General features: G+C 37.2%; 46 protein-coding genes and 6 pseudogenes (2 of these 52 running past the window's edge). 38 read left to right on the top strand and 14 right to left on the bottom strand.

The annotated features are described in order from the left end of the window. The 23 genes from cls to EHW89_RS08605 all read left to right on the top strand — a co-directional run. Window positions 1-707 carry the final stretch of a cardiolipin synthase gene (gene cls, locus EHW89_RS08710; protein WP_126467884.1) on the top strand. Its footprint begins 826 nt before the window's first position, so the window shows 707 of its 1,533 coding nt (coding positions 827-1,533); its start codon lies beyond the left edge, outside the window; its stop codon occupies window positions 705-707. A 62-nt stretch (window positions 708-769) separates the two neighbouring features. Then, the gene (locus EHW89_RS09600; RefSeq protein WP_259274331.1) at window positions 770-904 is read left to right on the top strand and encodes a hypothetical protein; all 135 of its coding nucleotides are present in this window, start codon (window positions 770-772) and stop codon (window positions 902-904) included. A 54-nt stretch (window positions 905-958) separates the two neighbouring features. Continuing rightward, window positions 959-2,491: a heme transporter CcmD gene (locus EHW89_RS08705; protein WP_126467882.1), complete on the top strand. Its 1,533-nt coding sequence runs from the start codon at window positions 959-961 to the stop codon at window positions 2,489-2,491. 106 nt (window positions 2,492-2,597) lie between these two features. Next, window positions 2,598-4,808, top strand: a complete 2,211-nt coding sequence (gene nrdD, locus EHW89_RS08700; protein ID WP_049508874.1) for an anaerobic ribonucleoside-triphosphate reductase — start codon at window positions 2,598-2,600, stop codon at window positions 4,806-4,808. An 8-nt stretch (window positions 4,809-4,816) separates the two neighbouring features. Continuing rightward, complete coding sequence (locus EHW89_RS09430) at window positions 4,817-4,957, top strand: hypothetical protein (protein ID WP_126467880.1); 141 nt, start codon at window positions 4,817-4,819, stop codon at window positions 4,955-4,957. Between the two features lie 59 nt (window positions 4,958-5,016). Then, the gene (locus tag EHW89_RS08690) at window positions 5,017-5,514 is read left to right on the top strand and encodes a GNAT family N-acetyltransferase (protein ID WP_126467878.1); all 498 of its coding nucleotides are present in this window, start codon (window positions 5,017-5,019) and stop codon (window positions 5,512-5,514) included. Window positions 5,515-5,523: 9 nt separating this feature from the next. Continuing rightward, on the top strand, window positions 5,524-6,030 hold the full coding sequence (locus tag EHW89_RS08685; RefSeq protein ID WP_049508876.1) for a GNAT family N-acetyltransferase: 507 nt from the start codon (window positions 5,524-5,526) through the stop codon (window positions 6,028-6,030). A 4-nt stretch (window positions 6,031-6,034) separates the two neighbouring features. Beyond that, window positions 6,035-6,640 (top strand): anaerobic ribonucleoside-triphosphate reductase activating protein, encoded by a 606-nt coding sequence (gene nrdG, locus EHW89_RS08680; protein WP_003026610.1) that lies wholly within the window; start codon window positions 6,035-6,037, stop codon window positions 6,638-6,640. Window positions 6,641-6,824: 184 nt separating this feature from the next. After that, on the top strand, window positions 6,825-8,276 hold the full coding sequence (gene cpsA, locus EHW89_RS08675) for an LCP family glycopolymer transferase CpsA (RefSeq protein WP_126467876.1): 1,452 nt from the start codon (window positions 6,825-6,827) through the stop codon (window positions 8,274-8,276). A gap of 2 nt (window positions 8,277-8,278) precedes the next feature. Then, window positions 8,279-9,010 (top strand): capsular polysaccharide biosynthesis protein Cps4B, encoded by a 732-nt coding sequence (cps4B, locus tag EHW89_RS08670; protein ID WP_126467874.1) that lies wholly within the window; start codon window positions 8,279-8,281, stop codon window positions 9,008-9,010. Between the two features lie 8 nt (window positions 9,011-9,018). Further along, entirely contained in the window at window positions 9,019-9,714 is a 696-nt protein-coding gene (locus EHW89_RS08665; RefSeq protein WP_126467872.1) for a CspC family polysaccharide chain length determinant protein, read from the top strand. 12 nt (window positions 9,715-9,726) lie between these two features. Next, window positions 9,727-10,422: a tyrosine-protein kinase gene (locus EHW89_RS08660; RefSeq protein WP_003026604.1), complete on the top strand. Its 696-nt coding sequence runs from the start codon at window positions 9,727-9,729 to the stop codon at window positions 10,420-10,422. Window positions 10,423-10,444: 22 nt separating this feature from the next. Then, complete coding sequence (locus tag EHW89_RS08655; RefSeq protein ID WP_126467871.1) at window positions 10,445-11,818, top strand: sugar transferase; 1,374 nt, start codon at window positions 10,445-10,447, stop codon at window positions 11,816-11,818. Window positions 11,819-11,854: 36 nt separating this feature from the next. After that, window positions 11,855-13,033, top strand: coding sequence for a beta 1-4 rhamnosyltransferase Cps2T (cps2T, locus tag EHW89_RS08650; protein WP_126467869.1), 1,179 nt, complete (start codon window positions 11,855-11,857; stop codon window positions 13,031-13,033). Between the two features lies 1 nt (window position 13,034). Continuing rightward, window positions 13,035-14,153 carry a glycosyltransferase gene (locus EHW89_RS08645; RefSeq protein WP_037598439.1) on the top strand — a complete coding sequence of 373 codons (1,119 nt, stop codon included), beginning with the start codon at window positions 13,035-13,037 and terminating at the stop codon, window positions 14,151-14,153. 136 nt (window positions 14,154-14,289) lie between these two features. Continuing rightward, window positions 14,290-14,967 (top strand): acyltransferase, encoded by a 678-nt coding sequence (locus EHW89_RS08640; protein WP_037598440.1) that lies wholly within the window; start codon window positions 14,290-14,292, stop codon window positions 14,965-14,967. 18 nt (window positions 14,968-14,985) lie between these two features. Then, window positions 14,986-15,981 (top strand): Stealth CR1 domain-containing protein, encoded by a 996-nt coding sequence (locus tag EHW89_RS08635; protein ID WP_049492305.1) that lies wholly within the window; start codon window positions 14,986-14,988, stop codon window positions 15,979-15,981. Between the two features lie 64 nt (window positions 15,982-16,045). Next, window positions 16,046-17,143 (top strand): non-hydrolyzing UDP-N-acetylglucosamine 2-epimerase, encoded by a 1,098-nt coding sequence (gene wecB, locus EHW89_RS08630; protein WP_037598444.1) that lies wholly within the window; start codon window positions 16,046-16,048, stop codon window positions 17,141-17,143. 32 nt (window positions 17,144-17,175) lie between these two features. After that, window positions 17,176-18,312: a glycosyltransferase family protein gene (locus EHW89_RS08625; protein WP_126467867.1), complete on the top strand. Its 1,137-nt coding sequence runs from the start codon at window positions 17,176-17,178 to the stop codon at window positions 18,310-18,312. Window positions 18,313-18,322: 10 nt separating this feature from the next. After that, the gene (locus EHW89_RS08620) at window positions 18,323-19,627 is read left to right on the top strand and encodes a hypothetical protein (protein WP_126467865.1); all 1,305 of its coding nucleotides are present in this window, start codon (window positions 18,323-18,325) and stop codon (window positions 19,625-19,627) included. Continuing rightward, a complete protein-coding gene (locus tag EHW89_RS08615) occupies window positions 19,611-21,083 on the top strand; it encodes a flippase (RefSeq protein WP_126467863.1) in 1,473 nt (490 codons plus the stop codon). Before EHW89_RS08620 ends, EHW89_RS08615 begins: the two co-directional genes overlap by 17 nt. A gap of 6 nt (window positions 21,084-21,089) precedes the next feature. Continuing rightward, complete coding sequence (locus EHW89_RS08610; protein ID WP_080749318.1) at window positions 21,090-21,929, top strand: glycosyltransferase; 840 nt, start codon at window positions 21,090-21,092, stop codon at window positions 21,927-21,929. A 19-nt stretch (window positions 21,930-21,948) separates the two neighbouring features. Next, window positions 21,949-22,785 (top strand): LicD family protein, encoded by an 837-nt coding sequence (locus EHW89_RS08605; RefSeq protein WP_126467861.1) that lies wholly within the window; start codon window positions 21,949-21,951, stop codon window positions 22,783-22,785. Window positions 22,786-22,898: 113 nt separating this feature from the next. Here EHW89_RS08605 and EHW89_RS08595 read toward each other — a convergent pair whose 3' ends face one another. The 4 genes from EHW89_RS08595 to EHW89_RS08580 are packed head-to-tail and all read right to left on the bottom strand — an operon-like array spanning window position 22,899 to window position 25,131. Next, window positions 22,899-23,456, bottom strand: coding sequence for a DUF6036 family nucleotidyltransferase (locus tag EHW89_RS08595; protein WP_126467859.1), 558 nt, complete (start codon window positions 23,454-23,456; stop codon window positions 22,899-22,901). Beyond that, on the bottom strand, window positions 23,449-23,733 hold the full coding sequence (locus tag EHW89_RS08590) for a hypothetical protein (RefSeq protein WP_126468105.1): 285 nt from the start codon (window positions 23,731-23,733) through the stop codon (window positions 23,449-23,451). The genes EHW89_RS08595 and EHW89_RS08590 overlap by 8 nt, the downstream gene beginning before the upstream one ends. Window positions 23,734-23,786: 53 nt before the next feature. Beyond that, on the bottom strand, window positions 23,787-24,224 hold the full coding sequence (locus EHW89_RS08585; protein WP_117281700.1) for a hypothetical protein: 438 nt from the start codon (window positions 24,222-24,224) through the stop codon (window positions 23,787-23,789). Next, complete coding sequence (locus EHW89_RS08580) at window positions 24,217-25,131, bottom strand: IS1595 family transposase (RefSeq protein WP_126467857.1); 915 nt, start codon at window positions 25,129-25,131, stop codon at window positions 24,217-24,219. The genes EHW89_RS08585 and EHW89_RS08580 overlap by 8 nt, the downstream gene beginning before the upstream one ends. A 333-nt stretch (window positions 25,132-25,464) precedes the next feature. Between EHW89_RS08580 and EHW89_RS08575 the strand changes: the two genes are divergently transcribed. After that, on the top strand, window positions 25,465-27,759 hold the full coding sequence (locus tag EHW89_RS08575) for an N-6 DNA methylase (protein WP_126467855.1): 2,295 nt from the start codon (window positions 25,465-25,467) through the stop codon (window positions 27,757-27,759). A 247-nt stretch (window positions 27,760-28,006) separates the two neighbouring features. Here EHW89_RS08575 and EHW89_RS09555 read toward each other — a convergent pair. After that, a pseudogene (locus EHW89_RS09555) lies at window positions 28,007-28,202 on the bottom strand (IS3 family transposase); the annotation flags it as partial. A 309-nt stretch (window positions 28,203-28,511) separates the two neighbouring features. On the opposite strand from EHW89_RS09555, the pseudogene EHW89_RS08570 reads away from it, so the two are divergent. After that, window positions 28,512-29,096: pseudogene (locus tag EHW89_RS08570) on the top strand (transposase); the annotation flags it as partial. Between the two features lie 81 nt (window positions 29,097-29,177). Here EHW89_RS08570 and EHW89_RS08565 read toward each other — a convergent pair. Together EHW89_RS08565 and EHW89_RS08560 are read right to left on the bottom strand one after the other, a co-directional pair. Beyond that, on the bottom strand, window positions 29,178-29,393 hold the full coding sequence (locus EHW89_RS08565; protein WP_126467853.1) for a hypothetical protein: 216 nt from the start codon (window positions 29,391-29,393) through the stop codon (window positions 29,178-29,180). A gap of 17 nt (window positions 29,394-29,410) precedes the next feature. Then, entirely contained in the window at window positions 29,411-30,835 is a 1,425-nt protein-coding gene (locus tag EHW89_RS08560; protein ID WP_126467851.1) for a hypothetical protein, read from the bottom strand. Between the two features lie 179 nt (window positions 30,836-31,014). On the opposite strand from EHW89_RS08560, the pseudogene EHW89_RS09690 reads away from it, so the two are divergent. Beyond that, window positions 31,015-31,089 (top strand): annotated as a pseudogene (locus EHW89_RS09690) (IS3 family transposase); the annotation flags it as partial. A 57-nt stretch (window positions 31,090-31,146) separates the two neighbouring features. Here the strand turns inward: EHW89_RS09690 and EHW89_RS08550 are convergent. The 4 genes and pseudogenes from EHW89_RS08550 to EHW89_RS08535 form a co-directional block, all read right to left on the bottom strand. After that, a complete protein-coding gene (locus EHW89_RS08550; RefSeq protein ID WP_003071385.1) occupies window positions 31,147-31,851 on the bottom strand; it encodes a sugar phosphate nucleotidyltransferase in 705 nt (234 codons plus the stop codon). Window positions 31,852-31,886: 35 nt separating this feature from the next. Then, complete coding sequence (locus EHW89_RS08545; RefSeq protein ID WP_006270512.1) at window positions 31,887-32,810, bottom strand: DMT family transporter; 924 nt, start codon at window positions 32,808-32,810, stop codon at window positions 31,887-31,889. Then, window positions 32,794-34,668, bottom strand: coding sequence for a winged helix-turn-helix transcriptional regulator (locus tag EHW89_RS08540; RefSeq protein WP_126467847.1), 1,875 nt, complete (start codon window positions 34,666-34,668; stop codon window positions 32,794-32,796). The genes EHW89_RS08545 and EHW89_RS08540 overlap by 17 nt, the downstream gene beginning before the upstream one ends. Window positions 34,669-34,883: 215 nt before the next feature. Further along, window positions 34,884-35,420 (bottom strand): annotated as a pseudogene (locus EHW89_RS08535) (histidine phosphatase family protein). A gap of 151 nt (window positions 35,421-35,571) precedes the next feature. On the opposite strand from EHW89_RS08535, the gene EHW89_RS08530 reads away from it, so the two are divergent. The 6 genes from EHW89_RS08530 (at window position 35,572) to EHW89_RS08500 (ending at window position 43,527) form a co-directional block, all read left to right on the top strand. Next, the gene (locus EHW89_RS08530; protein ID WP_126467845.1) at window positions 35,572-37,668 is read left to right on the top strand and encodes an SSURE domain-containing protein; all 2,097 of its coding nucleotides are present in this window, start codon (window positions 35,572-35,574) and stop codon (window positions 37,666-37,668) included. Window positions 37,669-37,765: 97 nt separating this feature from the next. Beyond that, window positions 37,766-38,452: a response regulator transcription factor gene (locus tag EHW89_RS08525; protein WP_126467843.1), complete on the top strand. Its 687-nt coding sequence runs from the start codon at window positions 37,766-37,768 to the stop codon at window positions 38,450-38,452. Window position 38,453: 1 nt separating this feature from the next. After that, the gene (locus EHW89_RS08520; RefSeq protein WP_126467841.1) at window positions 38,454-39,485 is read left to right on the top strand and encodes a sensor histidine kinase; all 1,032 of its coding nucleotides are present in this window, start codon (window positions 38,454-38,456) and stop codon (window positions 39,483-39,485) included. Window positions 39,486-39,783: 298 nt separating this feature from the next. Beyond that, window positions 39,784-42,429, top strand: coding sequence for a DNA polymerase I (gene polA / locus EHW89_RS08510; protein WP_126467839.1), 2,646 nt, complete (start codon window positions 39,784-39,786; stop codon window positions 42,427-42,429). 166 nt (window positions 42,430-42,595) lie between these two features. Beyond that, window positions 42,596-43,033, top strand: a complete 438-nt coding sequence (locus tag EHW89_RS08505) for a CoA-binding protein (protein ID WP_126467837.1) — start codon at window positions 42,596-42,598, stop codon at window positions 43,031-43,033. 17 nt (window positions 43,034-43,050) lie between these two features. Continuing rightward, window positions 43,051-43,527, top strand: a complete 477-nt coding sequence (locus tag EHW89_RS08500; RefSeq protein ID WP_126467835.1) for a kinase — start codon at window positions 43,051-43,053, stop codon at window positions 43,525-43,527. A 256-nt stretch (window positions 43,528-43,783) separates the two neighbouring features. Here EHW89_RS08500 and EHW89_RS08495 read toward each other — a convergent pair whose 3' ends face one another. Then, window positions 43,784-44,629, bottom strand: a complete 846-nt coding sequence (locus EHW89_RS08495) for a DUF975 family protein (RefSeq protein ID WP_126467833.1) — start codon at window positions 44,627-44,629, stop codon at window positions 43,784-43,786. Between the two features lie 178 nt (window positions 44,630-44,807). Here EHW89_RS08495 and tgt point away from each other — a divergent pair, with 178 nt between their 5' ends. From tgt to EHW89_RS08480, 3 genes and pseudogenes are all read left to right on the top strand, one after another. Next, window positions 44,808-45,950 carry a tRNA guanosine(34) transglycosylase Tgt gene (gene tgt, locus EHW89_RS08490; protein WP_003026563.1) on the top strand — a complete coding sequence of 381 codons (1,143 nt, stop codon included), beginning with the start codon at window positions 44,808-44,810 and terminating at the stop codon, window positions 45,948-45,950. Next, a pseudogene (locus tag EHW89_RS08485) lies at window positions 45,951-46,598 on the top strand (uridine kinase family protein). A 170-nt stretch (window positions 46,599-46,768) separates the two neighbouring features. Then, window positions 46,769-48,586 carry an acyltransferase family protein gene (locus tag EHW89_RS08480; protein WP_126467831.1) on the top strand — a complete coding sequence of 606 codons (1,818 nt, stop codon included), beginning with the start codon at window positions 46,769-46,771 and terminating at the stop codon, window positions 48,584-48,586. Between the two features lie 522 nt (window positions 48,587-49,108). Here the strand turns inward: EHW89_RS08480 and EHW89_RS08475 are convergent. Continuing rightward, window positions 49,109-50,059: pseudogene (locus tag EHW89_RS08475) on the bottom strand (DDE-type integrase/transposase/recombinase); the annotation flags it as partial. 447 nt (window positions 50,060-50,506) lie between these two features. Between EHW89_RS08475 and EHW89_RS08470 the strand changes: the two are divergent. The 3 genes from EHW89_RS08470 to EHW89_RS08460 all read left to right on the top strand — a co-directional run bounded on the left by EHW89_RS08470 (window position 50,507) and on the right by EHW89_RS08460 (window position 57,003). Next, window positions 50,507-54,430: a Cna B-type domain-containing protein gene (locus EHW89_RS08470; RefSeq protein WP_126467829.1), complete on the top strand. Its 3,924-nt coding sequence runs from the start codon at window positions 50,507-50,509 to the stop codon at window positions 54,428-54,430. Between the two features lie 11 nt (window positions 54,431-54,441). Then, the gene (locus tag EHW89_RS08465) at window positions 54,442-55,965 is read left to right on the top strand and encodes a SpaH/EbpB family LPXTG-anchored major pilin (RefSeq protein WP_037617796.1); all 1,524 of its coding nucleotides are present in this window, start codon (window positions 54,442-54,444) and stop codon (window positions 55,963-55,965) included. Window positions 55,966-56,067: 102 nt separating this feature from the next. After that, on the top strand, window positions 56,068-57,003 hold the full coding sequence (locus EHW89_RS08460; protein ID WP_126467827.1) for a Cna B-type domain-containing protein: 936 nt from the start codon (window positions 56,068-56,070) through the stop codon (window positions 57,001-57,003). 4 nt (window positions 57,004-57,007) lie between these two features. Here the strand turns inward: EHW89_RS08460 and EHW89_RS08455 are convergent, their stop codons facing one another. After that, a protein-coding gene (locus EHW89_RS08455; protein ID WP_126467825.1) for a class C sortase crosses the window boundary here: on the bottom strand, window positions 57,008-57,671 show its 3' portion. Its footprint extends 182 nt past the window's final position; 664 of the gene's 846 nt are visible here — the last part of the coding sequence; its start codon lies beyond the right edge, outside the window; it ends in the stop codon at window positions 57,008-57,010.

The following is a 57,671-nucleotide window of genomic DNA, read 5'->3' as shown; positions in this document are numbered from 1 at the left end:
TCGAGCGATTTGGTCACTGGAAAGACGGTGGGATTCGTCTGAACGGACGTGCTGTAAAAGCCTTGACACGGCTGTTTCTGATGAACTGGTATATCAACCGTGGGAAAATCAGTGATTTCGATCGCTATCATTTGGACAACAAAGCTGTAGATGCGTCAGGGCTCTATATTCCGTATGGAAGCGGACCGAAGCCCATGTACAAAGCTCAAGTGGGTAAAAATGTCTATCAAAATATAATCAGCCAGGCGACAGATTATGTGTATATTGCCACGCCGTATTTAATCATTGATTATGATTTAACGGAAGACATCAAAAATGCTGCTATGCGGGGGGTAGATGTCCGCATTGTGACACCTTATATTCCAGATAAAAAAATCATTCAGCTTATTACGCGAGGAGCTTATCCGGATTTAATGGCGGCTGGGGTTCGGATTTATGAGTATACACCGGGCTTTATTCACAGTAAGCATGTAGTGGCTGATGATGATTTTGGTGTTGTCGGAACAATCAATTTTGATTACCGCAGCTTAGTTCATCACTATGAAAATGCTGTTTTGATGTATAAAACGCCTTCTATGTTTGACTTGAAGCGAGATTTTGAGGAATTGTTTGAAACCTCACAAGAAATACATGAAGATACCATTAAAAATACCTGGTATCAACGCTTGATTAAAGAAATTGTCGAATTATTTGCACCGATGCTATAAAATTTCTCTTGTAATGAGAGGAATTTTTCTTTTTTACGAATAATCTAGTAAAAGGAGGCAGAATGGTTATCGATTTAACAAGTGAAGAAAAAGAATTTTTGAAAGAGTATGCGGCTGTAAGTTATCATCGTTTTCGAGAATTGGAATACTACACTTTACTTTTGCAAAAGATGAAGAATGTGTCAGAATCAAGCTGACAGATAGAGGAGATTTTGATATACTAGATAAGACTGATATCAAGGAGAACCTTTATGTACGACACAATGACTGAACAAGAGCCAGTAGTAGAGAGAGTTCACGAAGAGAGTGAGCAGAAAAAAGTTTTTATAGGACCTGCGTCAACGCCCTTTGTCGTTTTATTTTTGTGGAGCTTATTATTGAGCGTTTTAAGTGTTGCCAATCCATTTTTGACCAACCTTGCTACTAATCTGCAATCTCAAAATTTATATGCAGGTTGGGCAATGGCGCAAGGTCAGGTTATTTATGGAAATATTTATGGAACGAGTGGTCTGCTTTATTATCTAGCTAATTGGGCGGGTAGTCTCTTCATGGGCAATATTTTCTTTGCGGCAATGCAATGCTTGGCTTTGTTTGTTGCAGGAATTTATCTGTTTAAAATTGTATATCAATTAACGGCTGTAAAAAACACTTCTATCAAAATCCTTTCTTTATTCTATTGTTTGACGCTCGCTTTAGGCTGGGGCGGCTTATACTCTAGTATTTTTGCTTTCCCATTTGTCTTTGGGTCGCTGTACTTTCTGATGCGTTATGTGACAGGAGAAGCAAGCGACAGAGGTTTTATTGGCTTTGGAGCACTTGGTGCGCTGATGTTTATGATTGATCCGGTGACGAGCCTTGTATTTTATTTGGTGACTTTCCTTGCTCTGCTAGTTTATAATATTTGGGCAAAGAAAAAAGCGCGCGGCCTGTATCAATTATTTGCCATTTTGGTAGGATTCTCGCTTGTATTTTATCCGCTAGGTTATTATACGGTTTTGAATGGCAGTTTTGGGCTTGCCATAAGCCAGATTCTTTATCCTTGGGATAGCTTGCATTTTTCAGGACAGCATTTATTGTACAATGGTTTGCTTTATGGAGGACTTATTATTGGACTTGGTATAGTTGTGACTTGGGTGAGAAGTTTTTCATTGCCAGCAAATTCTTTGGAACGTTTCCTGCAGCTATTTAGTTTTTTCGCGTCCTTAATTTTAGTTTTATTTGTTTTCTTTTTACCAGATCAAGGCGCTTATCAGCTGTTGCCTGTTTTACCATTCTTCCTGATTCTGCTCAGTATGTGGTTAGGAAAAAGTAAACTTAAAAGAGGTGGACGTCATAGCCGTGTACAAAAATCTACATCTATTTTAGGAACGTATGTTGCAAAAAATGCTTTCTTGCCGCTTTTAGCAGTTGCTTACTTAATTGGTTTTCCGCTTGTTAATCACTATATTTTATCTTCAGGTGAAGCAAGTGAACGTGTTTCTGCGGCAAATTATATCAAGAGCAAATCAAAGAATACTGATAAAATCTATGCTTGGGACACAACAGCAGCTCTCTACCAAGCGAGTGGGCGCCTATCTGCGGTACCGATTTTAACCCCTAGCTTGTACCAAGGAACAGATGAAAATCAAATGTCCCTAGTGAATAGCTTGAAAGAAACGACCCCAACGTATATTTTGGTCAACAATCAAGTGTCTCTTCTGCAAGATATCAAAAAACAATTAAAAGAAAATTATCAGCAGGCAGACCTAAAACTCAATCATTTCAAGCTCTATAAGTTGAAATAACAAATCAATATCTTGTGTTTAAAATAAAATTTAAAGTTTTTTTCCACAAGATATTGATTTTTTTTGTTGAGGTGATATAATATATTTTATACGAATGGAGGAGCTCATGATTGCATTAAAAGAAGAAACAGTACAAGGATTTGCTGATATTTATGTAGAAAAGCGTGACGGTCGTCGTGTGGCGTTTGACGCAGACAAGATCTACAAAGCTCTTGTCAAGGCTAGCCAAGAAGTAACGACGATGACTCCGTTGTTAGAAGCAAAACTTGAAGGTATTACCAATAAAATCGTAGCAGAAGTGATTTCACGTTTTCCTGCGGGTGTTAAAATCTATGAAATTCAAAATATCGTGGAGCACGAATTACTGAATGCCAATGAATACGCCATTGCAGAAAGCTATATTACTTACCGCACACAACGTGATTTTGCGCGCTCAAAAGCAACAGATATTAACTTTACAATCGGAAAATTGCTTAACAAAGACCAAGCAGTTGTCAATGAAAATGCCAATAAAGATAGCGATGTTTTCAACACCCAGCGTGATTTGACGGCGGGAATTGTTGGGAAATCGATTGGTTTGCAAATGCTGCCACCACATGTGGCAAATGCACACCAAAAAGGAGACATCCACTATCACGATTTGGATTACAGTCCTTATACACCGATGACGAATTGCTGTTTGATTGATTTTAAGGGCATGTTGGCAAATGGCTTTAAGATTGGAAATGCTGAAGTCGAAAGTCCAAAGTCGATTCAAACTGCGACTGCGCAAATCTCTCAAATCATTGCCAATGTTGCATCTAGCCAATATGGTGGTTGCTCTGCTGACCGAATTGATGAAGTTTTGGCGCCTTATGCTGAAAAAAATTATGAAAAACATTTGAAGGATGCGCGTGAATGGGTGCTTCCTGAAAAGCAAGAAGAGTTTGCCTGGACAAAGACTAAAAAAGACATTTATGACGCCATGCAATCTTTGGAGTATGAAATCAATACCTTGTTTACATCAAATGGACAAACGCCATTTACCTCACTTGGTTTTGGACTTGGAACTAATCGTTTTGAGCGTGAAATTCAAAAAGCTATTCTTCAAATCCGCATCAAAGGTCTTGGCTCTGAGCACCGTACAGCCATCTTCCCTAAATTGATTTTCACGTTGAAGCGTGGATTGAATTTAGAACCCGGTAGTCCAAACTACGACATTAAGCAGTTGGCCTTGGAATGCGCTACGAAGCGGATGTATCCGGATGTCTTGTCTTACGACAAGATTGTGGAATTAACGGGTTCTTTCAAAGTTCCAATGGGTTGCCGTTCTTTCTTACAAGGTTGGAAAGATGAAAATGGTCAAGAAGTCAATTCTGGTCGTATGAATCTTGGGGTTGTAACTGTCAACCTTCCAAGAATCGCCCTCGAATCTGAAGGCAACATGGATAAATTCTGGGAAATCTTCAATGAACGGATGAACATCGCTGAAGATGCCCTTGTCTATCGTGTGGAACGTACAAAAGAAGCAACGCCAGCTAATGCTCCTATCCTTTATCAATATGGTGCTTTTGGGCAACGTCTTGGTAAATATGACAAGGTAGATCAACTCTTTAAACATCGTAGAGCTACGGTTTCTCTCGGCTATATCGGTCTGTATGAAGTAGCGACTGTCTTTTATGGTGGTGAATGGGAACATAACCCAGAAGCTAAGAAATTTACAGTAGATATTGTTCGTGAAATGAAACGCCGTGTCGAAGAGTGGTCTGACCAATATGATTATCACTTCTCAGTTTACTCCACACCGTCTGAAAGTCTGACCGACCGCTTCTGTCGTCTGGATACAGAAAAATTTGGTCTTGTGAAAGATATTACAGATAAAGAATACTATACTAATAGCTTCCACTATGATGTTCGGAAGAATCCGACACCGTTTGAAAAGTTAGACTTTGAAAAAGATTATCCAGCAGCGGGTGCGTCGGGCGGCTTTATCCACTATTGTGAATATCCTGTTTTGCAACAAAATCCAAAAGCGCTCGAAGCTGTTTGGGACTACGCTTATGACCGCGTGGGCTATCTGGGAACCAATACACCGATTGACCATTGTTATAAGTGCGATTTTGAAGGGGATTTCACGCCAACAGAACGTGGATTTACTTGTCCAAACTGTGGCAATAGCGATCCTAAGACAGTTGATGTTGTCAAGCGAACTTGTGGTTATCTTGGAAATCCTCAAGCCCGTCCGATGGTAAATGGACGTCACAAGGAGATTTCAGCTCGTGTTAAACACATGAATGGTTCAACAATCAAGTTCGAAGGACATCATGTAGAAAAGTAGGAACTTTCATGGGAAAATATCAATTAGACGATAAAGGAAAAGCACAAGTGACACGCTATCATGAAAAGCATTCCAAAGGCAGAGTCAATAAAAAAGATCGTGTTGCAAATTTGCGAGAACAATTCTTACAAAAAACAAAGAAAAAATAGGAGAAAGAGTGAGGTTTGCATGAAGCTAGTCTCACTCTCTTTCTATCAAGGTGAGAAAAATGGAATTAAGACGACCAGGATTAGAAGATAAAGAGGCGGTGATAGACCTCATACTAGAATTTGAAAGGTCAAATGCTGCACACGATGGCGGTTTTTGGGACAAGGAAAATTTCGTTTATGAAGATTGGATTGCTGGAAACCAAGATGCGGAAATGGGTCTCAATATTCCTAATACATGGGTGCCGGCTATACAGTTTGTTGCCTTTGATAAAGGACAGGCTGTTGGCTTTCTAAATTTACGCTTGCGTCTGAATGAACATTTACGCGGACATGGCGGTCATATTGGTTATAGCATTCGTCCGTCTATGCAGGGGAAAGGCTATGCGACCGCTATGTTGAAAGAAGGGCTTCTTGTCGCTGCTTCAAAGAATATCCACCGAGTGCTAGTTACTTGTTCGGAGGACAATTCTGCTAGTAGGGCAGTTATTTTAAAAAACGGGGGCATATTAGAAGACATCCGACAGGGCACCGAACGCTATTGGATAGATTTGAATTAGGAGTAATTTATGGAGTTACGAAGACCAGAATTGGCAGATAAAGAAGCGATACTTGAAATGATTGCAGAATACAAAGAGCAGGGGCTTCTCATGAATGGCGGTGTAGAAAGCACTTGGGCATGTGCAGAAAATTACGAAGATTGGTTGCAAATCAATCGTGATCAAGAGGCAGGACTGAATTTGAAAGAAGGGCGTGTTCCAGCTATTTTGTTTGCTTCCTTTGATTCAGATGGTCGTGCATTAGGTTTTTTAGGGCTTCGTATGGCACTAAATGATTTTTACTTAGAGTTGGGCGGGCATATTGGCTATGGCATTCGACCTAGTGAGCAGGGAAAGGGATATGGTCAACAACAATTAGCTTTGGCTTTACTTGAAGCCCAAAAACTAGCGCTCTCTCCCGTTCTGATTACTTGTGATATGGATAATGCTGCTAGTCGAGCAGTGATTTTGGCCAATGGTGGAGTGTTGGAAGATGTACGAGCTGGGAAAGAGCGCTATTGGATAGATTTGGGGTAGAAAAATGACATGGAATACACCGAAGCCAGGTGAGTGGAAAAGCGAAGAGTTAAGCAAAGGACGTATTATTGACTATAAAGCCTTTAATTTTGTAGATGGCGAAGGGGTGCGTAATTCCCTCTATGTCAGCGGCTGCATGTTCCATTGCGAGGGCTGCTACAATGTAGCAACTTGGTCTTTCAATGCAGGGATTCCTTATACGCATGAGCTGGAAGAGCAAATTATGAAAGATCTAGCAGAGCCCTATGTTCAAGGGTTGACTTTGCTTGGCGGAGAGCCTTTTCTCAATACAGGTATTCTCATTCCCTTGGTTAAGCGGATTCGTAAGGAATTGCCAAATAAAGATATTTGGTCTTGGACGGGCTACACATGGGAAGAAATGATGTTGGAAACACCAGATAAGCTGGAACTGCTGAGTCTTATTGACATCCTGGTCGATGGACGGTTTGACAAAGCCAAGAAAAATCTCATGCTGCAATTTCGCGGTTCTTCTAACCAACGAATCATTGATGTGCAAAAGTCTCTCAAAGCTGGGAAAGTGATCATTTGGGATAGACTGAATGATGGCACAGAAAGTTTTGAACAAGTTAATCGAGATAAAACAGAATAAATTTGAACCAAGGCAGGACTGAATGTTCCTGCTTTTTTGTTGTTTGGAATGTAACAGCGAAGAACTGCATTGAAAACGCATTTATCATTTAAAGTTTTTGTAATTCTTAAAGAACGTTTAACATTTAGTTATTTTATGCTATAATAGGAATAATAAAATGGATATTTTTGCATAGGAGTTTCAAATGGCCCAAAAAAGATCGCGCTCTTCTAAGAAGAAAAGCAATCGGATCTTAAATATTGCTTTTCTAGTCATCTTTGCATTATTAGCAACCTTGTTGATTTTTTCAATGTTCCGCTATAACATTCTAGCATTTCGGTACTTGAATGTTTTACTATCAATCTTGCTAGTAGCCGTAGCACTAGTGACTGGCTTTTTAATTTTTAAAAATAAAGGGCGTGTCACAACAATGATTATTCTCATTTTGGCTATTTTAGTTAGTTCAGGTGCGATGTATGCCATTAAAGAAGTGCTGGATTTGTCTAACGGCTTAAATGCAACATCCAACTATTCTGAATATGAAATGAGCGTAGTGGTACCGAAAAATAGCGATATCAAAGATATTAGCCAAGTCAAAAACGTTCTAGCACCAACGGCAAATGATGCAAATAATATCAAGATATTGACAGATAACCTAGCGCAAACTAAAAAAGTGAACCTGACGGTTGACCAGTCATCTTCTTATCTGACAGCTTATAAGTCTTTGATGAATGGCGAAGTGAAGGCAATGGTGTTAAATAGTGTCTTTGAGAGTGTGATCGAAAATGAATATCCAGATTACGCTTCAAAAATTAAGAAAATCTATACTTACAAGATTAGTAAAAAGATTGAAAACGCTCAGTCACCAGCTACTAATAACGATGTCTTTAATATCTATGTTAGTGGCATTGATACCTATGGTCCCGTTTCATCTGTTTCTCGCTCGGATGTGAATATCATTATGACGGTGAATCGCAAGACGAAAAAAGTGTTGTTGACAACAACACCGCGTGATGCCTATGTGCCGATTGCTGATGGTGGTAACAATCAAAATGATAAATTAACGCATGCTGGTATTTATGGCGTGGAGGCGTCCATTCACACGTTGGAAAATCTCTACGGCATCAAAACGAATTATTATGTTCGTCTCAATTTCACTTCTTTCCTTAAACTCGTGGATTTGCTAGGTGGTATTGACGTGTATAATGATCAAGAGTTCACAAGCTTACACGGTAATTATCATTTTGGTGTAGGAGATGTTCATCTAAATTCTGAGCAGGCTCTAGGCTTTGTGCGAGAACGCTATTCATTGAGTGGTGGCGATAATGACCGTGGTAAAAACCAAGAAAAGGTCATTGCGGCTATTATTAAAAAATTGACTTCAACAAGCGCTTTGAAGAATTACAATGCTATTATTTCAGGACTACAAGATTCAGTTCAAACCAATATGAGTCTTGAAACCATGATGAGCCTAATCAACACGCAACTGGAGTCTGGTGGTAGTTATACCGTGACTTCTCAGGCAGTTACAGGTGAAGGTCGTACGGGACTTCCGTCTTATGCCATGCCAGATGCCAATCTTTACATGATGGAGTTAAATCAAGATAGCTTGAATGCAGCTAAAACGGCAATTCAGAAAGTGATGGAAGGGAAATAAGATTGATTGATATTCATTCGCACATTGTGTTTGATGTGGATGACGGCCCCAAGACACGTCAGGACACACGAGAGCTTTTGACAGAGAGTTACCGTCAAGGAGTTCGAACGATTGTTTCAACATCTCATCGTAGAAAAGGGATGTTTGAAACACCTGAAGAAAAAATCGCAGCAAACTTTCATGAAGTTCAGCAAATCGCTAAAGAAGTAGCAGATGATCTCACTATTTTGTATGGGGCTGAAATTTATTATACCAGCGATATTTTAGAAAAACTCGATAAGAAAATCATCCCAACTTTAGGCGGAACGAGTTATGCTTTAATTGAATTTAGTATGATGACACCATATAGGGAAATCCACAGCGCTTTAAACAATGTGCTCCGTTTAGGAATTACACCAGTTGTAGCTCATATTGAGCGTTATCATTGCTTGGAGAATGAAACGAAAAAAGTGCAGGATTTGATTAACATGGGTTGTTATATGCAAATCAACAGCTCTAGCGTCCTCAAACCGAAGTTATTTGGTGAAAAGTATAAATTCATGAAGAAGCGGGCACAATTCTTTATGGAGCAGGATTTAGTGCACTTTGTGGCGAGTGATATGCACAATTTAGGTCCACGTCCTCCTTATATGCAGGAAGCCTACCAAATTATCTCTAAAAAGTATGGCAAAGCATATGCTGATGCACTATTTCGCGAAAATCAAGAAATATTATTAAAAGACGAATTAATTTAGGAGAAGAAATGAAAAATCAAGATAATCAGACGGTGGAAATTGATGTTCTATCATTAGTTAAGACCCTGTGGAGACGAAAATTTCTCATCGTTGTGACCGCTTTTGCAATGGCTATTGTTGCTTTAGGCTATAGTGCCTTTATTATAAAGCCTACCTACACTAGTTCTACAAGGATTTATGTAGTAAATCGGCAACCCGGTGATAATTCCACATTGACAAACCAAGATTTGCAAGCTGGGTCCTACTTGGTAAAAGACTATAAGGAAATTATTTTATCGCAAGATGTATTAGCTAAAGTGATTTCTGACTTGAAATTAAATATGCAGCCAAGTGCACTAGCTAAAAAGATCACAGTTACTGTTCCGACCGATACACGTATTGTCTCAATAGCTGTTTCAGATGGGGATGCCAAAGAAGCTGCTCGTATTGCCAATAGTCTTCGTCAAGTTGCGGCTGAAAAAATTATAGCTGTTACAAAAGTAGCAGATGTAACAACGTTAGAAGAAGCAGAAATTCCAAATGCTCCGTCTTCACCAAACATTAGACGCAATACTTTGATTGGTTTTCTTGCTGGTGGAGTTTTCGTCTCAGTTGTGATTCTTGTCGTTGAAGTGTTAGATGACCGAGTGAAAAAGCCAGAAGATGTGGAAGAAGCGCTGGGAATTACTCTTCTTGGAGTTGTGCCAAATATGAATAAACTATAAGAGGGGAAAATAATGCCGAGTTTAGAATTAGCTAAAAATAAAGAAAAAACGATAAAGAAAACAGAAGAATACTACAATGCCTTAAGAACTAATATTCAGCTTAGTGGGGATAATATTAAGGTCATTGCTGTCACTTCTGTTCAGTCCGGAGAAGGGAAGTCAACGACTTCTACAAATCTAGCCATTGCTTTTGCACGTTCAGGATATAATACTTTACTAATTGACGCAGATATTCGTAACTCTGTCATGTCAGGGATTTTTAAAACGCGTGATAAAATCACAGGTCTGACAGATTATCTAGCTGGTGCGACAGATTTGTCAAACGGTTTATGCGAAACAAATATTGACAATCTATTTGTGATTGAAGCTGGACAAGTCTCACCCAATCCAACAGCTTTATTGCAAAGTAAAAACTTTGGTATCATGATTGATATTCTCAGAAACCATTATGATTATATCGTTGTTGATACACCACCGATTGGACTGGTCATTGATGCGGCTATCATTGCTCAAAAATGTGATGCTAGCGTTTTAGTCGTCGAGTCAGGAAATGTAAAACGGAAAACATTGCAAAAGGCAAAAGAACAATTAGAGCAAACCGGAACACCATTTTTGGGAGTTATTCTAAATAAATATGATACACAGTTAGAAAAATATGGCTCCTACGGAAATTATGGCAATTACGGAAATTACGGAAAGAAAAAGTAGAGATTAGCATTTAGGAGTAGGGATGTTTGAAAATAGAAATGAGTTGCAAAAAACAGGAATTGCTTTTATTCAACTAATTACAGTTTTTGTTGTGATTATGATCATAAATTTAATTTCAAACTTTAGTCTAACTAATAAAGATATTGTGATGTTAATGTTGCTACATATTGTTGCTTTTTATATTAGCAATTATAACTATCATTTTTTTCAACGTGGCTATTTAATTGAATTTACCGAGACACTGAAATACAGTGCTTTTTATGCAGTCATTATCACATTCTCTTCTTTTATGCTGGGAGGCAACTTTTCATTATCCCGTGGCAATCTCATCTTTTTTATCTTGTTGAATGCTTTGGGTGTTTATTGCATTAATCTATCAATCAAGCAATATTATGCACGAGTACATCCAAGATTAAAAAGCAGTAAAAAAGTCCTCATTATTACGGTTTCCAATCGTCTAGACAGAATTTTAAAGCAATTGACCGAAGCGCGCACATTTAATGAATGTATAGTAGCTATTTCAGTATTTGATAACTCGTGTTACCAACATCCGACAATCCAAACGATACCAAAAGAACGTCTCATCGAATTTGCAACTCGCTCTGTTGTAGATGAAGTTTTTATTAGCTTGCCGAGTGATGACTATTCCATTGAAAATTTGGTTATTCAGTTTGAGAATATGGGAATCACTGTTAATGTGAATATTAACGCCTTGGATTTTCAAATTGGTGAGAAGAAGCTTCAAGAAATTGCTGGCTTTAGCGTGGTCACTTTTTCAACAAATTTCTACAATTATAGCCACGTCATTGCTAAAAGAGTTTTGGATGTCATTGGTTCTCTCTTTGGACTTCTTATATGTGGAATTGCAGCGCTTTTCCTAGTTCCAATGATTCGTAAAGATGGCGGACCAGCAATTTTTGTTCAAGAACGTGTTGGAAAAAACGGTCGGATTTTTAAATTTTACAAATTTCGCTCTATGTACGTAGATGCCGAGGAGCGCAAAAAAGAGCTGATGGCACATAATACCATGAGTGGTGGGATGTTCAAAATGGATGATGACCCACGTATTACACCTATTGGAAAATTCATTCGGAAAACCAGTCTAGATGAACTACCGCAGTTTTATAATGTCCTTAAAGGCGATATGAGTCTTGTCGGAACACGACCACCAACTAAAGATGAATATGAGCAATACACACCAGAGCAAAAGCGGCGATTGAGCTTTAAACCAGGAATCACTGGCTTATGGCAAATCAGCGGTCGTAGTAGCATTACGGATTTTAACGAAGTCGTCAAACTGGATGTCGCTTATATTGATGGTTGGACCATTTGGTCAGATATTAAAATCTTACTCAAAACAATTAAAGTTGTACTAATGAAAGACGGAGCGAAGTAGTCTTACTTCCTCTTCTCTATTTTTGATGAAAGAAAAATGATAAAAACAGTTTATATTATCGGTTCTAAAGGAATACCAGCTAAATATGGTGGATTTGAAACTTTTGTAGAGAAATTAACAGAGTTTCAAAAGGATAAAGACATTCAATATTATGTCGCTTGTATGCGTGAAAACTCAGCTAAGTCTGGAATCACAGAGGATGTTTTTGAACATAATGGTGCCACATGCTTTAACATTGATGTTCCGAATATTGGACCGGCTCGTGCAATCGCTTATGATATTGCTGCCCTCAACAAGGCAATTGAAATAGCAAAGAAAAATAAGGACGAAGCACCAGTATTTTACATTTTAGCCTGCCGAATTGGTCCGTTTATTTCAAGTATAAAAAGAAAAATCAAAGCTCTTGGAGGAACTCTGATGGTTAATCCGGACGGGCACGAATGGCTACGAGCTAAGTGGAGCTTGCCTGTTCGTAAATATTGGAAATACTCTGAGCGATTGATGGTGAAACATGCAGATCTATTAATTTGTGATAGTAAAAATATTGAAAAATATATTCACAAAGACTATAATCGTTATCAACCCAAGACAACTTATATTGCGTATGGAACGGATATAACCAAATCGCAATTAACGTCTTTAGATGAAAAAGTGCGTTCTTGGTATGATAAAAAAAATGTTCGAGAGAATGAATATTATCTTGTAGTTGGACGTTTTGTCCCTGAAAATAATTATGAAGCCATGATTCGTGGTTTCATGAGGTCTCACTCCAAAAAAGATCTTGTTTTGATTACCAATGTTGAGCAGAATAAGTTTTATGAGAAGTTGCGTCAAGAGACGGGTTTTGATAAAGATTCGCGTATCAAGTTTGTCGGAACCGTTTATGATCAAGAATTACTCAAATATATTCGCGAACACGCCTTTGCTTATCTCCATGGTCATGAAGTAGGTGGCACTAATCCATCACTACTCGAAGCTCTTTCTTCCACTAAGTTAAATCTTTTGTTAGATGTTGGGTTCAATCGTGAAGTAGGAGCAGATGGAGCGATTTATTGGGATAAAGAACAGTTGGCTCAGATTATTGAAGAAATAGAACTATTGGATGAAAAAGCTATTTCTGAATTGGATAAGAAATCTAGTGAGCGAATTGCTGCAGCTTTTACATGGCAGAAAATTGTGGCAGATTATGAGGAAGAGTTTAGAATAGAGGAATAGTTTGAAAGTTTTAATCCAGAGCAGAAAAAATTTCTTTACAATGCGTGGTGGAGATACAGTTCAGATCGAGAAGACCAAGGAACAGCTTGAAAAACTTGGAGTTGAAGTGGATATTAGTTTGGAATTAGAACCAGACCTATCCGCCTATGATTTAGTACACTTAACGAATGTTACTCGTATCCAGGAAACCTATGTTCAAATGCAAAATGCCAAAAAACAAGGTAAAAAAGTTGCTCTTTCAACTATTTTTTGGCCAATGGAAGACTTTGAAAAACAAGCACAGATTGGCGCTAGAAAGCTAATTAGTAATCTCCTATCCATTGATAACATTGAGAGAGTTAAAGCGCTTGCTCGTATGATTAAATCAAAAGAATCAAGGGGAAGAGTAACTAAAAATTTAGTTACTGTTGGATATACTAAAATGCAACGCTATGTTGTTGAGAACACTGATTTATTTTTGCCAAATTCTGAGATGGAGATACAGAAATTATTTGAAACATTTAAGATTCATTCAGATGCTTATGTTGTTGTTCCGAATGGTATAGATAAAGATAATGCCTTGAAATATCTGAATAATTCAGACGCTAATGAATTTTCAAAATTTAAAGATGCGGTCATTTCTGTGGGACGAATTGAACCACGTAAAAATCAATTGAATCTTCTTAAAGCTCTCCACGATTCAAATTATACAGTAATTCTGGTTGGAGCTGTATCAGATAACCATAAAAACTATTTTGCTGAGATACAAAAATATTTAGATTCAAATCCTAAAGTGCATTATTTTCCCCAAATTGACAATGATAAGCTTTATGAACTCTATAAAATATGTAAAGTTAATACCCTGCCTAGTTGGCTTGATACACCGGGTTTAGTAAATCTTGAATCTGCAGCAATGGGATGCAATTTAGCTATTAGCAGTAGAGGAACAACAACAGAGTATTTTGGTGATGATGCTTTTTATTGTGAACCGGATGATCTCTATAGCATTCGTAGTGCTGTTGATAATGCTTTTTCCTCGCCTCGTAATAAAAAGTTACAAGAAAAAATTTTAAGCAAATATACTTGGGAGAATGCAGCTAAACAAACTTTGATTGGATATAAAAGATTATTAAGGAAGTAAACTCTGAAAATTCTCTATTTTAGAGTTTGTTTCGATGATATCTAGAATTGTGTTTGTTAGAAAAAAATAAAAAAAGTTATTTTTATGGAGATGGTATTATCATACTAATTATAAGGTTTTTAAATAGTTAAAATATATGAGTGTAGATAAAATAATAAAAATTATAACAGGAAAAGAAGTAAAGGTTGATCAATCAATTCCATTATTATACATTATAAACAGAGGTATATACTATTTTTTAGGATTAATTCGTGGAAGCTTTAAAAGCTTTAATATAAATAAAAGATTATTTATTGGGAAAAAGACAACAATTCGATGTAAAAAGCAATTAATTTTAGGTCATAATGTCAATATTGGTGATTATGTAGCAATAGATGCTTTGTCAAGTAAAGGAGTCATATTAGGGGATAATGTAAAAATTGGGAATCACTCTATAATAGGAGCTTCAGGCTCTATATCAACCTTGGGAAAAGGAATGAAAATAGGGAAAAATTCTTCTTTTGGTGATTATACTCTTTTTGGAGCAGCAGGAGGATTGAGTATTGGTGAAAATGTAATATCGGGTCCTTTTGTGCGATTTCATGCAGAAAATCATAATTTTGATAGAACTGATATTTTTATTCGAGAACAAGGAATAAATTGGCAAGGTATAGAAATAGGGAATGATTGCTGGATTGGAGCAGGATCGGTTTTTTTAGATGGTTCAGCTGTAGGGGATGGTTGTGTAGTAGCAGCTAATTCAGTTGTGACTAAAAAGTTTCCGAATAATGTCGTGATTGCTGGTGTTCCTGCTAAAATTATTCGGAAACGGTAGTTATAAATGGAGAGAACAATGGAAAACATAGATTTTGTTGTTACTTGGGTTGACAATAATGATTCTAACTGGAGAAAAGTTAAGGACTACTATGCTGAGCAATGTGGAATGAATGCTGATATGAACTCTGACGCGCGTTATCGTGATTGGGAGCTAATGAAATATTGGTTTCGTGCTGTTGAAAAGCATGCTCCATGGGTAAATAAAGTCTATTTTATTACAGAAAGTCATGTTCCAAAATGGATTAATCTAGATTGTAAAAAATTAGTCCATGTCAAACATAGTGATTATATTAATTCAAAAAATTTACCTACATTTAATTCTAATGTAATAGAATTGAATGTTCATAATCTAGAAGAATTATCTGAGCATTTTGTTAGTTTCAATGATGATATGTTTTTAAATTCAAATGTCCTGCCTTCTGATTTTTTTGTTAACGGACAGCCTAAAGATAGTGGCATTTTTAGTCCAATTGTACCATATCCTAATACGATTGCTCCGATTGTATTAAATAATTTATTGATTATAAATAAATATTTTGATTCACGAACAGTTCTGAAAAAATATTATAAGAAATATTTCCGATTATTTTATAGGAAACACTTGTTAAAAAATATATGTATATTACCATGGAAACCTATATTGGGTTTTTATGATCAACATATACCTATATCTTTTAAAAAGTCAATATTTAAAAAAGTTGCTGTCACAGAATCGGATACTTTTTTAAAAACATATAATCATCGATTTAGAAAAGAAGATGAGATTAATCACTGGCTGGTTCGTTATTGGCAATTATGTACGGGTCAATTTACTCCAAGGCCAACAAATTTTGGTGCATATTATAATCTGGCAGATGATAATAGAGAAATTTTAAAAGATATAAAGAATAGAAGCCATAAAGTGATTTGTATAAATGATGGAGCTCTAATCGCAGATTTCAAAAAAACAAAGGAAGAGCTAATTAAAGTTTTCGAAGAAAAATATCCAAATAAATCCATGTTTGAAAAGTAGAATTACTTTTACTTACAAGATTGTTCATATCAAAGGAAATGGCTTTTAAGGAAAGGATTAATCTATGAAAAAAGTAATGTTGGTATTTGGGACACGCCCTGAAGCTATCAAAATGTGTCCGTTGGTTAAAGAACTAAAGAAAAGTAATAAGATTGAAACGCTTGTTTGTGTGACTGGACAACACAGGGAAATGTTACAACAAGTGTTGGATGTTTTTGATATAGTTCCTGATTATGATTTGGACATCATGAAAGAGAGGCAAACACTTTTTAGTATAACAGTGGCTATCTTAGAAAAAATTAAACCTGTTTTAGAAATTGAAAAGCCGGATATTGTTTTAGTTCATGGTGATACGACAACAACATTTGCTACTTCATTAGCTGCCTTCTATTCAAATATTAAAGTTGGGCATGTGGAAGCTGGTTTGCGAACTTATAATCTTCAAAGTCCGTTTCCAGAAGAATTTAATAGACAGGCTGTTTCTATCGTTTCAGATTTTAATTTCGCTCCAACAGATCAAGCTAAGAAAAATCTGTTACAAGAAGGTAAGAAAGAATCAACAATTTTTGTTACTGGCAATACGGCTATTGATGCCTTACGTACAACCATTACTGAATCTTATACGAATCCAATTTTGGATTGGGTAAATGATAGCAAATTGATTCTTTTAACTGCTCATAGACGTGAAAACTTGGGCCAACCTATGGAAAATATGTTCAAGGCCGTTAAGCGTGTTTTAGCAGAACATACAGATGTGAAAGTTCTTTATCCAATCCATAAAAATCCTAAGGTTCGCGAAATTGCTCGCAAGGTTTTTGGTAATGAGAAACGTATTAAACTAATTGAACCTTTAGAAGTTATTGATTTTCATAATTTTATGAAGCAGTCTTATATGATTTTAACAGATTCTGGTGGGGTTCAAGAAGAAGCACCTTCTCTCGGTAAACCAGTTCTTGTTATGCGTGATACGACAGAGCGTCCCGAAGGTGTGGAGGCAGGGACTCTGAAACTTGTTGGGACAGAAGAAGAAACAATTTATAACGAGTTCACTAAACTATTGACAAATCAAGAACTTTACAATCAGATGAGCAAAGCTAGCAATCCTTATGGTGATGGTTTCGCTAGTGCAAAAATTGTTAAAATTTTGGAAGATTATTTATAAATTGACGTCATTGACATAGAATAGGTTGTTTAATGGGAAAATATAATAAAATTACAGTCGTACATATAGGAGATTTTTTGGGGTATCCGCCAGTCATTAGTCTTATTGAGAATCTTTTGCATCACCATGTAAAAGTTGATTTGATTAGTTCGACTGAGGCACACAGAATACCGGTAATTATGCAGAATAATAGTGATTTCAACTATATTTGCGTTCCTTATGATCTTGGGTCTGGATTGAAATCAAGAATTGTTCGAGTTTTTTTAAACCGAAAAACGATTAGAGAAACTGTTGCAGCATCAATGAAAACGTCAGATATTCTTTGGACAACTACTGATGTTGCTATTAAAGTATTAGGAGAACAATTGTTTGAGTATAAGCATGTGATGCAATTGATGGAACTAATTCAGAGATTTCCACATTTTACAAATATCAAAGCTCTCGATTTTCCAATTGATGAATTTGGAAGAAAAGCATATAAAGTCATTGTACCAGATTTAGATAGAGCTTACATCCAACAGGCTTGGTGGGATTTAAAAGAGGTTCCAACTGTTTTACCAAATAAACCTTATTCGATAAATCGTGGAGAAATATCTGAAACAACTCAAGTAGCGCTGGATAAAATCAAGACTGAAACAAGGAAAATTCTTCTCTATTCAGGAGTCATCACTCCTGAGAGAAATATAGGAGAATTTGCAGCAGCAATCCGAAATCGTGAGGATTGTGTCTTATATGTAATTGGTAAAAGTCTCTCTGGTGAAACTTATTTAAATAAGTTGTTGGATGAAAATCCTAACATTGTTTATTTAGGTTATCATACTGCTCCGTCTCATTTAGAGTTTATCCAGTATGCTCATATTGGTTTAACACCATATGTTCCAACGCACTCGAATTTACATCCAATCATAAACGCACTCTATTGTGCACCAAATAAAATTTATGAATATAGTGCATTTGGAGTTCCGATGGTTGGGACAAATGTTTTAGGCCTGTTAAGACCTTTTGAGCAGTATGGCATTGGAAAATGTGCAAAAGATATGATGCCGGAATCTGTTTTAGAATGTGTTGAGTATATTGACGAACACCATGATGAAATGAGTAAAAATTGCTTGAAGTTCTTTGAGAAAGATAATCTGGATAAAATTGTTCAAGATATTATAGAGGGGTAGGGATTTATCAATGGTCAAACTATCATCTTTATATAAGGCAATTGTTGTAATCTTTGTAGCCTTTATGGTAGGAGTCCCTCTGCTTTTTCCTATTGAGATAATTGGGAGCTCTGCTCAAAGAATCATTATCATACTAGTTTCGATTTTACTTTGTATTCCTATACTATCGGATAAAAATAATGAATTGAAAAGAGAATTCAAGTTTTTAAATCAATATTTTTTCCTCTATATTTTAGTAATTATTATTATGGTGTACTTTTCCCGCATGACTTATGGTTATTCGTGGGATCAACTGGTTAAAGGTATTTTACTAGAGTACTTGTTGCCTATAGCAGCTTTTCCAATTATATTTATTTTCCATACTGATAATTCAATAAAGGGATTTTTATCACTTGTTTCAAAGATCGTTTTGTTTATGTTGTTCATAAGAATGTTTAGTTGGGTGATGTATAACTTTAGAGGACAGATTTATTTTTCAAGATTGTTATTCCAGTATGAAGAATGGATTAGAGATGGTTTTCAGAGAATAGAATCCGGTATGCTTTATGGGATAACTTTAGTCTTTGTTGCAGTTCAATCTTTAAATAACAGAATGAAGGGGTTGATTTATAAATGCCTCTTAGCTTTCATGATTTTATTTCTACTAGTTGTTACGCGTGTTCGCTTTCAGACTTTTATTTCTGTTTTAACAGTCGGTGCGATATACAGTTTTTATAAAACTAAGACAAAAGGCGGTTTTTTGTTAAAAACACTCTTGTTTATATGCCTGTTTGGAATGTTGATATTTAATTCTCAATTATTAGAAGCCTTTGTAGATAAAATCTCAACTAGTGGTCAATATGGAGCATCAACAGCGGTTAGATTTCAAGGAGCGGATCATTATTTATCCGTTATGGCTCAAAAAAATGCCTATTTTGGTTTAGGATTTTTACTTAAAGGAAGCTATGCGGTAAACACTTTGATGGCTAGAAATCAGTGGAGTATTTATTATCTTGATGACTTAGGTATGCTAGGAACCTTTGTGCAGATTGGGCTATTTACTATAGTGACACATATTTTTCTATTTATAAAGGCTGTTCAAGTTACAATAAAGTGTTTCAAACAAGAAAATAAAGACTATCTGTTGTATTCTCTTGGTTTAACAATCTACTTAATTGGCTCATGTTTGTTGTTGAATATTTTTGATAAGCAAAGAATTTTTGATGTACCGGTTTATTTAGCGATTTATAGTTTTTTAGATGCTAGAGTTTCAGGTATATTTTCTAATAAAAAACACAAAGTTGGAATGAAAGGACCTTATGGGGGAGAAGTTTAAAGTAAAGTCGGTAAGACATAATTTCTTAATGAATATCATTCTCAAAATGTCGGGAGTCATTTTTCCTTTAATTACGTTTCCGTATGTTTCTAGAGTATTGCTTAGTGCTGCAAATGGGAAAATTGCTTTTGCAAGTTCAGTCGTAGGATATTTTTCATTAGTTGCTTCAATGGGAATTCCGTCTTATGGTATTCGCAAATGTGCTGAGGTTAGGGATGATAGAGCAAGATTGTCAAAGGTGGTCACAGAATTATTGATTATCAATTCAATCTGTACTTTGTTGTCTTATTTAGTGTTTATTGCTTTAGTGATAACTATTCCACGTTTCTCAAGTGAAACGTTGTTGTTTTCTATTACATCGTTAACAATTCTGTTTAATATGCTAGGGGTGGAATGGTTTTATCAAGCAATTGAGCAGTATCAGTACATTACAATCAGAAATATTTCATTTAAAATCATTTCGATTATTTTAATGTTTGTGTTTGTTCATAAGCCATCTGATTATATTTTATATGCAGGAATAAATGTTTTTGCTTCAGTTGGTTCAAATATTTTAAATGCATTGAAATTATCAAAGTATGTTGATTTGGGCTTTAAAAGAAATCAAAAGTATGAGTTATTCATTCATTTAGCGCCGATTGTAACACTCTTTTTATACAATGCGACGACTGTTATTTTTACTAGCCTTGATCAGGTTATGCTAGGTTTCATTAAGGCGAATGAAAGTGTTGGTTATTATGCGGCAGCTATTAAAATACAGAATATTTTAGTCAGTTTAATTACTGCCTTAGGTGCTGTCATGTTGCCTAAAATTTCATATGCTTTGAAGAATGGGGGACGTGAGCATTTTGAGAATATGATTAGAAAATCTTTTGAATTTATTATCATTTCTGCAATACCAATGTGTTTTTTAGTTATCATTCTGTCGAAAGAAATCATTTTAGTGTTAGCAGGAAAAGATTATTTTCCTGCGATACCAATGTTACAGTTTTTAATGCCATCATTAATTTTTATAGGACTAAGCAGTGTAACGGCGTGGCAATTATTGATCCCTCTTGGGAAAGAGAAATACACTGTTATTGGTGCGCTTGCAGGGGTTATTGTTAATTTAGGATTAAATTCTTTAATGATTCCTGCTTGGGGAGGAGTTGGTGCGGCCATTGCCTCGACATTAGCAGAATTGGCTGTTTTATCTGTTCATTTAAAAGCATTAAAAGAGATTGTCAGTCGAACTTTTGAGAAGAGAGAATTACTCATTGCAATATTATCTACCTTTATCACGTCAGGAGTAGTGTTAGTGGTAAAGTATAATATTTTAGTCAAGGCAGCTTTCTTTGCGTGTGTAGTGTATGGCAGCGTGTTTGTGGGAGTGTATGGAGTGTCACTTCTTTTATTCAAAGAAAAGTTGGCAAATGAAACATTAGAGCGTTTAAAAGCGATGGTTATAAGAAGGTGAGAATAGATGATAGACACTTGTTCATGTATGATTTTAAATTACAATGATGCAAAGATTGTGAAAAAATTAGTAACAGAGATCGAAAATTATCCTGTATTTAATCATATTGTTGTAGTGGATAATTGCTCGACAGACGATTCTTATGCGGATTTACAGTCTTTAGTTTCTGAAAAAGTTACAGTCATAAAAACTGATAAAAATGGTGGCTATGGTTATGGAAATAATTTTGGAACGAGATATATCAAAGAACATTTTAATTCTAAATATGTTCTTTTATCTAATCCAGATGTTGTATTTTCTAATGATCTTATTCAAAGATTTGTTCGGACGATGGAGCAACAACCTCAGTTAGCTTTGATTTCTGCCATTCAACACGATATTAACAATCAGCCAATTCACGATTTGTCTTGGAAAGTTCCAACTTCATTTGAATATGCCATTTTAAATTCAGGTAAGCTTGCTCGTTTTTTTCCAACAAATGATGTATTGGATTTTAGTAAATCTGAGCAGTATGTTGATTGTGTTCCAGGTGCTTTGTTACTTTATGATACAGATAAATTTCTAGAAGTAGATGGTTATGATGAGGAAATGTTTTTGTTTGGAGAAGAAACTACTCTTGGATTTAAATTTAAAGAAAAAGGGTACAAATCATTGTTAATTCTGGATGATTACTATAGGCATGAGCATTCTGTTAGTATCAATAAATCAATTAGTCAAAAAAGTAAGCAACTTGAGATTTTATATCATAGTAGATTATTGTTTATGAAAAAGTATTTAAAGTCAAGTAGCTTAATGCTGGCTCTTGCACGATTTTTTCAAAAGAGAACTTTAAGAAAATTACATTAAAATAAAAGTAGGAAGACAAATGCAGGAACAATTTACATTAACTAAGGTTCAAAAATTAGAATTTGGTATCTTACAGTTTATTAAAAAAGTGTGTGATGAGAATCAAATTCGTTATTATCTAGCGTATGGTACATTAATTGGTGCAGTACGACACAAGGGGTTTATTCCTTGGGATGATGACATTGATATTATGATGCCTAGGAAAGATTATAAAAAATTATTAGCAATTTTAAATGAACAACAACACCCCTATTATAAACTCATATCTGCTGATACAGATAAACGGTTTCAAGTGCCACTTCCTAAGATTGTTGATACACGGACACTTCTCGTTCAAGATTATGATATTATTGAACCAGTTCCGTTAGGTGTTTATGTTGATATCTTTTTGATGGATGGTGCTGGAGATGATTATCATATTGCAGTGCAACATTATGATGAAGCCTTTAAGCTTTATAGATATTGGAAAAAATCTCGCTTGAAATTAGCCCCTTCTTCGATGTCTAAACTAAAGGGATTGTTAAGATGGTTGAAAAATCTTCCTTTTAAAATGAGGGGGAGTAGGCATTATATTCAAAAATTGACAGAGCATAATAGTCAATATGATTTTGACAAAAGTCTTTATATTGCTACTTATGAAACTGGAACTTCTGATGCTAAAAAATGTATTTTTCGATATGATAAATTTGGTGTAGGTCACTTTCTTGAATTTAATGGTGAACTATTTCAAGTTCCTCAAGATTATGATAATATCTTAAAATCAGAATATGGAAATTATATGATATTGCCTCCTAAAGAAAAACAAGTTTCTCATCATTCTTATAATTTACAGTGGAATTTAAAGAAGATGAGATAGTTAATTTTTATTTAGGGAACTATATACCTGTTTACACTAACCACAATATGGAGTGCTTCCGAAAATATACAAAAAGGCGACTTCCGAAATGGAAATCGTCTTTTAATGTGATGTCAATAATATTTTCTAAGTTTATCTTGATTTTCTTTGAAAAAGTTATCTAACCAATCCATGCCATAAGCATAGCTAAAACCTTCTAGGAGAACTGAGAAGTCAATACTATCAAAGCCCATTTTTTTCAAACCATCAAAGGTGTTGAATGGTGAACGAAAATGCTTGTATTTAATAATCGCACCAATATCTTTTAAATCCTGTTCTCTAGTACTCACCATCTTCATTCCCAACACATACTCAATCGGGGTTGCTAAAACCGTTAGATTCTCAAACAAGTACAAGGTTTCACATAAACTTAACGGTGGCTGTTTGTTCATATTTGCCACATTATTGTTGAGCCATAGCTCTTCGTGAGTGTTAAGATTAAACTCTTGTCCGACACGAGCGATAATTTCATTGATTTTTTGACTTTCTTCATAAAAAGCATCTACATCTTGCGTTGCACGCAAACCATGATATTCCAAGACATAGCCACCAACACAGATAATGGTCAAAGTAAGATTTGCCTGAACCAATTCCTTATTCAAAGCTTCAAAGACAGGTTTCATTTTATCCATGTTTGTATTTCTCCATCATTTTTTGAACATTAGCTAATTTAGCTGGCTTATCTAACGAAATCACATATTCATGAGTTGGTGTGTGCTCTTGAATGGCATACTTTAAGCTAACCTTTTGAAAATCAGTTAATTCTTTGGAGACTAGTAATTTCTCAACATCCTCATTTGTTAAATAAGAATGGTCTTCAAAAATGACTTTTCGCAAATAACGAAACCAATGACTTGCATTGAAACGTGATTGCTTGGATGCATTTATCATATAATCGTACCAATCCATCATCTTCCTCCTGTAAGATTTAGTTCATGTTATTGTCGTTTATATTTAAAAGTCTAACTTTTTCTCTTTCTTAACTGTTTATCTTCTTTAGGATTATAATTCAAAGCCTGTTGTAGTTTCAAATCAAAATCAGAAAGTTCTAGTTTTTCCTCCTCAAAAGGAATATCGGGAAGTTTAAAACGAAATTTTTTATAAAAGAAAGTGTTAAACTCCTCTTTGTTATCTGAAATATCTACTAGAGTATCTAGTTCGGAAAGTCGATTCTGTATGCTGATTTTTGTAATATCGTCGAGCTTTTGGTAAATTGCATAATACGATAAATCTTGGAAAAATTTCCGATGCGATTTAACAACTGCCTGAGTATAAGGGCAATTATAATAACTGAGATATTTCTTGTAAAAATTATCAGAAAGAGAAATTTGGTAATCTACTAACTTATTGTCAATCGTTTTTGAAACTGTTCGCTCCATTTCTGCATGTAGTTTATCCATGGATTAGCTCCTTGTATGTTGTACGAACTCCTGAAGATGCTAGTAGAAGATTGAAGCGGTCATTATCCGCCATACTACGAGTATTATAGCGGAATACAAATTCATCCACGTAGTCCTGCAAATGTTTCTTAGACCATGAATGGTAAATTCCTAATACCCCTCGTTTAAGTCCTGCCCAGAAACCTTCAATCGTGTTTGTATAAATATCATCAATGGCATACTCATGAGCACCATGGTTTACAAAAGCGTGGTCATACATCTTCGCAACTTTATTATAACCTAACCATTCATCAGTGTAAAGTTGAGCGGTATCTTTAACAAATTTAACGACTTGTTCTGTCAGAGTTTTTATACCTGTATCACTTACCTTATGGGCATTTAATTTTCCTTCTCGTGCAACCATACCGACAACTGGAGTTTTATCTTTTAGAGAACGACCTTGTGCATTTTTGACCTTTTTAGAGTTATGACGATTCTTATTTTTGCCACCGATGTAGGTTTCATCTACTTCGACAGTTCCGTCCAACTCATTGTTATTTTCTGAGCCAAAGCATCTACGAATACGCTCTAACATAAACCAAGCAGTTTTCTGAGTAACGTGAATGTCTTTTGAAAGTTGAAGGGAGGAAATACCTTTTTTGTGAGAAGTCACCATCCAAATAGCGATAAACCATTTTTGAAGAGAAACCTTAGTGTTATCGAACATCGTACCAGTTTTAACGCTAAAATATTTACCAGTATTCTTGCACCTATATTTACCATTCTTGCATTTATAAACCTTAGATGTTTCATCAAAAGGACTGAATACATAGCCATTCCAGCGAATTTTTTCTAAATGTTGTTCACAATGATAATCACTTGGGAAAGCATTCATCAAATCGTACAATGACCTAAACTCACTTAACATCTCTCTGCTCCTTTTATATTCTAAATCCATTATATCATTTAAAACATAAAAGTCAATAAAATGGTGTAAAAATAGATATAATTCTTTTCAAAACTAGTATTTTGTGATATAATAGTATTGTTATATGAACAAGGAGAAAAATATGACAGAAATCAAATCAAATCAAATCAAATCAAATCAAATCAAATCAAATCAAATCAAATCAAATCAAATCAAATCAAATCAAATCAAATCAAGCTGATTATGTAGCTACTCAGCCTTTTTGTCAACCCCTTTTGAAGACTTTTTCACGTTTGTGTGAAGAAGTTTTTTGTGTTGGTAAGGAGGTCTTCAATGCTTGAGAGAGAAGTTGAAAACCTTTTAGAACAACAATTACGAAAACTTAATTGGAAACTAGAAGTTGGTCAAAAAGATAGACAAGTATATAGGCAACAACCACGTTCTAGAGATGAAATCAACAACTTGAAGACTAGTGGTTCAGTGAAATTTCCTGATTTTATATTGTATGAATCAGATAAAGTAGCCGAACCTATTGCAATTATTGAGACAAAACGACCAGAATATAAAGATTTAGAACAAGCCAAAAAACAAGGCATGTTATATGCTACGGCATTGAAAGCAAAGTTCCTATTCTTATATAATGCTAATCGTTTTATAACTTACTACGTACCTTCTGGAGAAAACTTATTTGTAGATGGAATAGAACTTACAGAACTTGTTTCTTTAGAGGATTTGATAAAGTTTAAAGGAAACAAATTAACTCTAAATGAAACAGCCGAAATAAAATCAAAATCCGACCTCATCAATGTATTCAAAGTAGCTAACGATAAGTTAAGAGAAGCTGGGGTAAATGCTGGCATTGCTAGATTTGCTGAATTTTCCAATCTCCTGTTCTTGAAATTGGTGAGTGAATTAAATAATGAGCGTCACTATAACATATCTAAACCATACCTTTGGGAAACATATAGAGGAATGGATAGTGATGTTATGCTCCAATACATTAATGCTACTGTAATTCCCGGTCTTAATGTACTTTTTGATAGTTCTGAAGCTCAACCTCTGTTTACCCCTTTAAGGATTAAAAATCCTATAAAATTAAAAGAGATTGTAAACAAACTTGATACTCTTGACCTCAAAAAAATAGATACAGATATTAAAGGAGATGCTTTTGAATATTTTATTCAAAAATATAATCAAACGAATAATGATTTAGGAGAGTATTTTACACCTAGACACATTGTGAAATTTTTGAATGATATTGTTAAACCAACTTTTGGCGATAAAATTTATGACCCGTTTTGTGGTACAGGGGGTATGTTGATTGTTGCGTTTGAAAAAATATTATCTGAGCTAAATGATAAAGGATTATTAGACGAATATAATTTAAGTAGCTTGAGAGAAAAGACTATTTGGGGAAGTGAGATTTCTGATACTTCTCGTATTGCTAAAATGAACATGATTTTATCTGGTGATGGACATAGTAATATTAAGCAACAAGATAGCTTTTCTAACCCAGTTTCTGATAAATACAGTGTTGTGATATCTAATATACCTTTTAATATGGATGTTAATGAAGAACAGGCTCAATTATATAAACCATATATTAAAAAGGGAAATTCTGTATCTATTTTACATATACTGAAATCATTAAAGAAAAGTAATTCAAAATCAAGAGCAAGTATTATTGTTCCAGATGCAGTTCTTAATGATAGGTCTATGAAGGATTTGCGTGAAAAAATTGTAAAATCAGGACAGTTGCTGGGGCTTATTTCGTTACCATCTAAAGTCTTTGAACCATATACCGAAGCTAAAACTAGTATTTTAGTATTTGGAAGCGAGGTAAACGTTCCGACTGAAAAAGTTTTCTTTTTCAAAGTTAAAAACGACGGTTTTACTCTAACGAAACGTCGCCGACCACTGGTCGGAATCAATGATTTAGATGAATTTATTGCACTTCATGAGCAGATGCTAAAAACAAACTACCATGAAATACTAGAACATCGAAACTTATTCTATGTAGATAGAAATGACATTTTAACTAACTCAAATAATAGTTTGCTACTTTCTCAATATCATGATGAACTTAGAGATGGATTTATTAGAATTGAAACTATTATGGAGAGAATAAGAGAGAAGAATAGTGACAGATTCCCAACAGCAAGTATTACAAATTCTGAATTTTGGGGAATGCCTCTTGGAGAAGAGTTATGGGGAGAAAACTTCATTTCTGTTACCTCAGAAGACAACTCTGATTACAGTGTCGTTAGAAAGAATGACATTAGTTTCAACCCAGCTAGAGCGAATATTCGCTCCTTTGGTTTATGTAAATCTGAAAGTCCTGTTGCTGTATCAAGTGCTTATCCAGTATTTAGATTGAAAGAAGAATATACAGGGAAATATTTAGCTGAATATGTTTATTTACAAATAAAACATAATCCTGAAGTTTTAGAAGATATAGCAGAACGTGCCTATGGTACAATCCGCCAAAGTCTTTCAAAGGATGAGTTCAAAAAGGTTCAAATTCCAGACTTACCAATATGCGAGCAAGAAAGGATTGTTACTGACGTGAACTCAAAATTTGAATTATATAATTCACTGAAAGATGAATTGAATACATTAAAGTTATGATACCCAATAAAAAAGACGATTTCCGCTTGGACAATCGCCTTTTTTCGTATTTTCAAAAATACTATATCTTGTGGTTGGTGTAAACTGGTATATAGTTCCCTTTATTTATTCACATTTATATATTAAAATTAAAAATAACTGAGGAGATGAGGTGCTATCCTCCTTTCAAATCATGGATAAATGAATGCCCTTTTACCTAAGAAAATTATGATAAAACTGTCTGTGGGATTGCCAATTTTGGTTACTCTGAGGTATACAGATGATAGGCAAGAATTTCACTGTTAAAGCTATCCAAGATTGGTGAGAAATATAACTTTTGATGACTTGCTGAAGTGGAGAACTCAGTGACATCTGTATAATATTGCTCGTAGGAGCTTGAAGCTTTCAATTGGATTATCAGCTTTCTTTCCAATCTCACCTTGGTAAGAAGAGCATTTTCGCTTACCAATGAATGTGCGTTTTAATTTTTTGATTCTTATCTTCCAAATGTGATTGTTATCAGGTGATAATAGTAAGTCAAACAAGTAAATTTAGTGATGCTAAGAAGTATATTTAAGCTCTATAATCTCTATAGTGGTTAGATCCACTGTAGAGATTATAGAGCTTTTTGAGTGCACATAAAAAGTCTCATAAGAATTATAATGAAAGCACCACACAATACGCTAGAAAGCTGCTCGTGAAACTTATTAAGAATACCACAAAATTAATCGGAATTAAAGACTCTAATATGACTATTTCATTCGTTTTTGAAAAAAATACTCACATTGAGATTCAAGAAAAACTGGATTATCCAGCATCTAGGTCGGACATTCTTGAAGACATGCATTGCCATCATGAATCAGTATGACAAAAAATCATTGCCTTATCGATCTCTAAAGAATTACTAGCGACTCTTTCAAAAGGACAGTCGAAAACTATCACACAATACCTTCTATTCAGGGACTTCCCGTCAAACCTTGTCGCCATACGAATTTATTAAGAAAACACTAGGATTCTCAAACGAGATCACCAATTACTATAATCTCTATCAATTTTTGCTTTTTCACTTTTAAGAGAAGAGGGTGGCTGAGTTTTTTGAGCTAATCCATAACAACTTAGCTGTCATCAATTCTTATTTTCAGATTGTTTTTAAAACTTTTCTTAAGCATAAACAATACATCACAAGCGCACTAGAATCAGATTATTTGAACTCCAAACTTGAAGTTACAAACAAGCTTATTAAAGATATCAAGTGTTAGGGGTTCGGCTTTAGAAATTTTTTAAACTTTAAGAAGCCTGTTTTCATCATGCTAAACATTAAAAAAGAAAAGACCAATATGGTCCTTTCTCGATGTTAGCTTTTCCTCACCCACCACAGTTGATAAAGAGCCTAAAGCTAACGATTTGGGGTTATGATTTAAAGCGAATTTATGATTCAATTAAGACTTTTTAGAATAATTAGGAACCCATTTACCGTCAGCTCCTACATAGTATCTACCATTGTCAACCCAAGAATTTCTCGCCATTTTACCATCTTGCCCGACCCAATAGGTATTGTCAATCCATTGGTTTTTCGCTGGAGTGCCGTCTGCTTTGTAGTAGAACCAATCCCCTTTGGCATCTTTATGCCAGCCAGGTTTATGAGCGTCTTTCACCCATTTACCATCAGCCCCTACATAGTATTTTCGTTGTCAACCCAAGCGTTTCTCGCCATTTTACCATCTTGCCCGACCCAATAGGTATTGTCAATCCATTGGTTTTTCGCTAGAGTGCCATCTGCTTTGTAGTAGAACCAATCCCCTTTGGCATCTTTATGCCAGCCAGGTTTATGAGCGTCTTTCACCCATTTACCATCAGCCCCTACGTAGTATTTGTTATTGTCTACCCAAGCGTTTCTCGCCATTTTACCATCTTGCCCAACCCAATAGGTATTGTCAATCCATTGGTTTTTCGCTAGAGTGCCATCTGCTTTGTAGTAGAACCAATCCCCTTTGGCATCTTTATGCCAGCCAGGTTTATGAGCGTCTTTCACCCATTTACCATCAGCCCCTACGTAGTATTTGTTATTGTCTACCCAAGCGTTTCTCGCCATTTTACCATCTTGCCCAACCCAATAGGTATTGTTAATCCATTGGTTTTTCGCTAGAGTGCCATCTGCTTTGTAGTAGAACCAATCACCTTTAGCATCCTGTTCCCAACTATTCTTTTTTCCTTGAATATTGAAAACGAGTTTGACAGTAGTATTTTCGGTAACTTTATTTTTTTTAGGTAATCTTAGAGTAATTGGAACAGTGTAGTTTCCTATTTTTTTAGGAGAACCGGTTATTTGTGAACCACCACCATTTTTCGTAACTTTTACTGTTAAGCCTTCTGGTAGCTGTTTTCGAACTTGCTCCCAGTCTATTTGAACATCTTTTCCATACCCTAAATAGATTGAGAAGTCTTTCCCGCGTTTAAGATTGAAAGTTTTTTGTTGATTTTCTTTTAGAACTGAAGTTGGTTCCACAAGATTGCTATCCTTGGTTAAGAGAACAGGTTTTTTATTAAGATAGGTATCATAAATAGCATCATCTGGAGAGACTATTGTTTTGCCGCTTACTTCTTTCCCTGTTTTATCAGTATAATAATAGTGAGGGGATGTTGTAGGGGTGGTATAACTCACTTCTTGATATTTTGTACCGTCCTTATTTGTTTTTATTTCAATTTTATAAGGGGTACGCTCATTATCACCAATATTTAAACCACCTAGGTCAGCAAGAAAAAAGTGAAAATCTTTAGTTTCTGCACTATATCCATAAGAGCGTAACAATTTTTTTGATAGGATATCATCTTTCATATTTTTTAAAATTTCAGAGATATAATTTTGCCCTAATTGTCCTTTGAATGTTGTTCTATAAGTAAATAAAGGCTTTCCAGACTTAACTTCATCTTCTGTTTTCCAAACTTTGATAGTGATATCTTTATTTATATTGTTCTGTTTATGTTGTAATAGCTGGGAAGAGTTCGGAGTTGTGATTGCCAATGCAGGAGTTGCTGACATTAAAAATGCCAAACTGACTCCACCAATAATAAGTGTAGTTTTTTTCATTTTAGACATAGTAATATTTCCTTTAAATTTATAATATAATTTATTATATCATGTGTTTCAATTTGTTTTTTGTGTTTCTTGTAAGTTATATGTAAAAATTATATTTAGCTAAGAAGAGAATTTTTAATCAAATCTATAGTTGTTTGGTAATGATGATGCTTTTCGATGATGACTATTATTTTAAGGATGATTCTTACAATCACAAGCGAATCAAAACAAAATTAAAAGGATTGAGTCCTGTTCAATACAAAACCAAATCCTTTCAACAATTATTTTGGAGTCAGCACACAGTTTTCTGCTTCTTTTTCTGTAAGAATTCGTTATTTATCACTTTGATATTGGGAGTATCCTAATACATTATGTAGATGTTGCAAATCTTCTAGACTATCAATTTCAAAAATACTGTTATGGGAAATAGATTGGATTTTAACGTTTAAGTTAGGGAGCTGATCTAGAACGATATTATCCCAATAAATATCTGCATAATTTCCTAACTCAAATTTTTTTTCAATTGCTTCTTGTAATAAAGCACCATCTGTAGAATTCCAATAGGAAACTCCGCACATAATAGGTCCTTCTCCATCTTCAATAGTGATATCTGTCACAAAAGAATCACTATTGGTGTGAAGAACCCATTCTTGCTTAAAATTTGTTTTATAAGCAGAAAAATAAGTAGAAGTTTCTAGATTGTTTGACAAAAAATTATCAACTAAATAATTATCGGCATCAATAACATAAGTATTTGATAGATACTGTTTGACTAAATACATTGTATAAAAATTGTTATAAATAGCATATTTGTCATTATGTACTAAAGTTACTTGATATTTATCTTTTAAAAATTCAAATTTTTCGGCTAAGTGACCTGTAACAATAATAATTTCATCTATGCCTTTTTCTCGTAAGAAATGGATTTGTCGTTCAATCAAGGTTTCGTTTCCTATCTTGATTAAAGATTTGGGAGTCGTTAGAGTAATTGGTCGGAGACGAGTTCCCATGCCAGCAGCTAAAATAATAGCTCTCATAATAACCTACTTTCTGATTTATACAATGTTATGGTTCACTCTTTTGAGATGAAAAGAGTACCGATGATAATCATGATACTACATAAAATCAACTTTATATCAAAATGTCCACCAATTAGTAAGATACTAAAAATAATAGCCCAGATGGAGTAGGTGACATTCATTCCTGTTGCTTTGACGGGTCCGATTGTATCAATAGCTTGATAGTAGAAAAGGTAGGATGTAGTACCGATAAGCGCTAAAGCGATGATAGCAAAAGTAATAGGACGACTTAATACGCTGTAAAAATTAAACAAAGCATGTCCTTCAAAAACGATAAAGAAAAAGTAAACGATACTGGATACCCATTGCCGTATGAACAGTGCTTCTTTTGGAGTAATATCATCTTTCATACCATAGGCGCAAATAACGCTTTCTGATGCCCAACCGCCAGCACAAATACAGGCCGCGATGAACCCCCAAACTGCTTGTTCATTTAAAGAGTTAAGCTGAGAATATCCTAATATACTGATAGCTAGTACAGATAGAAGCAGTCCTATCCACCCTTTTTTTGTTAGATAGTCCTTTAAAAATAGAGCTCCTAAAACGGCAGCTACAACTGGATATAGAGCGGAGATACTTGCAGTATATCCAGCTCCAATTGTATCAATGGCATATAAATAAGCACGCATGCCAATAGGACCGCCAAATAAAGCAGCAAACATTACAAATAAAGCACTTTTGAGTTTGAATTTTGAAATAGTCGTTCGTAGTTCACCTTTTATACCCTGCAAAAGTGTTAAATATAAAGCAGAAAATAGATCATGGAAAAAAGCTAGAAGTAACGATGCAGCCACTAAACGTTTGTCAACCAATGAAAATGGAACGGCGAGTAACACCCATCCATTAAAGGCTGTATCTGCTCCCCATAGTAGTCCCGATAATAAACCACTGAAAATTCCTTTACGATAAGAGTTCATGATAATCCTCTCTTTTTTCTTGATACAAGGTCATATTTTTCCAAGCGCGCTCCAGACGGTCTTTTCCATAACTACCAAAGTTATCGCCTCTACTTTCTTTAAAAATTGTCCAAGCTGACCAGACAAAATCAGAACAAATTTTATAAGCAAGAACTTTTAATTCAATCAGTGGAGGAAGTTCTTTGGTTTGATAGTAAGTTTCTAGTAAGTGTTGCTCCTGAGCATTTGTAAAATTACATTCAATACTATGGTTCGCTAAGTCCCATACAGGGTCATTCATTCCAGAGTATTCCCAGTCAATTAAAAAAGTTTTTCCTTGATTATCTTTAACAAAATTTTCTGGTACAGTATCAATATGGCATGGTTTTTTTTCAATTCCCATTTTTAATAAATCTTTTTCCAAGGATAAAACGAGAGGTCGTAAGACTTGGTATCCTTCATAATAAGTGGCAGCCATTTCATCTGCTAAATGCTCATATTTTTCAATTTCTCTAAATACATTAAATTCATTACTGAACTCTAAACCAGAATGATGTAGTTTTCTCAGTAAATTAGTTGTTAATTCCATATTTTTAGGATAAGCCGCTGTTACTGGATTCAGTGTTTCTGCACCTGTGATAAATTGACTAATTTTAGTTCCTGTTTCAGCATCAAAATAAGTTGTCTCGACATCAAGTCCCAAAATTTGAGCAATGATGCTGTTTTCTTTTTCAGCTGTACGATCAATAAAGCGATCAGTCCCATTTCCAGCAATTCGGACGATAAAGGATTGTCCATTTAGAATGACCTTATAATTTTTATTGGTCATGCCACCGGCACTTTCTAATAAATCAATATCTTTATCTGTAACATCTAGTTTATCTTTTATGAACGTGCGAACAGTGTCAATTTCTAATCGTTTTTCTTTTTGAAGAATGCGTGGGTAAATGATTTGTGTGACAGATTTTATCTGTGATTGATCATCAATTTCTCCCCAGATAAAATCATCTACGCGGACATATCCTAAACGATAATCTCTAGCAACATCCATCATGATATACTCATAATTAACAAGAGGATTTTCATTTTTTGAAAAAATAGTTAACATTTTTTCAAAAAAAGGAAAAGAGAATTTAGACATTCCAATCATCTCTCCATCAATATGATTAAATTGATGGATATCTTTGCTTATCTTAGAAATTTGTTCTCCTTGAATTTCAACCATAGCTTCATCATAATTTTCTCGGACACTAGTAATTAAAATACTGCTAGTATCGTTAGAATGAAGAAGTCGTGTCAAGCCACGTTCTTCAAATACTAGATCTCCTTCAATCAGTAAAAAATCATCATTTATAAAGGATTTTGCTTTTGCTAAAGAGGCCATTGTTCCGGTCGTTTTAAATTGTTGATTAACAACTATGTGTATCTGAGGATATTTTTTTTCAATCGGAATTAGCATTTCTTTGGCAAAACCTACAACTAATACGATATTGGTAATACCTGATGAAATCAATAATTGAATACTTCTATCTAAAATGGTTTCATTATCTAGAGGTAGTAATCCAACAGGAATATTAATTTCTTGTGCTTGTCCAGCTAATAGGATGACAGCATTCGTGATAACTTTTTTATCATTGCTCAATGAAATTTTTTTTTGCTGTTCTTCTCTTAAGAAACGTTCCAATAGCTGTAAGCCAGCTTCAGTCAAATGATAAATATTCTTTTTTCTCTTTTCGATTAACAAGTAGTTTTCTTCTTCTAATAATTTAAGGATATTGTTAATTTTTCCCAGAGAAATATTAGTTTTATCTGATATTTCTCGTTGAGACAAGTATCTATTTTGATTGAGTTCGTATAAAACAGTAAACAAGTCATTCATGGCGCACTCCTTTGTTCATTTTTTGAACAATTAAATTATATACTTATTTTGGATTGTTGTCAACATTTTTATGAACGCAAAAAAACTGTATAAGGACTTGAGGTGATTGGAAAATCATTTGTCAAATAAAAATTCCTAAACTAAAATAGGAATGGTTTAGGAGTTTCACTAGTGAAAAAATAATTTGTGACTGATAGATAAAGTTGATTCGAATCTTACTGCAAGTATACTTTTTCATCTTTTAATATTAAAATAGCGGGCATGGGCAGTTGTTTCCAAAAATCATAATGGATTTGTCCATCAAAATAGCTGAGCAGGATACAAATCAGATTGCCGTGAGAACTGATGATGATGTGTTCATCTTGGTGATTTTCTTCTAATTTTTGCAGAAATGCTAGAACTCGTTTTTGAGCCATGAGGTTCTATTCGCCACCCGGTAGAGAACTGTCAGGATTTTGCCAAAGTTGTTTGAGTGTAGTTTCAAATGTTTGGTCGGAAACCTGCTGACTGCTTAGTTTTCGTTCAATCAATCGCTTATCAAGTTGAATCGGAAGCCCAAAGGTTAGTGCCAAAGGCTCAATCGTTTCAATTGCTCGTTGGTAAGGACTAGAATAAATAGCAGAGATTGGCTTATTCTTTAGTATTTTTAATTGTGAGAGGGAAGTGAGTCCCTTTTGTGACAAAGAGCGTGTCCATTCGTCAGGTGTGTAAGTTGAGTGCGCGTGACGGACAAAATAATAAATGTTGTTCATGTAATCTAGTATATCCCAACATGTGAAAATTCTATAAATAAGCAAGAAATAATGCTTATTTAAGAAAAACTTTAACTTTGTCTTACGGATAGTTAATAAGAGCTTGATAAACTTTAATCAACCATTAAAAATAATCAAAGGAGTAAATAATATGGTTGACAAAAATCATCGTTCAAATAATGAAAAATATACAAAATGGTCTATCCGTCGGTTAAGTGTAGGTGTTGCGTCCGTAGTTGTGGCAAGTGGATTCTTTATTCTTATTAGCAATCCGGTAAATGCCCAAGTTGGTACGCAAAACAAGGTGGTCACGACAGCCCCGTCAAATAGTCCAACAGAATCTGGGAAATCCATACTTGATTCGAAAGTAGGACAATCTGAAAAAACAACAGCTGACAAGAAAGAAACGCCAGATGCAACTAAGCCCTCACAAGATTTGTCTGGCAGAACAACTCAAACACCAGATAAAAAGGTGCAAGAAAAACAAGAAGTTACAAAAGAAAACAAAGTAGGCGAATCCATTGCAGAAGCTGCGAAAAAAATCCAAAAGGCGTCAGAAACAGTTGTAAAAGAAGCAACTCCAAAAGCGCAAGAAGATCCATCTCTTGCTCAAGCTAAGCAATCTGTAGCGGATAATATCAAGGGCAGTACAGATGTTCCTGCTTCCTTCTTACAAAACGCGAACCACCCTGGTCCCTTTACAGCAGGGGTGAATGAAGTCATTCCGTACGAACTCTTCGGTGGTGATGGTATGCTGACACGTCTCTTGTTGAAATCTTCAAATGGCGCCCCATGGTCAGATAACGGCACGGCAAAACACGCTGGCTTACTACCTTTTGCCAACATTCCAAAAGGTAAATATTTCTATCAAGTGTCACTCAATGGTAATGCGGCCGGCAAACAAGGCAAAGTTCTCTTGGATCAACTGAAAGCGAACGGCACACACAGTTATACCGCAACCGTCACAGTTTACGGTGCAACTAAGGATGGTAAGGCAGACTTGAACAATGTTATCGCAACACGTCAAGTAAATCTGAATTTGAATGGTCAAAAAGCGCAAGAAGATCCATCTCTTGCTCAAGCTAAGCAATCTGTAGCGGATAATATCAAGGGCAGTACAGATGTTCCTGCTTCCTTCTTACAAAACGCGAACCACCCTGGTCCCTTTACAGCAGGGGTGAATGAAGTCATTCCGTACGAACTCTTCGGTGGTGATGGGATGTTAACACGTCTCTTGTTGAAATCCTCAGACGGTGCACCGTGGTCAGATAACGGCACGGCAAAACACGCTGGCTTACTACCCTTTGCCAACATTCCAAAAGGTAAATATTTCTATCAAGTGTCACTCAATGGTAATGCGGCCGGTAAACAAGGCAAGGCCCTCTTGGATCAATTGAAAGCGAATGGTACTCATACTTACACTGCGACTGTTAAGGTTTACGGTGCAACTAAGGATGGTAAGGCAGACTTGAACAATGTTATCGCAACACGTCAAGTAAATCTGAATTTGAATGGCACTACGACCGTTGACCAAGTGAAAAAATCCGTAGTAGACAACATCAAAGATAAAATTGATGTCCCTGCAAGTTATTTAACAAATGCAGTTTATCCAGGACCATTTACGGCTGGTGTTAATCAAGTGATTCCGTATGAACTTTTTGGTGGTGACGGTATGTTAACACGTCTCTTGTTGAAATCCTCAGACGGCGCCTCATGGTCAGATAATGGTAAAGCAAACCATGCAGGTCTCCTACCACTTGCAGGTTTAGGAAAGGGGCAATATTTCTATCAAGTCTCACTAGATGGTAATGCAGCAGGTAAACAGGATAAAGCTTTATTAGACCAACTAAAAGCTAATGGTACGCATTCTTATAAAGCGACTGTTACAGTGTATGGAGCAACCAAAGATGGCAAAGCGGACTTGAAGAATGTCATTGCGACGAAACCTGTGACGATTAACCTAAAAGGTGAAAAGAAAGCGGACTCTAAAGGACAATCTCAACAAGGTCAAAATGATCAGGCACAAAACCAAGGTAAAAAAGCAGATCATGACGGAAGCAAATATTCAAATAAAGGTGGCACACCTTCTGCAACAACTTCAAAAGGTGGACAAGCTACAGCAAGCAAAAAATCGCTTCCTAATACAGGTCAAAAATCCTCTCTTGGCTTGACAGTCCTAGGACTTCTTGGATTAAGTGCAGCAGCTATTTTAGCACTTGTTGGCATGAAACGCAGAGAAAAGAAGTAATTCTCGCATTTGTGAGCAATAACGCTTGAATCAAGTATAGAAATAGTGTTATACTTTTTCGTGGTATAACACTATTTTTCACAATAGAGGTAAGAAAATGACGAAGAGAATTTTGTTAGTAGATGATGAAATAGAGATTACCGAGATTAACAAGCGTTATTTAACACAGGCAGGTTATGAAGTCAATGTGGCGCATGATGGGCAGGAAGCTTTGGAGCTTTTTAAGAAATATCCGATTGATTTGATTGTCACCGACATTATGATGCCCAACATGGACGGGTATGATTTGATTGGCGAAGTGCAGTATCTTGCTCCGGATCAACCTTTCCTTTTTATCACTGCTAAAACATCTGAACCGGATAAAATTTATTCCCTCAGTATGGGAGCGGATGATTTTATTACCAAACCTTTCAGTCCGCGGGAGTTGGTGTTGCGGGTGCATAATATCTTGCGGCGCATTCACCGCAGTGTGGGAGCAGATGAAAAACTCCAACTAGGGGATTTAGAGATAAATCATGCAACGCGCGAAGTGACAGTGCACGGACAATCGTTGATGATGACCATTAAATCGTTTGAGTTGCTATGGATTTTGGCCAGCAATCCTCAGCGGGTCTTTTCTAAGACAGAATTGTATGAGAAAGTCTGGCAAGAAGATTTTGTAGATGATACAAATACGTTGAATGTTCACATTCATGCCTTGCGGCAAGATTTAGCAAAATACAGTACAGAAAAAACACCCACGATTAAGACTGTTTGGGGACTGGGCTATAAGATAGAGGTGTAAGATGAAATTAAAGCACTTTATTATTGTGGGATACCTCATTTCCACAACGATCACGGTTGTTGCCATTATCTGGTCTGTCAACACCATGCTGATTTCAAAAAGTGATATTTATTTTATTATTGGTATTAGCATTCTGGCTAGTATTACAGGGGCATTGGTTAGCCTTTTGCTGTTGAGCCGTGTCTTTCTTTCTTTGGATAAATTAAAACAACTCATAAAAGGAATCTCTGACAAGAAGTTTGAAACGGTGAACGACATTAAAAATCCTACTGAATTTAAAGAGCTAGCAGATGCTTTTAATAATATGTCAAGAAACTTGCAAAGTACCTTTACTTCGTTGGAAGAAAGTGAGAAGGAAAAGGGTTTGATGATTGCTCAGCTCTCACACGATATTAAAACGCCTTTAACATCCATTCAGGCAACTGTCGAAGGAATGTTGGATGGTGTGATTGCGGCAGATGAGCAGCAGTATTATCTCAAAACCATCAGTCGGCAGACCGATCGGTTGAATAAGCTGGTCGAGGAGCTAAGTTTTATCACTCTGAATACGATGAATCAGCCAGATGTACCGCTTGAAAAAGAAGAGATTTTCCTTGATAAGCTCTTGATTGATATTATGTCGGAGTTCCAATTGGTGATTGATAAAGAAGACCGAGATATTCAGATTTCGGTGCAGCCAGAATCAGCCAAAATCGTGAGTCATTATGATAAGCTGTCACGGATTATTCTCAATCTGGTCAGCAATGCTTTTAAGTATTCAGAAGCAGGCACTAAGCTTACTATTGATGCGGCGGTTGACAATAAGCGCTTGACTTTAACGGTGGCAGATGAAGGTCAGGGCATTAAGTCAGAGGATTTGGAGAAAATATTTAAACGACTTTATCGGGTAGAATCTTCTCGCAATATGAAAACTGGCGGACACGGTCTAGGGCTCTATATTGCACGTGAATTGGCACGCCAATTGGGTGGTGATATTTTCGTGCAAAGTGAGTATGGACAAGGTAGCAGTTTTTCGCTTGTATTAGATTTATAAAATGAAAGTGAGATAGACTAGAAAAATGAACATTTCCGGTTTATCTCATTCTTTATTTTTATTAGTTAGTTTGCAGTCTTTGAAAAATCCGATCTTTCCTACTGTATGGCACATGCTCCGAAGGCTGTCCAAGAAGCAGCTACGTATGTAGTGGATCACTTTGCAGATGCGGTGAAACATTTGGAAAAGTTGTTGTATCAAAATAGTATAAAGGCTTAAGAAAATTTTCTTAGGCTTTTTGTGTGCTACCACTATCCTTAATCAAAAAATTTTTTTGGTTTCATGTTATAATAAACCTATGGAAAACAAGAATAAATTACTGTTGATTGACGGCTCGTCCGTCGCTTTTCGTGCTTTTTTTGCACTGTATAATCAAATTGACCGTTTTAAGAGTCCGTCTGGGCTTCACACTAATGCCATTTACGGCTTTCATCTTATGTTGAATCACTTGATAGAACGTGTACAGCCGACTCATATCTTGGTGGCATTTGATGCGGGGAAGACCACCTTTCGGACAGAGATGTATGCTGATTACAAGGGCGGTCGGGCTAAAACACCAGAGGAATTTCGTGAACAGCTGCCTTTTATTCGCGAAATGCTAGATAAGTTGGGTATTCGCTATTATGATTTGGATCAGTATGAGGCAGATGACATTATCGGTACTTTGGATAAAATGGCTGAAAACACAGCTGTTCCTTACGATGTGACAATCGTGAGCGGAGACAAGGACTTGATCCAGCTGGCCGATGATAATACTATTGTGGAAATTTCTAAAAAAGGTGTGGCTGAGTTCGAGGAATTTACACCAGCCTACCTCGTGGAAAAAATGGGAATCACACCCACACAATTTATTGATCTTAAGGCTCTTATGGGTGATTCTTCGGACAATATCCCTGGTGTGACGAAAATCGGTGAGAAAACGGGACTCAAGCTCCTTTGGGAATACGGCTCTCTGGAAGGCATTTATGACAACATTGACCAAATGAAGCAGTCTAAGATGAAGGAAAATCTCATCAATGATAAAGAGATAGCTTTCTTGTCTAGAACACTTGTCACTATTGACACTCAAGCTCCGATTGAAATCGGTTTAGAAGATATTCTCTATCGAGGATCAGATATTAAACAACTAGGTAGATTCTATGATGAAATGGGCTTTAAACAATTTAAGCAAGCGCTGGAAGCGGAAGTAGAGCCAGAAGAGGCGGCTGACATTGCTTTTGAGGAAGTGACGGAAGTCCGTCCAGAAATGCTCAGTAAAGATGATTTTTTCTACTTTGAAATGTTGGGGGACAATTACCACATAGACGAGATGGTGGGCTTTGCGTGGGGAAATGCACAGCAGATTTATGCCAGTCAGGACATCAACCTCTTGCAGCAACCAGCTTTCAAAGAATTTTTGGAAAACACAGCCCTCAAGGTTTATGATTTTAAACGCTCCAAGGTCTTGCTCAGTCGCTTAGGCATTGAGCTTTCGCGACCTGCATTTGATAGCCGTTTAGCTAAGTACCTTCTTTCAACCGTTGATAACAATGAAATCGCAACAATTGCTGGTCTTTATGGCAAGACCAAACTCGCCGAAGATGAGGCGGTTTATGGGAAAGGCGCTAAGCGGGCACTGCCTGAAAAAGCTATTTTATTGAGCCATTTAGCCAGAAAAGTCACAGTTCTCGTTGAAACGGAAAAGCCTATGACAGACTTGCTGCGCCAGCATGACCAGCTTAATCTGCTGTACGAAATGGAGCAACCTTTAGCCTTTGTACTAGCTAAAATGGAAATTGCTGGTATCAAGGTAAAGCGCGAAACATTGCAAACCATGCAGGCTGAAAATGAGGTGCTTCTTACCCAACTAACGCAGGACATCTATGAGCTTGCTGGCGAGGAGTTTAACATTAACTCACCTAAACAGTTGGGGGGTATTCTCTTTGAAAAACTAGGTTTGCCAACGTCTTTTACTAAGAAAACCAAAACGGGCTACTCTACGGCAGTAGATGTATTGGAACGTTTGGCACCAATCGCGCCAATTGTGGAAAAAATTCTGGACTATCGGCAAATTGCTAAGATTCAATCAACCTATGTCATGGGGCTACAGGACTGGATTTTGGCGGACGGAAAGATTCATACTCGCTTTCTTCAAGATTTGACTCAGACAGGACGACTATCAAGTGTTGACCCTAATCTGCAAAATATTCCAATTCGCCTAGAGCAAGGGCGCTTGATTCGGAAAGCTTTTGTGCCAGAGTGGGAGAACAGTGTCTTACTTAGCTCTGATTATTCGCAAATTGAGTTGCGGGTTTTGGCGCATATTTCAGGTGATGAACATCTGATTGAGGCATTCAGACACGGAGCGGACATTCACACTTCGACAGCCATGCGGGTTTTTAATATCGAAAGACCAGAAGATGTGACACCAAATGACCGCCGCAATGCCAAAGCTGTCAACTTTGGTGTTGTCTACGGAATTTCTGACTTTGGACTTGCCAACAATCTGGGGATTAGCCGTAAGGAAGCGAAGTCCTATATTGATACTTATTTTGAGCGCTATCCGGGTATCAAGAATTATATGGAAAATGTAGTGCGAGAGGCACGAGACAAGGGCTATGTAGAAACTCTCTTTCACCGTCGTCGGGAGATTCCGGATATCAATTCTCGTAACTTCAATGTTCGAGGATTTGCAGAACGGACGGCAATCAATTCGCCAATTCAAGGCTCAGCCGCAGACATTCTTAAAATTGCAATGATTCGACTGGATCAAGCTCTGATAGATGGGAATTTTAAAACCAGAATGCTATTGCAAGTTCATGACGAAATTGTGCTAGAAGTACCCGAAAACGAACTGACCGCTATCAAAACGTTGGTCAAAGACATCATGGAATCTGCTATTGAACTTTCTGTTCCCTTGAAAGCGGACGAAAGCGCAGGCAAGACCTGGTATGAAGCAAAGTAGAATCAAAAGTACCCAAAAGAGGATATCACTCTGATTTTTTAGCTGTGCTCAGTTCAGATAAGAAACTTTTAAAGCAAGTACATTCAACTTTATAAAGTATTTGTGTTTCTGATTCAAAAAGGAACAGCATGGCTTACGATACATAAAAGATTACGGAGAAAATTTTATGACCTATCATTTCAAAAATCCCAGCGACGGGATTGTCAAACATTATTTAGAAAATAGTAAGACGATTGCGGTTGTTGGTTTGTCAGATCGTGAAGAAGCAACCAGCCACCGTGTATCCAAGGAGATGCAAGAACGGGGCTATCGGATTGTTCCGGTCAATCCCCGAGCAGCCGGCGGTCAGATTTTAGGAGAAACCGTCTATGCTAGTCTCAAGGACATTCCTTTCTCGGTGGATATTGTTGATGTCTACCGTCGCAGTGAGTTTTTGCCAGATGTGGCGCGTGATTTTCTGCAAGTGAATGCTAAGATTTTCTGGGCACAATTGGGCTTGGAAAATGAAGAAGCCGAGCAAATCCTTCGTGCAGTTGGGCACGATGATATTGTCATGAACCGCTGTATCAAGCAGGAGCATACCCGTCTGATTTTAGGAGGGTAAATGCCAACGTTGGTGATATCAGAGGTAATTCTGGTTCAGGAAAAACGAGTCTGGCAAAGAAATTGCAAGAGTATTATGGACGAAGGACACTTGTCATTTCTCAAGATGTCGTTTGCCGTGACATGCTAAAAGAAAAAGTCGGTCCGGACAATTTGTCAATCTCTTTGACGGCAACCATTGCCCGTTATGGCTATGAGCGAGATTTGTTGGTTATCGTTGAAGGATTTTATGAAACAGACATTTACAGGCAAATGCTAGAAGAACTGCGTGACCTCTTTTATCCAAAAGTTCTATCTTACTATTATGATTTGACTTTTGAAGAGACGGTTCGTCGCCACCAAACTAGGAGCAAGAAAGCAGATTTCAGTCCAGCTGACATGAAACGTTGGTGGAAAGAATGTGATTTCTTAGGTTGGGAAGTAGCAACTTTTACAGATCAAGATTCGCTGGAAGATGCCTTTCAAGAAATTTCTAAAAAAATCAATTTGTTCTAAAAAATTAAGTTTGGTTTAAGCTAACTTGGTTATACTATATTTATCAAATGAAGACCTCCTAACTTTGTTTGATAGAAATCCTAAACTTTTTCATAATAATCTCCCTAATAAAGTCACCCAATTGGTGGCTTTTTGTGTAGAGTTTATGGTATTTCCTGAGGGCGACTTATGTAAAGTGAATTGAAAGCAACTTAAAAGACCTGAACAACTGTCCAAGTCTTTGTGAGGTTAATTTTATTTTTCAGAGTTAGAAAAACTAAGAGAAAATCGGAGGTTGTTCTTTTTCCTTTCTGACAGCTTCATAGAAAAAAGTCTGAGCTGTATAAACGTAGGGATAAACATAAATAGAAGCAATTCCAAAGGTAATGGCACTTAGCAAGTACCAACCGATAAAGGTTAAATCAAGAACAAATCTCTTGCCCTTATAACCTTTCATCATCTGACGACTCGCACGGATTACTTTAAAGGCGCCATCGTAGCTATTGTTTTCCAAGCTGTCACAGAGGATAAATTCCACTTGAGAATAGGCATAGTACTGAGGAAGTGCAATCAGAACGCCTATAATCATCAAGAGAAAACCGATAAGAATGTAGAGCAATAAAGTTCCAATAGTTGTTTGAAGCGCAACGTTTTGTGAAATATCTTGAGAATTGGGGAGGAGTTTAATGATACTAAAACTAGCAAGAATCATCATACCGCTCCCAATCCAGACGAAAATACTCCACAGAAATATCAATACGCGTTTGAGCAAAAGCGTCATGAAAACAGGACCAATTATTTTACTGTCAAAAGTCCGAATGGAATCTGTAAAATGCACCTCTTGTCGTTTTCCACGAATGACTTCCAGTAAGGTCCAAAAGGCAGCAGTTAAAAAGAAAGATACGATAAAACCAATTGCAATTGGAAAAAGAGAACGATTGATCCCGTGGACAACCGTATTTTGGATGCCATATTGTAAGATATTATTGGACAAGGTGTCTGAAGAATAATTGTAAACAACGGAAACAATCGCAGTCACAATTGGCACTAAAAAGAGTGCGTAGATTCCCTTGGTTTGGCGTTGGATACGACGAGCCTCTGCTCGCAATTCACTTAAGTTCATATTTGCCTCCTATATTGAAAAATATTATACCATATTCTTCTAAGAGAAAGAAAAGTTTTTATCTACTTTATCTTTCTTCCTTTTTTTGATAAAATCATACAGGATGTTGTGAGTCAAATGAACTCACACACTGTAAAATGAAGGTCTGGGACTGTTTTTCCCAGTATCGGAGGTAAAAATGTCAGATTCACCGATTCAATATCGTTTGATTAAAAAAGAGAAGCACACAGGTGCTCGTTTGGGAGAAATTATCACGCCGCATGGCACTTTTCCAACTCCCATGTTTATGCCGGTTGGAACCCAGGCGACCGTCAAGACCCAGTCGCCAGAAGAACTCAAAGAAATGGGTTCAGGGATTATTTTATCCAATACCTACCATCTCTGGTTGCGGCCGGGTGATGAGCTGATTGCGCGTGCTGGTGGACTTCATAAATTTATGAACTGGGATCAGGCTATTCTGACAGACAGCGGTGGTTTTCAAGTTTATTCCTTGGCAGACAGCCGTAACATCACCGAAGAAGGGGTGACCTTCAAGAATCACCTGAACGGCGCAAAAATGTTTCTCTCCCCAGAAAAGGCCATTTCTATTCAAAACAATCTAGGCAGTGACATCATGATGTCCTTTGATGAATGCCCGCAGTTCTATCAACCGTACGATTATGTCAAGAAATCCATTGAGCGGACCAGCCGCTGGGCAGAGCGTGGACTCAAAGCGCATCGCCGTCCGCATGACCAGGGTCTCTTTGGGATTGTGCAGGGTGCTGGTTTTGAAGATTTGCGCCGCCAGTCAGCCCATGATTTGGTTAGTATGGATTTTCCAGGATATTCCATTGGTGGTTTAGCTGTAGGTGAATCTCATGAAGAGATGAATGCCGTATTGGACTTTACAACTCCGATGCTGCCTGAAAACAAGCCTCGCTATCTCATGGGAGTTGGAGCGCCAGACAGTCTGATTGACGGGGTAATACGTGGTGTGGATATGTTTGACTGCGTGCTACCAACACGAATTGCTAGAAATGGTACCTGCATGACCAGTGAGGGGCGTTTGGTCGTGAAAAATGCTCAATTTGCAGAGGATTTCACACCGCTCGATCATAACTGTGATTGCTACACCTGCAAAAACTATACGCGCGCTTATCTTCGTCATTTGCTCAAGGCTGATGAAACCTTTGGACTCCGCCTAACCAGCTATCATAATCTCTATTTCCTCATCAATCTGATGAAAAATGTCCGCCAAGCCATTCTAGATGACAATTTGCTTGAATTTCGTGAAGATTTCATCGAGCGCTATGGTTACAATCATTCAAAGAGGAATTTCTAGATGAATCACGGTGAGAAGTCGTTAGTAGAAGTAGTCAAGAATTATTTGCTGGATGGGAAAAAACATACGCTTGCGATTTACGGACACGGTGCTTCTGGAAAATCTACTTTTGCCAAACGTTTAGTAGAAGAACTGGGGCAAGAACGAGTCAATCTACTTGCGGCTGACCCTTATATAATAGACGGGGAATATCGTGACTTGCTGGCGGTTAAAGAATTTCCTGAGCAAAAAGTGACAGCCTGTCTTCCAGTGGCTCATGAATTGAAGAGCTTGGAACGTGATATAAGAGCTTTGCAATCTGGCTGCGATATAGTGACGATTGACTAGCCTTGGGCACCAGGTCAGCGACTTTCAGCGGAAAAACCAATTCTAATTGTGGAAGGCATGTCAGTTGCTTTTCTGCCGAAAGAATTGTTTGATTTGTCCATTTGTTTTTACACCAATACAGCGACGGAATTAGAGCGCCGCTTGGCTCGAGATACAGCCGTTCGAGGTCGCGATGTGCACTGGATTCGGCAAGCGCACACCAGCCGCCGCCAGCAATATGAACACTACTATAAAATGTATCAGGAAGAGGCTGATTTTCTCATCAGCCAGACTGAAGAGGGCTTTAAAATAGATAAAATAAGCAATGGACTTGGGAAATAAAATTCCAGGTCTTTTGGTTTTTTGGGCCTATTTTTTGGTAAAATAGATTTTATAGTAACGTTGCTAAATGCAGCAATTCACAGAATTTTTGGCTTACTTGCCTCAGCAGTGTTCTAGGTTTGCAGGAGTTGGTCGGTCTGCAGCAGTAGTGAACAGGATGTAGGAGAAATATGCGTATCAAATGGTTTTCAATGGTTCGAGTGACAGGCTTATTGCTGGTTCTCTTGTATCACTTTTTTCAAAAGTTATTCCCCGGGGGATTTCTCGGCGTAGATGTCTTTTTCACCTTTTCGGGTTTCCTGATTACAGCGCTCTTGGTTGATGAGTTTTCTCGGAGTAAAAAAATAGAGCTTCTAGCCTTCTTTCGACGGCGTTTTTATCGGATTGTTCCCCCTGTCATTGTCATGGTATTGGTGGTCATGCCCTTTACCTTTTTGATTCGACGGGATTTTGTGGCCGGTATCGGAACGCAGATTGCGGCAGTCATGGGCTTTGTGACCAATTTTTATGAAATGATGACGGGTGGAAGCTACGAGGCCCAGTTTATCCCACATTTATTTGTTCATAACTGGAGTCTGGCTGTAGAGGTTCATTATTATCTACTTTGGGGGCTGGCTGTCTGGTACTTGGCCAAATACTGCAAAACAGCCGGTCAGCTGAGGGGCAGCATCTTTTTGCTGTCTTCGTTGGGCTTGCTTATCAGCTTTCTCAGTATGTTTATTGGCGGCCTTTTAGGACTCAGTTTTTCGGGGCTTTATTTCTCAACATGGACTCACATTTATCCCTTCTTTGTCGGTAGTATTCTAGCGACCCTGACTGGTATCAAACAGACGACAGGCTTGTTAAAGAAAGTGATTCGCTCTTGGCCTTTGCGAGAAGCTTGTCTGGTCTTTGCAGCGGGAGCGGGTCTCTTAGTCGTGATGATGCTTTGGGTCAAGTTTGATTCGCTTTTTACCTATTTATTTGGCTTTCTTTTGGCCAGTTTGTCAGCGGCGGCTATGATATTGGCTACGCGGGTCTTGCATGAGAAGACTCCTGACCTAAAAGAACCGCTGGTTTTAACAGTAATTGCTGATACGAGTTATGGAATCTATCTTTTCCACTGGCCTTTCTACACAATTTTTTCACAACTGATGGGCAATCTGCCTGCGGTGATGTTAACAAGTCTTCTTTCCCTTGCTTTTGCCGGCCTGTCCTTTTATGTTATTGAGCCAATCATTGCTGGGAAAGCCCCTGCTTTTCTCGATTGGGACTTGCATTTTCCGCAGTTGAAAAAGGTCTTGGCAATCAGTTCGGTAGTTTTGTTTCTCATCAGCCTGTTGGCTATCGGACTCGCTCCGAAGATTGGGGCGTTTGAGACAGATATGCTAGTCAATGGCCTTCATCAGGCAGACGCCAAGCTAAATCAGACTAAAAGTCTTGCAGAAAAAGGAGAAGCCAGTAAATACAATATTGCAGACGGTGTGACGATTATTGGCGATTCTGTTACCTTGCGGGCTAGCACCCCGCTCAAGGAAGTTCTGCCAGATGCACAAGTCGATGCCCAAGGCAGTCGCAACACAGCTCAGGCTCGTGAAATTCTGAGCAATAATGCTGCAGCTGGCGGCTTGCTCAAGACCGTCGTGGTAGCAACCGGTGTTAATATTGTCTTTAACTATGAAGAAGAGCTGAATGAGCTGGTCAAGGCTTTACCGAAGGGACACCGGCTTATTCTGGTAACTCCATACGATGGTAACTCAGACAAATATGACAATCCTGTCGCCGAAAAACATGCGCAATATGCCAGAGAGTTAGCCAAGAAATATGCCTACGTTAGTATTGCAGACTGGAACGCTACTGCCAAGCAGCACCCAGAAATCTGGGTGGGTAGTGATAATATCCACTTTGGAGAAGATGCAGACACGATTGCTGCGGGTGGTCGGCTCTATGCGCAGCAAATCCAAAAGGCTGTCGCAAAAGCAGCAGATGGACCTGTAAAGCACAAATAAGTTCCTGAGGCATGGGGGCGTCATCCTTGCGGTTAAAAAATCTATACAAGTCCTTTAACTAAGCCAGTAGGAAACAAACTGACTTTAAGAATGGAAGGGTTAGTTTGTCTTCTTACCAAGTAATTCTACCTACTTTTATATCAAGAAAAAATGATTTGTAAAAATCAAGCCTCATGTTAAATGAGACTTGATTTTTTGTGTTTATCGTTACGACTAATAGGGTTTTCAATTTCCACTTTCTTGATTTTCCATAGGATGATAAAAGATCAATAAGAAAAGGGAACGTTTTCAAATAAAAAATTAAAAAAACTTGCTCAAATGTACGTTTGTCAATGATGTGAGACCAAACGAAAGTTATCAAAAAACTTGATATGGTATTCGAGTCTGGGACAAAAAGATTTTCGTTTTAGAAATTCTTTATTATCTACTATAAATTTAATGAAAAAACTGAAATTAAAACGAACAAAGATGGACTTCGAAACTTTGAAAATCCATCTTTGTTCGTTTTTTATACCTTCTACAAGAGTTTTGTCCCAGACTCGTTTTTCTTATTTCGATAGGTGACATCCAGTTTAAAGTTTGCATAGGCAATCGATTGGATTTGTAGAGATAGCGCTCCATCTGTTTGATGAGATCGTCATAGGAATAAAACTGGAGATGTTTGTAGAATCGTTTATTGTCATTGCGATGGCTTCGTTCTACCTTGCCATTGTGTCGAGGTGTTCGAGGTTTGATACACTTATGCTCAATCCCCAACTCCTCACAAAGAAGGTCAAGCGGATGGGCTTGCTTGGTCTCTCTAAAGTGTGTAAATTCAACACCATTATCTGTTTGCAGGATTTTGGGCTGATAACCAAAATGACGAATAGCCAATTTCAAAAATTGAACTGTAGAATGAGAGCTTTGCTCCTTAAAAGGATAGATAAATCGCTCTCTGGAAGCTTCGTCGATGACAGTATACTGATAGAATTTATCAGGGATAGAGCCGGTGTAACAGTGTTTTGGGACATATTTGACATCCATTTGCCACTTCACTCCGATTTCGGTCGGCGTATGGTAGGGTTTTGGTTTGTAGGTTTTTTTCTTTTCTTTAGGAGCTTTGAAGAAGCCTAATTTTCTCAGGATACGAAAGAGGGAGCAATGATGTCTGTGGTATCCTTTGTTTGTTTTGAGTTTGTAGAAGATTTCAATCAGAGTAGCCTTAGGATTGCGGCGGATACACTGTTTGATCCAATTGATTTCTTCATTGGTGTGACTATTTGGATGAGGGGTCAGAGGGCGATGGGATTTGTCACATAGAGATTCTTTGCTTCCATCAAACCGTTTATTCCAACGCATAAGAGAGGCTTTTGAGATTTTGTATCTCCGACAGATAAAGGCGACAGAGGTACCGTTGCGATAGGTTTTGACAGCGTGATAGCGTGTATCCAAAGTATGTGGCAGGTAGCGGATGTTTTGTGGTATACTATTCATGAGAAGACTCCTTTTTTGATGGTTGTATCAGAACTAATCATATCAAGGTTTCTTCTTTTTTGGTACTCAGGTCTCACATCTATTGTAACGCTACAACCACATACATTTAACTTTTTTGACTTGCTTGTCTTAATTAAATAAACGTGCTACAATATAGTCAGAGTTATATTTATCAAGCTTTCACACTTGTATAAGTATGTAACACAACCAATGATTGAAAGTGTTCAGTGCGTAAGAAAGCGTTAACTTGTTTTAGTTGACTAACAGCATGAGGGGCTCTCGTTTGTTGGGATTTTCTTTTGGACTTCGTTAAATCAGGGTCCTAGAGGGAATAGCATGACTTCCATACATAAATAAATTTCATAAAGAGCTGTTTTATGAAATGTTTTAATATATATATATTAAATTTCGTCCGGAATGTGAAATAAACTTAGAAAAGGAGAGGCAATGAAGAAAAAAGGCAGTATATTTTTAGTTCTGATTCTGCTTATGAACACAATTTTACAAGGAGTGAGTGGTGCTTCTCTTGCCTTCGCACAAGAACAGACCAGCCCGTCTTCTGCTCTAGTAAGTAATCCTGCTGAAACTGCCAAAAAAGAAGACTCGGGAAGTTCTAGTAGTGAAACTCAGAAAAGCACTGTCAACGAGAGTCAGGAAACCCCTAGTAGTTCTAGTCAAGAAAGTAGCAGCTCAACGAGTCAAACAACTTCAGCTACGGCTACATCAGAAGATGATGACGATGCATTACCACCGGGACCTCCTCCTACGCCAACGGCAACAGTTCCAACTGTCACGATAAAGCCAAATGCAAAGACGGCTTATCGTACAGATGAACAGATTACCACTTATGTGGATATTGATGGAACTAGTTTAACCTCAGACATAGAAGGACCTTATCTAGATATTGAAATGCCAACTACTCTGTATCCGGGTGGTAAGGTGCTGAACACAGATGCTTATCTAGATAACTTTACAGTTCCGACCGAAGGTATCCCTCTAATCAAAAGTGCAGAAAAAATAGTGGAAAATGGGAAGACAATTTATCGTATCCGTTTCAATTCCATTACATCAACAACAAAGATTAGCATCCCTTATATTTTTAGCTTTACAGATGGATTAGTTCCGAAAGACTATAAGTTACAACCAAAGGTTACTCTTAAGGATAAGAATGGTGGAGTTCTATACACAGGAAATGATCAGGAGTATACTCCAACTTATCCAAATATGAACCTAACAAAGGTAGTTGCTACTAGTAGCGAAGATGGTCAGCTTCTCTACGGAGGGACAGCTAAGACAGGAGATTCAACTAGGATTTCTGAAACCGGTGCAGAGCCTATACCGTTCAGTTTCACCTATCAAGTGCAGGCAAATTCAGGTCAGCAGCGAATGATGAAAAAAGTCGTCATCAAGGATAAGCTGCCGACTTATATGAATAGCCAAGGTCAGTTAGTTACTGCCAAGTTTGACCAAGCCCTTAATCCTGACTGGACCTACGATAGTAGCACTGGAACGGCAACCTACACAAAGGAATTCTTAGAAAGTGATTTTGATGGGGACTTTCGTCATAATATTGATGTCGGAAAGGCTACTCTGTACCTATCCTTCCCAGATGCTCAATACAAAAATGGTGGGACTAAACCTAATTTTAAGAATGAGGCAGACATTACAGCTACTCCTTTCAATCCGTCGGCAAATGAAGAGTATAAAACTAGTGACGACATAACTTTTAACCTCATTGCAGATGATTTTAGTGGTACAGGGATTCTTGCCAAGAGGACAGAGCATCAGACGGTGCAACATGATAGAGCTGGACTTTATGCACAGCGACTAGACTATACAGTCAAGGTAGAAAACAAGCTATCAAAACCGATGCAAGAGATCACTCTGGTTGAAGATGCCAGCAAGTTTGACTCAAGACTGTATTTCACTAGTGTTGATTCTTTCTTTGAAAGAAAAGGGATAAATGCTAAACCTCTCAATGATAAGATGGAAATCCGCGCCTATAAGAGCGATGGGACTTATGATACTTTTTCTCCAGGACAGCAGATCAATAAGGAGGCACAAGACGAACTAAATGCTGCGGCTGAAAAGATCCGAAACGGAGAATTAACAGAAGCGGACGCACCGGTTGTCACTCCAAAATACACTAAAATAACCATCCACTTCAAAGATTACGCTTTACCAGTTGGGACGATTATTGATGGTTTTGTCCATATGGCTTTCAAAGATCCATATCATGTTCCTTATTCTGCTGCAAAGGATATAAAAAATGTGGTCGGTCTTGAAGCTAAAGTGAAAAACTCTCAAAATCAAGATGTTCCAATTAATACATCCGCTGAATGGAGCAAACAGTTTGTACCATTTGTAGAAAAGATTGGTCTATCAAAGAATACGGATGGACAAACTTCTGGCGTTGAAGGAGAATCACTTTTCTTCTTCTTAAGGTTAGAACTTGAACAACTTTCCAAAGCCCGCTATCTAAAGAATCCAACGCTTGTCGATCTTCTTCCTAAGGGGGTTAGTATTGCACCAGGTGTAGACAAAACAAAAGCAGAAGATATGCTCGAAGCAGTTGGGTTGGCAAATCTGGATATGATTGATAAATTTTCAGTCATTGAAAACTACAATGGTAGTGGTCGCACAGCGGTCAAAATCAAATTAAAATCGGGTCTGGTAAAAGACTTAAATAATGGAAGAGCTTATGCTTTCAAACTAAAGGGATTAAAAATCAATAGTGACATTATCCCTAGTAAGGCAGAGACCCCAACTTTCAATAACACGAATGAACTTTATTTCTACCAAGACAATGGTCAACCGTTCCCGGATGCCATTCATTCCGATTCAAATCAGATTGTGGATGACGAAAGAGATATCAATATGAACGGCGACACTACGGACAAGGTCGTAAAGGCTACTTCAAATGTTATAGGGAATGTAACAGAGAGTCTGCAGAGTGTCAAGACGATCCGTAGCACAGAGCCGCTGGTGGAAGGTGGACCTCAATATTATGGTCGAAGTTTCAATAAAGACGGTATTGAAACAGAGTACAGCGGAATAACTTCCACTTCGGGGCATTTCCAATATGATCTGCAAGTGCGAAATTACTACGATAGAGATCTGACGAGGGTGGAAATTTACGATGTTCTTCCTCACGTTGGAGACAGCGATCGGACGACTGCGGGTGGTGCCGAATCTGCCTTTTCAAACACCTTGACAGGTCCAATTACTGTAAAAGTTGGTGATGAAGATAAGACGGCAGATTTTGATATTTACTATCGAACAGATAAATATCCGACTACGGATGCTGACACAGAGGTAAATAGTTCAAATTGGACAAAGAACCCAAGCGACTACAAAGATGTAACAGCGATCAAGATTGTTTCTAAACCAACAACGGTCATTCATAAGTACACCATTTTGCATGCAATCATGAATATGAAAGCTCCGGCTTATGACAAGGATAATAATATTGGTGGCAAGACGGCTGTTAATACTTTCCAAGTAAAATACAATACCGAACCAAAATTTGGTGAATCCAATGTAGTTACCAACAAAGTCAACAAGCGAATTACCATTCCGGTTGAGAAGAAGTGGCGTGACTCTGAAACAACATATTCTAAAATAACGGCACAGCTTTATGCTACTTGGAAGGAAGACGGTGTTGCAAAAGAAGAGCTTAAGGAAGAAAAAGATCTCTCTGACAGCAATAACTGGAAAGACACCTTTAGTCCGATACCAGATGAAGAATCTGCCGCTAAATTATTACAAAAAGAAGCAGCAGAGAAGAAAATCACCGACTTTAAGTACGTGGTCAGGGAAAAGGAGATTCCGCCTGAATATGATGTCGATTACAGTGGTGACGCTCGGAATGGCTTTGTCATCACCAACACGAGGTATCCGCCAATCAAGATCCAGAAGCTCTGGTATGACAAGGACGGCAATCAGATTACAAATGACCAGCTACCGAAGAAACTAGAGGTTAAGTTGTACCGGACAACGGACGGGCAAACTCAAAATGGAGAGCTTGTTGAGACGATTCAGTTAGAGCGGACTGCAACTGCTCCATATCTCTGGGAATCTACAAAACACTACCCACCTAAGGACAAAACCACCGGTAAGTACTACACCTACTACATTGAAGAGGTTGTTCCAAAGTATTATTTGGAAATCAGTAAGGCGTCTGAAAAGAAAGTAACCTTTACGGATGCAAATGTCGGAGAAACAGCAACCTTGACGGTGAAGAACAAGGTGAACCCGACTTATCCAAATACGGGTGGCTCAGGTATCCTACCATATATTTTGATGGGAACTTTAACATTAACATTGGCAGTAATTTTACATTATATGCAAAAAAATAGAAAGGCTTTTTAGGAGGCAACACAATGAAAAACGTAAAACTATATTTCCTCTCGTTTTTAGCAGCTCTTAGTATCGTGCTTTTAGCATTTGGAGCAGATAAAACTTTTGCGACTACGGAAGCTACATATGACATCGTCTTGACTAAGGTTAAAATGGCGAACTTAACTGATTGGCCAAAACAAACTGGTGCAGATGGTACAGAATATACAGGGCAACAGTTAAACATCCAAAATTATTTTGGTGCAGGTTCAGAGACACTACCAGGCGTTTGGTTTGAAGTTCACAAATATGATGACAGCAAGGCGGACAAAGTCGGTGAACTTGTAGCAGGACAAGAAGGACAAACTGATGCAAATGGTCAAATTACCTTTAAGGATTTACCAGCTGGCAAGTATATGATTGTTGAAAACAAAGAAAAATCAGAATTGTCATCGCAAGAACAACTTGCAGAATCTGCTGCGGTTCCAATGGAAATTGAGTTACCAGTCTTTAAGGCTACAGGTGGATGGTACACAACTGGTACTGACGCTGTCCATGTATATCCCAAGAATACTGTTGACAAACCGAGCATAGATAAAGTTGTAAACGATAACGACAAGCACGACACTGCAAATATTGGTGTAAAGAAGACCTTTAAAGTAACTTCTAAAATGCCTAAGGGAATTGAAGATTATAAAGTCTTGACCTTTACCGATAAGATGTCAGCAGGTTTGACTTATAAAGGCAATCTTGTTGTTAAAAAAGGAAATGATGTAGTTCCTACAACTGACTATGAAACAACTGGAACTTCTCCGGTTGATACAAAGGCTGGTACAATAAGTGTTGCTTTTAAAGAAACATTTATTAAGTCTTTGAAAGCTAATGATGTTATCACTATTACCTATGATACTGTTATCAACGAAGATGCAGTTATGGGTCAAGCTAATAAGAATGATGTTAAAGTTGATTATGGTACAAACCCTAACTTTAAGAAAGAAGAAAAACCAACTGATATCCCTGAACTCCACACGGGTGGTGCTAAGTTTATTAAAAACGATAAAAATAGTACCCCTCTTGCAGGAGCTATCTTTGAGTTGCAAGATTCATCTGGTCAACAAATCAAATGGACAGAAGACTTAATTAAAGCAAATAAAGATGCCATTGCCGCTGGTAAATTCTCTACTAGTGATACAACGGTTACAGCGACTAGCTCTACAGTGCAACCAACAGCAGGTCAACCAATCTACTTGCTATCAGCAACTGATGGAACATTTGAAATCAAAGGTCTTGCCTATGGTACTGCTGGGAAAGCACACGATGACACTTCTGCTACGACAGAATACCAAATCAAAGAAACCAAAGCACCAGATGGTTATGCTTTGTTACAACAAGTAATTGGGTTTATCGTTTCACATGATAGCTATTCAAATGCTAACAAAATTGTTGAAGTTGTCAACAACAAGGTAACAATCCCACAAACGGGTGGTATTGGTTCAGCGCTCGTGATTGCAGCCGGTGTCTTGGTTGTCGGTTTAGGTTTCATTGCGAAACGTCGTTCAGCTAAGTAATAAAATGAAGAAGTAAGGACAATCCTTACCTCTTCACTAGGGTATTTAAAACAGTTAAATATCCTAGTGAAGAGTACAAGTACTATGTTATAGGAGGATACTATGACAAGAAAAAGAATATTGAGCAGTCTGCTATCCATACTTACGGCCTTTGTTATTTTGGTAACTTTGCGGCCATTTACAACCGTCTCATCTCAAGAAAATCAAGCGTCGTCAGATGCAACCTACGATATTATTTTAACCTTAGTTAAGCTAAAAGATTTGAATGGTTGGCCTAAAGGTGGAGGAAAAGATAGTTATTCTGGGCAACCTTTAGACATTGAGAGTTATTTTGGTAGTGAGGCTTCAACCATTGATGGCGTTGCTTTTGACATCCACAAGGATAAGGCAGACGGAGAGCTTGTTCAAACAATGATAACTGAAAATGGCGGTCGACTCACCTTTAGTGGTTTGAAGGCTGGAAAATACTATATCGTCGTTAATAAAGAAAAATCAAAGCTAGCAGGAAATCAGATATTGGGTGATGCGACACCAGTTCCATTAGAAGTGGAATTGCCTGTGACCAAACCCGACGGCAGCTATTTTACGGTAGGAAATGATGCTGTCCATGTCTATCCCAAGCAGGTTTTAAAACAGAGAGAAGACAAGACGAGTTTTAAAGTTCGGAAAGAATGGAAAGGTAAAAAGTTAAACAGTATCACTGTTCGTCTCAAACAAAATGGGCAAGTCATTGATGAAATTGAGCTGAGTGACAGCAATAACTGGGAACATACCTTTATGAATTTGGAAAAAGCAGATGCGACAGGGAAAGACTACACCTACACAGCTGAAGAAGATGTTCCTAATGGCTATACAGCGACTTATAAAAACATGTCAGATAAAACTGGCACGGTGATTACCAATACTCTGGTGCCACCTACCTCGCCAAGGACACCAATCATCAAAACGGGAACCTTAGCCATTTATTGGTTTTTAGGAATTGCCATTGTTTTAATCGGACTAGGATATAAGTTTTATAAAAGCGAGAAAAAACACTGATGAATCAGTGTTTTTTTATGATATTCCATAGTCGCTTGGTGAAAAAGAGAAAAATCGCTGTTCCGACAATCACAATCAAATAAGGGGCAAGCCTTTGTAATTTGAAACCAAGTTTGATATGTTGGTTGCTAACAAAGGAAATCAAGGGATTAGCAGATACGTTTTGCTTTTTTTCGCTATCTGAAACAATCCTTTTTGCATTGACAAGCAGACGTTTGTCATAGCTTGGTTCGTTTACACAGGTCATAAGCGTGACCATATCCTCGTTTTCAATCGGTTTGAGTTTTTCGCTTTCGTATTCATCGATGACCTCGCTATCGGTCACTTCGTATTCTAGATTTTTCCCAAGAATGTCGAAATAAATTCTATCTCCCTTTTTGAGGAAGGGGAGGAAGTAGAAAGACATGCCATTATAATTAATTCTATGTCCTGCAATAATCGGTCGCTGTCCTTTTATACCCAAGGGGGCAGATGTTCCGACGAGGGTCGCTACTCCCTTTAGGAGTTTATCATAGTCGGCGTCAAGATAGAGGTCGAAATGTTGTCCTAAAGCAGGAATGCTCATGCGTCCCGCAACTTGATTGGTATCTAGCAGATCTGAGTAGGGCGTTTTTTGCATGGGATCAGTATCTTTTTTTGTTAGGAAAATATCTTGGATAGCTCCGGTG

Origin of the sequence: Streptococcus periodonticum (genome assembly GCF_003963555.1) — a bacterium.
Lineage (GTDB): Bacteria > Bacillota > Bacilli > Lactobacillales > Streptococcaceae > Streptococcus > Streptococcus anginosus.
Note: the sequence above shows the minus strand (reverse complement) of the source record. Positions and strands in the feature narration are given on the sequence as shown.

What these genes read in the sequence shown, in the direction of transcription:
- EHW89_RS09600 (WP_259274331.1), top strand. Translation starts at nt 770, where the DNA reads ATGGTTATCGATTTAACAAGTGAAGAAAAAGAATTTTTGAAAGAGTAT.
- EHW89_RS08705 (WP_126467882.1), top strand. Translation starts at nt 959, where the DNA reads ATGTACGACACAATGACTGAACAAGAGCCAGTAGTAGAGAGAGTTCAC.
- nrdD (WP_049508874.1), top strand. Translation starts at nt 2,598, where the DNA reads ATGATTGCATTAAAAGAAGAAACAGTACAAGGATTTGCTGATATTTAT.
- EHW89_RS09430 (WP_126467880.1), top strand. Translation starts at nt 4,817, where the DNA reads ATGGGAAAATATCAATTAGACGATAAAGGAAAAGCACAAGTGACACGC.
- EHW89_RS08690 (WP_126467878.1), top strand. Translation starts at nt 5,017, where the DNA reads ATGGAATTAAGACGACCAGGATTAGAAGATAAAGAGGCGGTGATAGAC.
- EHW89_RS08685 (WP_049508876.1), top strand. Translation starts at nt 5,524, where the DNA reads ATGGAGTTACGAAGACCAGAATTGGCAGATAAAGAAGCGATACTTGAA.
- nrdG (WP_003026610.1), top strand. Translation starts at nt 6,035, where the DNA reads ATGACATGGAATACACCGAAGCCAGGTGAGTGGAAAAGCGAAGAGTTA.
- cpsA (WP_126467876.1), top strand. Translation starts at nt 6,825, where the DNA reads ATGGCCCAAAAAAGATCGCGCTCTTCTAAGAAGAAAAGCAATCGGATC.
- EHW89_RS08665 (WP_126467872.1), top strand. Translation starts at nt 9,019, where the DNA reads ATGAAAAATCAAGATAATCAGACGGTGGAAATTGATGTTCTATCATTA.
- EHW89_RS08660 (WP_003026604.1), top strand. Translation starts at nt 9,727, where the DNA reads ATGCCGAGTTTAGAATTAGCTAAAAATAAAGAAAAAACGATAAAGAAA.
- EHW89_RS08655 (WP_126467871.1), top strand. Translation starts at nt 10,445, where the DNA reads ATGTTTGAAAATAGAAATGAGTTGCAAAAAACAGGAATTGCTTTTATT.
- cps2T (WP_126467869.1), top strand. Translation starts at nt 11,855, where the DNA reads ATGATAAAAACAGTTTATATTATCGGTTCTAAAGGAATACCAGCTAAA.
- EHW89_RS08640 (WP_037598440.1), top strand. Translation starts at nt 14,290, where the DNA reads ATGAGTGTAGATAAAATAATAAAAATTATAACAGGAAAAGAAGTAAAG.
- EHW89_RS08635 (WP_049492305.1), top strand. Translation starts at nt 14,986, where the DNA reads ATGGAAAACATAGATTTTGTTGTTACTTGGGTTGACAATAATGATTCT.
- wecB (WP_037598444.1), top strand. Translation starts at nt 16,046, where the DNA reads ATGAAAAAAGTAATGTTGGTATTTGGGACACGCCCTGAAGCTATCAAA.
- EHW89_RS08625 (WP_126467867.1), top strand. Translation starts at nt 17,176, where the DNA reads ATGGGAAAATATAATAAAATTACAGTCGTACATATAGGAGATTTTTTG.
- EHW89_RS08620 (WP_126467865.1), top strand. Translation starts at nt 18,323, where the DNA reads ATGGTCAAACTATCATCTTTATATAAGGCAATTGTTGTAATCTTTGTA.
- EHW89_RS08615 (WP_126467863.1), top strand. Translation starts at nt 19,611, where the DNA reads ATGGGGGAGAAGTTTAAAGTAAAGTCGGTAAGACATAATTTCTTAATG.
- EHW89_RS08610 (WP_080749318.1), top strand. Translation starts at nt 21,090, where the DNA reads ATGATAGACACTTGTTCATGTATGATTTTAAATTACAATGATGCAAAG.
- EHW89_RS08605 (WP_126467861.1), top strand. Translation starts at nt 21,949, where the DNA reads ATGCAGGAACAATTTACATTAACTAAGGTTCAAAAATTAGAATTTGGT.
- EHW89_RS08595 (WP_126467859.1), bottom strand. Translation starts at nt 23,456, where the DNA reads ATGGATAAAATGAAACCTGTCTTTGAAGCTTTGAATAAGGAATTGGTT.
- EHW89_RS08590 (WP_126468105.1), bottom strand. Translation starts at nt 23,733, where the DNA reads ATGGATTGGTACGATTATATGATAAATGCATCCAAGCAATCACGTTTC.
- EHW89_RS08585 (WP_117281700.1), bottom strand. Translation starts at nt 24,224, where the DNA reads ATGGATAAACTACATGCAGAAATGGAGCGAACAGTTTCAAAAACGATT.
- EHW89_RS08580 (WP_126467857.1), bottom strand. Translation starts at nt 25,131, where the DNA reads ATGTTAAGTGAGTTTAGGTCATTGTACGATTTGATGAATGCTTTCCCA.
- EHW89_RS08575 (WP_126467855.1), top strand. Translation starts at nt 25,465, where the DNA reads ATGCTTGAGAGAGAAGTTGAAAACCTTTTAGAACAACAATTACGAAAA.
- EHW89_RS08560 (WP_126467851.1), bottom strand. Translation starts at nt 30,835, where the DNA reads ATGTCTAAAATGAAAAAAACTACACTTATTATTGGTGGAGTCAGTTTG.
- EHW89_RS08550 (WP_003071385.1), bottom strand. Translation starts at nt 31,851, where the DNA reads ATGAGAGCTATTATTTTAGCTGCTGGCATGGGAACTCGTCTCCGACCA.
- EHW89_RS08545 (WP_006270512.1), bottom strand. Translation starts at nt 32,810, where the DNA reads ATGAACTCTTATCGTAAAGGAATTTTCAGTGGTTTATTATCGGGACTA.
- EHW89_RS08540 (WP_126467847.1), bottom strand. Translation starts at nt 34,668, where the DNA reads ATGAATGACTTGTTTACTGTTTTATACGAACTCAATCAAAATAGATAC.
- EHW89_RS08530 (WP_126467845.1), top strand. Translation starts at nt 35,572, where the DNA reads ATGGTTGACAAAAATCATCGTTCAAATAATGAAAAATATACAAAATGG.
- EHW89_RS08525 (WP_126467843.1), top strand. Translation starts at nt 37,766, where the DNA reads ATGACGAAGAGAATTTTGTTAGTAGATGATGAAATAGAGATTACCGAG.
- EHW89_RS08520 (WP_126467841.1), top strand. Translation starts at nt 38,454, where the DNA reads ATGAAATTAAAGCACTTTATTATTGTGGGATACCTCATTTCCACAACG.
- polA (WP_126467839.1), top strand. Translation starts at nt 39,784, where the DNA reads ATGGAAAACAAGAATAAATTACTGTTGATTGACGGCTCGTCCGTCGCT.
- EHW89_RS08505 (WP_126467837.1), top strand. Translation starts at nt 42,596, where the DNA reads ATGACCTATCATTTCAAAAATCCCAGCGACGGGATTGTCAAACATTAT.
- EHW89_RS08495 (WP_126467833.1), bottom strand. Translation starts at nt 44,629, where the DNA reads ATGAACTTAAGTGAATTGCGAGCAGAGGCTCGTCGTATCCAACGCCAA.
- tgt (WP_003026563.1), top strand. Translation starts at nt 44,808, where the DNA reads ATGTCAGATTCACCGATTCAATATCGTTTGATTAAAAAAGAGAAGCAC.
- EHW89_RS08480 (WP_126467831.1), top strand. Translation starts at nt 46,769, where the DNA reads ATGCGTATCAAATGGTTTTCAATGGTTCGAGTGACAGGCTTATTGCTG.
- EHW89_RS08470 (WP_126467829.1), top strand. Translation starts at nt 50,507, where the DNA reads ATGAAGAAAAAAGGCAGTATATTTTTAGTTCTGATTCTGCTTATGAAC.
- EHW89_RS08465 (WP_037617796.1), top strand. Translation starts at nt 54,442, where the DNA reads ATGAAAAACGTAAAACTATATTTCCTCTCGTTTTTAGCAGCTCTTAGT.
- EHW89_RS08460 (WP_126467827.1), top strand. Translation starts at nt 56,068, where the DNA reads ATGACAAGAAAAAGAATATTGAGCAGTCTGCTATCCATACTTACGGCC.